A 57,671-nucleotide genomic window follows, 5' to 3' on the forward strand; every position below is an offset into this window, starting at 1 on the left:
TATATAGGAGCAGTTGAGTTTTTAAATTCAAAGAAATGCTCTAATATTGGGCTATCAATGGGAAATGACCCTTGGGAATATCCTTTTTGGGTACTTTTGCGGCAAAATAATCAAGAAATAGTTAAAATTCAACATATCAATGTAAATAATAATTCAGCAGTTTTAGAAAAAGAAGATTCTTATAAAGATTTTGAACCTTGTGGGATTATTTCAATGGAAACTAAAAAAAGTAAAAATAATAAATATCAAGAGATTAATTTTAAAGGTAAAACTTATCTTCGAGCATGGGGTTCTTCAGACGTTGGTATATTTATTAAGTAGAATTTTATTACTGGATCTTAAATTTACGATTTACTGAGAAAATAATGTTAACGAAAATTTCTGTGGAAAAAATTCTTGAGCGTGCCTTGATGGGGTACGACTTATCTCCTGAAGAGGGAGTGATATTGTTACAACAAACAGAACCAGAAGCGATCGCAGCAATCCGTGCTACATCTGACACACTCCGCCACACTCAAGCAGGCGATACGGTTACATACATAATTAACCGTAATATCAACTTTACTAATATTTGTGAGCAGCATTGTAGTTTTTGTGCATTTCGTAGAGATGAAGGTGATGCTGGTGCATACTGGTTAGATTCGGCGCAAATTTTAGAAAAAGCGACAGATGCAGTGCAACGAGGTGCGACGGAAATCTGTATGCAGGGTGGGTTAAATCCACAAGCGCTGATAAATGGTAAATCTTTACCCTACTATCTCAAGGTAGTGGAAACCATCAAACAGGAATTTCCGCAGATTCATCTCCATGCTTTTTCCCCGCAAGAAGTGGAATTTATCGCCAGACTTGATGGGCTTGAGTATGCTGATGTGATTATTGCTTTGCGCGATGCTGGTGTTGGTTCAATGCCAGGAACAGCAGCAGAAGTATTAGACGATGAAGTAAGGCGGATATTGTGTCCAGAAAAGATTAATACAGCAACTTGGCTAGAAATTGTCAGCACCGCTCATAAATTAGGCTTACATACCACCAGCACCATGTTATCTGGGCATATTGAAACCCATGAGCAGCAAATCGGACATTTAGAAAAATTGCGATCGCTCCAACAAACCGCCATCGATCGGGGATATCCTGCAAAGATCACAGAGTTTATTTTATTACCCTTCGTTGGTCAAGAAGCACCCAAACCCTTACGTCGCCGTGTTGGACGCGATCAACCAGTTTTAAGCGATGCGCTGCTGCTAGGCGCTGTGGCACGGATTTACTTGGGTAATTGGATTCCCAACCATCAGCAGAGTTGGGTAAAACTGGGGCTTGCAGGTGCAACCGAAGCCTTACTTTGGGGTTGCAACGATATCGGGGGTACTTTGATGGAGGAGCATATCACTACAATGGCGGGTGCTTTGGGTGGTACATGTATGGAAGTGGAAACTTTAAAAACTGCGATCGCTTCTTTAGGGCGACCTTACCAACAACGCGAGACTCTTTATCAAAAAGTTAGGATTTAAGAGTTAGGATTAGCCCTTTCAAGGTAGATAAAAATTTTAGTTAAAAAATTCCTTTCCAATCTCTTTACTTTGTGTTTTCTGCACCTCTGGGGTTAAATAAATTACTTATTAACCCCAGAGGCACAGCAAAAAAAATGATATTAAAGTATGATTCGAAAAATTTCTAACTTCTGGTTACGTCATATACATCCTCGTTTGGCTCCCTTAATTGCAACAATTGGTATTGTTGGACTTACTAGTTGTCTTCTCATCCTTTTTGTTTTAGCACAACTGGCTGAAGAGGTTTTAGAGCGAGATGCTTTTAGATTTGATACTACTTTTCTGTTATGGCTACATCAGTTTGCCAATCCAAATTTAGATAATTTAATGCTGTTTATTACAAATCTTGGTAATCCTACTACAGTAATCATCGTTGTCGGCGTTAATCTATTATTACTTTGGTGGCGACGCTATCGAGAAGAAGCAAGATTTTTTATACTTGCTTGCCTGGGAGGATTCATTTTAAATACAGGGCTAAAGTTATTTTTTTCTAAACCTCGCCCGGAACTCTGGCATCAATTAATTTCTGAAAAATCTTTTAGTTTTCCTAGCGGTCATGCACTTGGCTCTATGGTGCTTTATGGTTTTATTGCTCACGAATTGGCAACTCATTATCCTCGTTTTGCCAAGTTGATTTACAGTTTGACACTTATTTTAATTGCTGCTATTGGTATTAGCCGCTTATATTTAGGAGTCCATTGGCCCACAGACATAATTGCAGGTTATGGAGTCGGCTTTTTGTGGCTAATGATATGTATTACGATGCTGAAATTGCAGAGATTAAGGCAAGGAAAGTCAGTTGATTAAATAGTCTTAACCTCTCATTCTATAAATCTAACTCACAAGCTAAGTAAGTTAGCACGGAAAAACCCAAGTATATTACGAAACGTAAATATGCTAAAAGTCTTTACTAATGACCAATGACAAAGGACAAATGACAGCCTTTACCAGTTAGCTTTAATTGCGCCGATCGACTTACTATTTTCCATAGACTGAAAACTGTTGCTCTCACTCTAGGTAGTAAGCCCATAACGAGAGCATTATCCCTTCTGAGGATTTCGTCGAATCGGCGATTGAAATCCATACTCACCAACTGCCACAGGATTTTTGTCAAGAGTCTAAGCGAGAAATCTGCACCCAGTTGGTAATCGAAAAACTACCGCCTCAACAACTAAATTTAAGTGTGTTGCTGTACTAAGGCAGCGAAGCAAACTATGCGCGTAGCGTCTGGTAGAGAAGCCATGACTATGATAATTATCCAATCAGATTTTTTAATCATCTAATTTTTTGCCCAAGATGCTTGTAAATGAACGCCTTTTAGGCAATGAAATAGCCCTTACCAACTTCCTACTCCTCATTCAATTGATCCCCAAGTTACCAATCCAAGATAGGATGGACGTTGATTTACGTATTCTTTTAATTAATGCATATGAAGCGCTATTGGTCGCGTTTGCTTGCGCTGGTTTTGGTTGTGTCTATCGGCTTAATGGGCTGTTCTGGCAGTCCAGATAGTTTGACTGGGGATTATCGCCAAGATACCTTAGCTGTGGTCAATGTGATGAGACAGGCTCTGAATCTATCACAAGATTCATCAGACAAAACAGCAGTTCAAGCAGAAGCGCGTCAGAAAATTAATGACTTTTCGGCTCGCTATCAGCGAGTTAACTCTGTTTCTGGTCTTGGTTCCTTTACAACCATGCGGACAGCCCTTAATTCCCTGGCTGGACACTACAGTTCTTACCCAAATCGTCCCGTACCCGAAAAACTCAAAAATCGTTTAGAGAAGGAATTACAGCAGGTTGAGGCGGCGCTAAAGCGTGGCGGTTAACTTTTAGACTAAGCGAAAAAACATCTAATTTGCATAACCAAATTAAATATAACTCTTGTGGGTTAGGCCGAAAAGCCCGCCTAGCTTATGCAATTTAAATGTGAAACAGCTTATTATCTATTCAATGATCAAGAATCAAGAGTCAAAAGTTTTGACTCTTGATTACCTTTTAAATTTTTCACTAAAAATTGTCTAAATCCGCAGTCCCAAATTCAACTTACTTTGTATCCATCCAATTTTCACCGACACGCGCCTCTACCAGCAACGGCACGCTCAACTGAACTGCATTTTCCATCACCGACTTAATTTGCGGTTGTAATTCTTTCCACTCATCAGGGGGAATTTCAAACACTAATTCATCGTGAACTTGCAACAATAAACGCGCCTGATAGTTCTTCAGAACCTCATGCAGTCTTACCATTGCAATTTTGATAATATCAGCGTTAGAACCTTGAATTGGTGCATTAGCCGCCGAGCGTAATAAACCCGCATCATAAGGGCCCAAATTCTTCAATTTACTCAGATCAATATCTTCTGGATTGCTGCCTTTTAATCTACGTAAACTATTATTAGTAAAATCAAAGTAACGACGACGACCGAGAATAGTTTCTACATAACCCAGAGCGATCGCTTCTTTTTTTACTTGCTCCAAATATGCAAAAACTCTAGGATATCGTTCATTAAACCGCTTAATGAACTCGTTGGCAATGTTCTTATCTATCCCAGTTGAGCGCGAAAATCTTAGAGAACCCATTCCATAAATCACGCCAAAATTGATAGTTTTTGCTATTCCTCGTTCTTCTGAGGTTATATTTTCTTTTTCAAATACTAACCGTGCGGTAACGGTGTGAACATCTTCATTTTGCTGATATGCTTGCACTAATATTGGCTCTTGACTCAAATGAGCCAAAATCCGCAATTCAATTTGTGAGTAATCAGCAGCTACCATTAACCAACCAGCTTCAGGCAAAAACGCCTTCCGAATTTGGCGACTAAAAGCTGTACGAATGGGGATATTTTGTAAATTTGGATTAGAAGAAGATAACCTACCAGTTGATGTTGCTGCTTGATTAAAATCAGTATGCACCCTCTGGGTATCTGGACGCACCAATGCAGGTAAGGCATCAACATAAGTAGACTTTAATTTAGATAGAGTGCGATACTCAATGATCGCCTCAACAAAACCACTTTTATCATCTTCTTGGAGTTTTTCGAGTGTGGCTGCGTCTGTAGAGAAGCCCGTTTGAATTCTACGAGAATGTTTGGTACTTAACCCCAACTTTTCAAACAATATTTGGCTCAATTGCTTAGGAGAACCCAAGTTAAAATTTTCCCCAGCTATTTCAGTTGCTTCCTCTTTTAACCTGGCTAACTCCGTTTCTAAATGCTGCGAAAGTTCTTTTAAATAAGCTGAATTAATGCGAACACCCGTGTATTCCATTAGGGCTAAAACCGCTTCTAGTGGCTGTTCCATTTCCACTAATAGCTTAGACAAAGTTGGAATTTGCTCCAGTTCCTCACGCAATTTCGGTACTAAGCCAAAGGTAGAATAAGCATCCATACCGCAGTAATCTGCAACAGAGGGAATATCTATATCAGCAATGGTTTTGCCTTTAGGAACTAAATCTAAGTAACTTTTTGCTATCAATCCCAAATATCGCTGCCCTAAATCCATCAAATTATGACTTGAGTCTGGATTTAGAATGTAACTTGCCAGCATGGGATCAAACACTACTCCTGCTAAATTAATCCCTTGACACTTTAAAACTAGGCGATCAAATTTAGCATTCTGTAAAGCTTTCGGATAATCAGCGCTTTCAAGAATTGGGCGTAATGCTTCTAGCACCAAATCTTTATGCAAATTTTCTCCAGTTTTATGCCCCAGAGGAATATAAGCTACCTCATCTGGTTGCATTCCCCAACAGCAACCAATTCCTACTAACTCAGCATCTCTTGGTTCTAAAGCGGTAGTTTCAGTATCCCAAGCAACGGGAATATCTGGGGTGGTGAATGTTTGCAAAAGTTTTACTAACTCAGTTAGTTTGGCTTCAGTGTTGATGATGCGTGGTGTAATAGGAGAAATAGATTTTTGTGGAACTGCTGCTGTATCACTAGCACTGAAAAACCACAAATCATTATCTCCATCATCTCTCAATTCTGAGTTAGCATCAGTTATGTCTGTTTTGGCTTCTTGCTTTTCTTCAAGTTTGCCACCAAAACGTTGTTGAAGATCGTTGATTTTCCCTAAAAAGGACTTGAATTCTAACTTTTCTAAAATGGGGGATAAGACGCTTGTATCAAATCCTTTTAATTTGCAATCTTCTAAATTAATTTCTATAGGGACATCTAAAACTATGGTTGCCAAATAACGAGACTTATCGGCATCTTCTTTACCACTTGCCAGTTTTTTCTGAGTTGCGCCTTTAATTTCATCTAATGCAGCATAAATATTGTCAAGGGAACCATAGGTATTTAGCAGTTGTACTGCTGTTTTTTCTCCAATCCCTTTAACTCCAGGAATATTATCTGATTTATCACCACAAAGAGCTTTGAAATCGATAATTTGTGAAGGTAAAACGCCCATCTTCTCTTTGACTTGTTCTGCTTCAAATTCCGTAATGCTATTTGTAGAGCGTTTTATGGCATCTGGACTAAAATTCAGAACAGTGATTTTTTTGTCAGAGTCGATCAGTTGAAATAAATCGCGATCGCCAGTTAAAATCTTCACCCTATACCCAGCCGCAGTTACTCGCTGCGCTAAGGTTCCTAAAACATCATCCGCCTCGAAACCAGGGGCAGTAAAAATTGGTAGATTGAAGCCATTCAGCAACTCATGCAGGTTTTCTAAGTCGGGAATGAAGTCTTCTGGCGTTTCTTTGCGATCGGCTTTATAAGTTTCGTCAGCTTCGTGGCGAAAAGTGGCCTCACCCAAATCAAAAGCGATCGCCATTGCTTGAGGCTGTTGTGTTGCCATTACCTCCAGCAAGCACTTCACAAAACCAAAACATATACTCGTAGGAATCCCTGCTTTAGTACGCAGTCCTCCATCTCGCCCTTTGGCGAAAGCAAAGTATGAACGATAAGCGAGGGAGTGTCCATCTACAAGGATGAACGTGGGGCGTGTTGCAGTTACAGAAGTGAAAGTTTCAGACATAGCCCTATTTTAGCCAGAAGCTTTGTCACATAGTTAGCAATTTCAGATGCTTGTTTAACTTGGTTTTGGCGACAATAGCGCACTTTTTGAGTGCAAATTAATTTGCGTATTATTTTAGACATCTAAATGTCTACGCATTTGCAGTTTTAGTACTGAAGCCCAGTAGAAGCAACTTTTGCCAGGTATACTACCCTAATTAAGTACGTGAGTATCAACATACTAACCAGATAGTAACCAAATCCCCAACTTCTTAGCAGAAATCGGGGATCTATACTCCTGAGCGCTTTATGTTTAATTCGATAGACCTAGCTTACTTCTCAGGAACCAACAAACACTAGCTTAGTATTTCGCCATCAGACTACCACTATCAAAGCCTCTCTTCCTTAATTAAACTTTATATGTACCAATCAATAAGTATATTTTCCGCAGGACTCGAATATAAAAGCTTTACATAAATTTACGTGTATTTATCAAGCCTACAAGTAAAGTTTCAGAGTTAGAAATAAGTGAGTAATCCCATAATGATTCGTTTTAGAAAAAATCTTTCATCATGAAAACAAAATTATTGAACACTCTGGCGGCTGCCACAACTTTGGCAGGAATAGTTGCAACATCTAGCGCAGCTAATGCAGCTTCTCTCTCGTACAGTAGTTCGATTGATTATAAATTGACAAATATCGTTGATGCACCTCTGAGCATCCAACAATTTAACTCATCTTTAGGCACTCTTAAGGGTGTAACGATAGGATTTACTGGCGATATACTTGGAAATGCAGGTTTTGAAAACACAGGTAATACTTCAAGTCAGGTGACAGTAAATCTTGCCAGTCAACTCACCTTAAAATTAAATAATCAGTCTCTGTTTGCGCTCAATCCACAAAATAGCTTCAGTTACGAAGTTGGTCAATTTGACAACAGCATTGATTTTGGTGGTACATCTGGAAAGACTGTTTCTGGACTAACTGCCACACAATCTGGTACTCAGTCTTTCACGAATACCCAATTATTGCAGTCTTTCATTGGTAATAGCAACATAGACTTTTTGTTCTCAGCTACAGCCAACTCAGTAATTTCAGGTTCAGGCAACATAGCATCTTATGTTCAAACGCTTGCCAAAACAAATATCAAAGTAACTTATGACTACGATGATGTTAAATCGATACCTGAACCCTCTGCCACACTTGGAGTTGCTTTAATCGCTGGGCTTTGTCTGTTGTCACAACGCAAAAAAAGCTGGATCAAAGGGTAAAATTCATAGACTTTCTTGAATAAGTGTTTTTTCCATCCTATCTATCCGTCAGGCTCTTTAATTTAAATTAAAAACCCCAATTTTTTCAAAAATTGGGGTTTTTTGTTATGATTATTATCCAGAATTTTGATAAATTTTGAACCATATTTAAAAATACTATAGCAATCTATAATCGTGTCATTCCGCATCATTATGTTATAAAAATTAGGTTGACTATAGAACCCAATTTTTGCTAATGTTTCCCACTCCTGTTAACCTCTTACTGGAATTTAAAATCTAGGAAATTATGCAGAAAGGATCTACCGATTATCAGGCTGCTGCAAAAGACATTAAACTACTAGTTTTGGATATAGACGGCACGATCGCAGGACACTCTAACACCATCAGCGCAGGTGTAAAGCAAGCTATTGTTGCAGCGCAAGCACGAGGAATTCCAGTGGCGATCGCTACAGGTAGAATGTATCGTTCAGCCTTGCGCTTTCATCAAGACATCGGCTCTACCTTACCATTAATGGCTTATCAGGGAGCCTGGATTCAAGACCCGAACACCCAACAAATTCATCGCCATTGGGCTGTTTCCAGCGAAATGGCCCACCAGCTACTCAACTATTTTGAACAGCCTGAGTTGCGATCGCTCCTATCTGTCCACTTTTACATTAACGATCAGCTATACGTCCGTGAAATAACCAGAGAAACCCAAATTTATGCAGAACGTTCTGGTATTACTCCGATTCCCGTTGGTGATTTGCGCCAAACCTTAACAAATGAACCGACAAAAATTCTCGCTTTGTCTGATGACATAGATTTAATCGATCGGTTATTGGGGAATTTGCGCCGCCAGTATACACCTGCTGAACTTTATCTCACAACATCTGTCGCTACCTTTTTTGAAGCAACTAATGCCTCTGTGAATAAGGGAACTGCTGTGCGTTACCTAGCCGAAGAATTACTGGGATTAGAGATAGCCAACGTTATGGCGATTGGTGATAACTTCAATGATGTAGAAATGCTAGAGTCTGTTGGACTTGGTGTAGCTATGGGTAATGCACCCGAAGGAGTCCAAGCGATCGCGCAGTGGGTAGCTCCTAGTGTAGAGGAAGACGGAGCAGCAGTAGCAATTGAAAAGTTTTTGCTGTAATGAGGACACTTTTTCAAGCCTAAACCCTATAAATCAGAAAGGACACCGACGACTGGCCGTGTTTCGTCTCGGTGCCCTAGCTGGTTCGCTCCTCACACACCTGCTAATGTAGCCGAGGTGATGCATTGAGTCAATAGCTATTATAAAAGTTTTTATTTGTGCCTAAGCGACATTACCGATTTATAACTCCAAGGGCGCAAAAACACCCAAGTTTTCCTCTAGTACGTATCTTAATACTGACTTAGTAGCCATAAGTAATCCGATTCTAGCTTGTGCTAACTCTGGTAATGTAACTTTCACCTCACCCCAAATCCGGCAATTAGACCAGAAGTCTTCAAAAGCTTGACTCAAATTCAGCGCTAATTTTTCCCATTTCACAGAACCGTTAATATCAGGGGACTCTATGTTGTCTACTACTTGTATTAACTCGGCAATTAAACGACGCTCACCTGGATGATTTAGTCGTAATGTTTCATCACCGTTGAGCCAAGGTAGAGGGTTAGGAGAAATAACATCCCAAAAACCTTGACTAGTATTTGTAACAGGTTGTTTAAGTTTAATCAATCCCTGTCGGTGAGCCAGCAATACCAGCGAACAGCAACGTGCATGGGCGTGCTGAACAGCAAACAAATTGGGCATTGGGCATTGGGCATTGGGCACAAAAGGTAGAGGGGCAAGGGGCAGGGGGCAAGGGAGAGAATTAAAAATTACCTCTTTCCCCCCTGCTCCCTGCTCCCTGCTCCCCTGCCCTCTTCCCACTTCCATCTCCCCCTCTTCCCCCGAACTCCCGACTACGAGACTTTGTAACCAAGTCGCTAAGGTCGAGTGAGTCAATTCAAAATGTATCCAGCCAGGGGGAACAATTTGGATGCTAAAAACGTCACCACAAGTCCTTGATAAATCAGATGCGATCGCACTAGCAAGCTCCATAGCTTTTCGATTCTGAGATTTTGACAGTTGCAGAGCCACACTTGAGGTATATAAAACTCTATTTTCATCTCTATCTTTATGTAGAAGATTTTTTTTATCTTTTATGCATCCATTTTCTGCATTATAAGTATCAATGCTTAGTGATTTTATTAAATAACCGTACAATAACTGCTTGATTGACTTATATTTGCTAACTGGTAATTTATAATGCACGTAATATTATTTAAACAGCCATGTAAGATATATTTGTTACTTTTCTGTCATCTATCTTGCGGTATAAATTGAATTTAGATGAAGAAAAATGAGAAGAGGATAAAATTTGATGAATAATCGATGAATAGTAAGTAAACTTTACTACCATCATTGTACAGTAGGAAGTATAACAAAAGAGTAGAGAGTAATTTGCTTTCTATTCTTTGGATTGGCTGGCGCTGTTAGGCGTTAAGCCTGCCTCGTCAACACAAAGACACTCCTTGCACCTTTTGATCACGTCTTTGTCTTCAGCCGAACGCTCTTTGTTACCTATGCAATCTCCATCCTCCTTTTCTGAGGCATCACGGCCTTTCTTAACTTGGCAACGAATTCTTGACTGGGCTCAAGAACACTATCGATGCCGTACCTTTAGCAAAGATGAGCGCATTCCAGCCCGGCCTGGATTGCTATATTTGGTGCAAAGGGGTGCGATCCGCATGGTAGGAACCGCCCAAGTTAGTGCAACAGCTAGTCAACTAACGTCTCGACGAATCAACAGAACCCCAGAAGAAGCGTTCTTGGGTTTTGTGGGAGCGGGACAGCCATTTGAAATTGTTGCTCAGTCGCCATTTACACTCCAGGCTTACGCCCATGTTGACCAAACTGCGGTGCTGTGGATGTACTGGCATGACCTAGACAACTGGCCTCACTTCCGTCGTGAAGTTATGGATGCCTTTAGGTATCAGCACCAGCGTAAGCTACTGTGGCTGAGTGCCTTGGGACAACGCCGTACAATTGATCGACTCTTAGGATTTCTCACATTGTTAATTGAGGAATATGGAGAGCCAGCAATGAGCGACACCGATCCTGATGTGATTCGCGGCTATTGTCTGCCTTTCCCCCTCACCCATGCCCAAATTGGTAGCGCGATTGGTTCGACCCGTGTCACCGTCACCCGCTTGATGGGTAAGCTGCGTCAACGCGGCTTAATCCTCACCCAAGGGGATAATTTAATTTGTTTGCCAGCAGAATCGATTAATAGAGCTGGTTAAAGCAGAGTTCAGAGCGGCGATTTCCGCCACTCTGCCTGAGTGTAATCCCAGGTGTCAGCGAATTTTGACAAATCCAGCTTGGGTAATCAATTCCTGTCCCTGCTCAGTCAGCAGTAAGTTGGCGTAAGCGACACCTGCTTGCTGCTCAGTCTGACCATTCTGTTTGACCACCACAAACAGATTGCGGGTAATCGGGTATTTTCCTGATTGGAAAGCCTCAATATTCAATTTGTTCCGTTTACCAGGACATTCAGACGGGAGGACAAATGTTTCTTGGTAAGGAGCAATATATTGCCCTTGTGTTCGCCCCAACGGTAAGGGTTTGATTGAACATTGAGGAATCACTTCTGGGGCAGAAGCGTAATAGATACCACCAGAACTACCAGCCAATTTTTGCAAGGCTTGGGTGGTTGTGGAGACAAATTCCACATTGGGGCTAAAAGCTTGACCACCCAAGATGTCTTGGACAAAAAGTTCTACAGTACCGCCATCAGCAATGCGTCGAGAATAGGGCTTGATCTGGATATTGGGGCCACCCACCTGGCTCCAATTATTGATTTTGCCTGTGTAAATTGACTTTAATTGGTCTACCGTCAGTCCTGAAATGTTGAGGTTAGGGTTGACTGCAACTGCTAAACCATCAATAGCTACAGGAATCTGTTTTAAAGTGAATCCACGCTGCTGGGCGCGGCTTAATTCCTGATCGAGAACTGGTCGGGAAGACTGGGTAAAGGCTAGTTGACCGTCTATCAGTGACTGGATGCCAGTACCAGAACCAGGAGATGCATTACTGGGTTCTACATAACGCAGCCGAAATTCTGGTCGCGCCGCTTGAATTGGTGAATCAACTACCAAGCGAATCGGTGCCCATGATGTACTGCCTCCGTAATTAAATAATCCTGTAGGAACATCCTTTACTGAAGTGAAAGTATTGCCACTAGGTTGTTCTGAGCCAGTTTGGGGCGTTTTGGTGCTACCAGAATTAATTGTATTTAGCTCAACACCAGACTTTCTACTAAACCACCAAAAACCGCCAGCTATTAGTCCGGCCGTGATTAGGATGGATAAAACAAGAATAGTCGTTTCATTTTTTTGAGACATAGTAAATTACCCGCACGTCCATTCAATATAAGTGCTTAATTTAATAGGTGCTTGCTACTTGAGATTGTATTGGCAGGACGGGTGTTTTGTTAGTGAATTATGACAAATCCTAACTTCTGATTATTTTAGGGTTCTAGATATAGTAAATTTCCTTTGAATTATTTGTTACTTCTGTTAGTTGATCTTAAAATTTTTCCCTATAAAGCTCAATTTCTCATCTTGAGAGCTTTTTTAGGTTAACTATTGGTTAATTTTTAATTTTTTATTGCTGATTAACGTACTGGCTCAAAGTCATAACCTGTGCGAGAGCGAGAACCAGGAACAATTTTTACAAGTTGGACTGGCGCATTGCGATCGCCTGATGCTAAAAACCGAATTGTACCAGAAGCGCCGGTGGCAGAGAAGTCAGAAGAAAAGAGTGCTTGTTGAACTCCAGAACGTGTGGGATTGCGTTTTAATGCGGCAATCAAAGCCACTGTAGCATCATAGCTGAGAGCGCTTCGCCAACTCACATCACCACCCCATAGCTGCCGAGATTTCTGGGGAAAATCTGACTTAAGATCGCCGTCAATATGCCAGGGAACTGCCACTAGCATCCCCACAGCTTGTTCTCTACCAATCTCTAAAGTTTTGGCGGTATAAACATCATCTCCTGCCAGCAGAGTTAACTTCTTTTGATTAATCTGAATTACTTGCAGCGCTTTATCGAGAGTTTCTGTGTTAGCAGCTAACATCAACACTTCTGCACCTTGTTTAGTTGCTTCTTCTATACTTTTAGCTGCACTAAAATCCGCCTTGGATAAATCAAATTCGCTGGATACCTGTCCACCTTCTAGGGAAACAGATGAAACAAACTCCGACTTTAAGGACTGGCTATAGTTGCTTTGTGAATTAAAGAAAACCACTGCATTTTTTTTCTGCAAAGTTCTGACCATATAGTTGGCTAAACTTCTCGCAGCCATAAAATCACTGGGAACCGTGCGAAAAACGTAGCGGCTAAAGTTAGAAATTTTGACAGATGTACTGGTAGGGGAAATTGCTACAAGCTGTCCAGAAGTATAAATAGTACCTGCGGCTAAAGTAGAATCGCTAGTGACGGGCCCAACTACACCTAATACTTCTGAATTGCTGACTAGGCTAGAAGCGATTTGCTTTGCTATTTCTGGATTGTCGTCGTCGTTAGCTATGCCTACCCGCAACAGTACTCCTTTGGCTCCCCCAGAGGTATTAATTTCATTTTGGGCTTGAGCGATGCCACGTAAAATTTCTAAAGAAGCATTGGGATCAGTGCTTATTGGTACAGAAGCTACAATGGTGTAACTCTTGGAAGAACCGATGCGGGCGTTATTAAGAAAGATCAGTGCTTCTGGATCGTTACGGTTGAGTTTTAGGGAATCTGTGAAATTAGCGATCGCTTTATCATAACTTTTCGCAGCCATCGCCTGGACTCCTTCTTTTTTTGCAGCAGAAACCGCACCTGGAGTCAAAGTTTTGTCCCCAAAACTAATTCGGTCTTGTAGGGATGGATTGTTAGCTGGTTCTGAACCTGGAATGATGGTATTACCTATTTTGGCTCCAGAGCCATTAGTAAACCACCACACACCACCGCCAACTATGCCAACTGTCAGCAACAGAGCCAAGGCTAAAATTTTGGTTTCATTCTTTTGTGACATGAACAAATTTTCATAAAATAGAAATGTTTATTATTTGGCTAAATCTGACTGTTTTGTTTATTTAATTCTGACAAATCCAGTCTTTTCGATCAGGTCTTGACTCTGAGGTGTCAGCAGCCAATCTGCATAAGCAACGCCTGCTTGCTGATCTGCTTGGCCATTCTGTTTAACAATTACAAATAAATTGCGGGTAATTGCATAATCTCCACTACGAAATGCCTGACTATTCAATTGATTACGTTTATTAGGACATTGAGATGGAGTTACAAATGGTTCTTGGTAAGGAGGCACAAATTGACTAGTTGTGCGTCCCAGTGGTATGGGTTTAATAATACACTGAGGTACAACCTCTGGGGCAGAAGCATAGTAAATTCCCCCAGGATTTGCAGCTACTTTTCGTACTGCTTCAGTGGTCGTGTCAACATAACTAATATTGGCACCAAACTTTTCTTTATTTAGAACATTTTCGACAAAGAATTCTACTGTACCCCCAGCTTCTTCGCTACGAGAGTAAGCTGTAATTGGTAAATTTGGCCCACCCACCTGTTGCCAATTAGTAATTTTGCCTGTGTAGATGTCTTTGAGTTGGGCGACAGTTAAACCAGGGATAGTAAGATTGTGGTTAACTGCGATCGCAATTCCATCAATCGCCACTGGAATTTCTTTCAGACTGAACCCTTTTTGTTGAGCTTCGGCATTTTCTTCAGCTTTAACTGAGCGAGAAGATTGAGAAAAAGCTAATTGATTGTCTATCAACATCCGAATACCAGTTCCAGATCCTGCTTGACCTGATGGAGGTTGAGTGTAGCGTAAGCTAAACCGAGGACACTGGCTTTGCAGTGAAGAATCTACATCTTTACGGATGGTTGCCCAGGTTGTGCTACCACCATAGTTGAATGTCCCCTTTGGGAGGTTGGACACGTTACATTTATTGACAAGCTTATTTACGGAGTTATCTGTATTACCAGTCTCCGAAGGTTTAGCAACAGTCCCATTTAGTTGCGCCCACCGTTCCATAAAAAACCATAAGCCACCAAAGATTAAACCAATGGTGATGACAACGGCTAAGAAAAGGCTAAGTGTTTCGTTTTTCTGAGACATTTTGTGGCTGTTAACACCATTAGTTTTTTTAGAGTATGAGAGATAATAATTTATAAATAAGTCGAAATATGGCTGTTAGTGAAATTGCTACCAAAGCGGCTGCAACTGATAAAATAATCACTCCCTGAATCTGAAGTGCTCCCTGTAAAAATGGGATAAAAAAAATAATTGCAAGAGTAATTATTGGAATAATTAATAAATCGAACTTTTCAATCCAACGCTTAGTTTGGGCAAATACCAGTATTCCCAAAATTACAGATGTCACGCTTAAAGTAACTATTAATGATTGTACTAGACTGAAGAGGGAGATCGCTATTAATGCGCCCTCAAATCCACTAAATGCCGCCCCGCCCAATAATTCCACTATAGAAAATGCTAATTGAGTTGCTGGACGCTGGGAGACGACGGGATGAGAAAGTTGAGGTGATTGTGGCGGAAGTGTTAGAGAAGGTGAATTAAGTTGTGTCGCAGCTAGAAACTGTGAATAAAGTGTATCAAGAACTTCCTGCGCCGACAGAAAACGCTGGTTAGCAGCAGGTAGCAGCATCTTATCTAAAATGTCAGCAAGGCGAGGATTGACACTCACTTGTTCGCGCCATTTCCACTGGTTTCTATAGGCATCAAATAGTTGAATTGCTTCTTGATTTGTTAACAACGTAATAATAGTGACAGCTAAAGCGTATAAGTCTGTAGATGGGAATACTTGCCCTCCAGACATCTGTTCAGGTGGTGCAAATCCCATAGAATAAATTCCTGTGGAAGAAGCAGCTCCTAGTGCAACATTTGTTACTTGCTTAACTGCGCCAAAATCTAATAGAAAAAGTTTCCCATCACGACGGCGCATGATGTTAGAAGGTTTAATATCTCTGTGGATAATGCCTCGCTCGTGGACAAACTTTAGCACCTTCAGGATTTCTTGCAGCACCTCTAAGACTTGGTGTTCAGAAAATTTGCCCTGTTGAACTAATTCTTCTTCTAAATTTTGCCCATCAATATATTCTTGTACTAAGTAAAAAAATTGGTCTTCCTGTCCTGATTGCGAACTATTAACTATCACTGGGAAAAAGGCAAACAGGTCAGGAATTTGTTCGTGATCGTTACCAAGTTGTGCTAGAACGTCTGCCTCTCTCTCAAACATTATCTGCGCTTGTTGCAGTTGAGTTAAGGTTAAATTACCCACTGGTTGAAACTGCTTAACCACGCATTGACGCATTCCTGGGATGCGGCGATCGCGTGCCAAAAATGCCGCTCCAAACCCGCCCCTTCCCAGCAACTTCGTAGGTACATATCGACCATCTAATAGCAGTGGCATACCACACGTAGTACAGTATTTTTGCTGCGTTGTTTTCAGGGTCGTAATATCGTCTAAATCAGCAAAATAGTTTTGTGGGCGCGGGCAACGTGGACGAGTACAGTAAACTTCCATTTTTGTGATTAGTCATTAGTCACTTGTACTGAGCGTAGTCGTACTCCTTCGGAGAAGCAAGCTACGCGTAGCGTCTCGTAGAGAAGTATTGGTCATTTACAAAAAACAAAGGACTAATAACCTTACCAATTTTAGATTTTAGATTTTGGATTTAAGGAAAAATTTCCCATCCAAAATCTAAAAGCTTGGCTTCATACCCTTGAATTAATTCGTGGAGATGAATCAAATAATTTCATGATCTCAAGCTCCACTTTTCCTATGGGAACAATCCAAAATCTTAAATTTAAAATCCAAAATTGTGTTACTAGATTTTAGTCTTCGCCAGAGGAGGCGGGTATTGCTATATCCAATGTAGTTAATACGATGTTTTTTTGTGTCAACTTTAACACATCTTGACTCCATCCAGGGTTAGCAAACTGGGGCAAAATTTCTTGACTAAAGGCTTCTGCGGCCTTGGATCTATAGCGATTGGGATTAAAAATCAACCATAGCGTCCGTTTGACGACTACCCCTTCAATAGGGGTACGGTGCAGAACACCCATTTGTAACTCTTTAGCGATCGCACTTGTTGAAACAAAAGCAGCCCCTAAACCAGATTGCACGGCATTCTTAATTGCTTCAATGGAATTTAGTTCCATTTCAACCTTAAAACGTCTGGTATCAATTTCACAGCGTCCTAGCACTTGGTCAATCACTTTGCGGATGGTCGATTGGGAATCTAGGGCAATGAATTGTAATTTATATAGGTCTTCTTTTTGGATTGTTTCAAGTTTAGCAAAGGGGTGAAAGACAGGTAAAATCAGCGCTAGTTCATCTTCTGCGTAAGAAAGAACTTCCAAAGATTCTGATAGTTCACCAGGAATTTCACCGCCGATTATTGCCAGATCAACTTGTCCATTAGCGACACTCCAAGCAGTCCGCCGGGTAGAGTGAACGTGTAATTGCACTGCCACATCTGGATATTTTTGTCGGAACATCCCGATCATTCTGGGCAAAAGATAAGTGCCGGTGGTTTGAGAAGCACCGACAATTAACGTACCACCTTGGAGATTTTGTAAATCCTCAATGGCGCGGCAGGTTTCTTGACACAGACTGAGGATTTTTTCACCGTAATTTAGAAGTAGATGTCCTGCTTCAGTTAATTGGGCACGTCGTCCTCCACGGTCGAATAAAGGGACATCTAGCTGCCGTTCAAGATTTTGGACTTGTAAGCTGACGGCAGGCTGTGAGACATAAAGACTATCGGCGGCACGTTTGAAGCTTCCTTCTTGTGCGATCGCTTTTAAAATCCGTAACTGATCTAAAGTGAAAGGAAGGTCAGACATAAGGCTCAACCCACAAACATTGAAAGGAGCGGATGCACACAACAAATAAACTTTGGCAGCAATCAGCCGCGTCTGATTTGTTGCATATTAAACTTGAAGACTTGACTCGAAAAGGACAGTAGCACAACATCTTGACTAAAGTCTCCTTTGGAATACTTTGTGGTATTGGTTGTACTGAATTCAATTTTCTTTAAATTACTTCACCCGTCTATATGTTGCTGATTTCTTGGTTGACACCCAGTCATTTTGTCATACTGGGGTTACAAATAGTTTTTGCGATCGCTCACAGTGGAGGCGCTGCTTTGCGTCCTTGGGCAGAAAAGTATATTGGCCCAAGGCTTTATCGCATTTTGTTTGCATTAGTCAGCCTCCCGTTGGCTGTGATATTAATTATTTACTTTTTTGGGCACCGCTATGATGGTTTGCAACTTTGGCAGGTACAAGGAGTGCCAGGAGTACGAGAATTTGTTTGGCTGCTGTCAGCAATCTCGTTTTTGTTTTTATATCCTGCTACCTTCAATCTACTAGAAATTGCTGCTATTCAAAAGCCCCAAGTTCATCTCTACGAAACAGGAATTATTCGAATTACCCGTCATCCCCAGATGGTAGGACAAATAATCTGGTGTGTTGCTCATACTCTGTGGCTGGGTACTACCTTTACCCTTGTGACTTCCATTGGATTGGTGTTGCATCACTTGTTTGGGGTTTGGCATGGGGATCGCCGTTTGAGCGATCGCTATGGAGAAGCCTTTGAAAATGCCAAACAACGAACTTCAATTATTCCCTTTAAGGCAATTATTGACGGCCGTCAATCTATCTTATGGCAGGAATTTCTCCGCCCTTCCTATTTGGGAGTTGCTATTTTTATCGCTTTGCTTTGGTGGTCGCACCCTCTGTTGATGGAAGCAACTGGTAGAATAAGATGGGAAATTTAAGCGATCCCCAGTGTCAGCAGAAAATCCCAAATAGATTGGAATTTCCGCTTATCAATTGCCCCGAATCAATGTAGGATAAATTCAAACATCTATCAGTGGGGGTGCGTTTAGTCGGCTTAAGATTTTATATTGGTAGTTGAAGACCCGTTGTCTTTCCTTGGGAGTCAGTAGCAGATTCAGGCAAATCCCAGGCGGACAAAGCAATCAGGAGTCTAACATCCGAAAAAGCCACGGTGAGAGTCGCAGTGGCTTTTTACGTCAGAGACACATCAACACACTGAATTTTTGCCCAATTATTCTGTGTCCTGAGATTTGGTTCCTGAAAGCATCTATCGGCAGTTACTGACTTACCAATCCTTCACTTCAGTATTGATAGGTAGTTTGATATAAAAACCTTATAATCCAAGAGGCGTCATGGTGTTGTCGGTTAGTGAACGGACATTTACTCAAGAAGTTTTAGAATCACCTATTCCTGTTTTAGTTAACTTTGAAGCACCTTGGTGTGGTTTGTGTCGGATTATACACCCACTGTTGTTGCAATTTCAAGCCCAATGTGGGGACGAAATTAAATTAGTTGGGGTTAACGCCGATCAAAATTTTAAATTGTCTACTACTTATAAGCTAAAGTCACTGCCAACTTTACTACTGATTCAAAATGGCACTGTTCGCCATCGCTTGGAAGGCTTTCGCGGCAGAGAAGATTTACGTCTAGCTTTAGAAGACATTAAAGCCAGCTACAGCAATTACGCGAAAATCTACAAGAGTCCAAAAACAGTGGACTTAGAGTGTCGGTCAGCTTGATGAATATTGGGAATAGGGCATGGGGAATAGGGCATGGGGCATTGGACAAATGACTAATGACCAATGACAAATGACTAATGACTAATGACCAAATCTAAAACCATGCTTAACACCCCACCCAATCAGTCTTGGGTGGGTTATTTTATCCTAAAGGGTGTGTGTCACAATTATTAACAGTTTCGACACGCTAAATCAAGAATTCTAAAAGTAGGCGTCAGTGATGGAAGTAATCTATCAGTATGCCTGGCTGATTCCGGTATTCCCTCTTTTTGGGGCAATGCTGGTCGGTCTAGGGTTAATCTCGTTGAATCAGGTGACAAACCGCCTACGGCAGCTTAACGCTGTGGTGATTATCTCCATGATGGCAGCAGCTATGGGGCTGTCGTTTGCCTTGTTATGGAGTCAAATTCAAGGACATGCGCCTTATCTCCGCACCTTTGAGTGGGCGGCAGCAGGTAATTTTCACCTGAGCATGGGCTACACTATTGACCACCTGACAGCCCTAATGCTGGTGATTGTCACAACAGTAGCCTGCTTAGTCATGGTTTATACCGATGGCTACATGGCTCACGATCCCGGCTACGTGAGGTTTTACGCCTATCTCAGTTTGTTTGGCTCCTCAATGTTAGGTCTGGTGATCAGCCCCAACCTAGTACAGATTTATATATTCTGGGAACTTGTGGGGATGTGTTCCTACTTGCTGGTCGGCTTTTGGTACGATCGCAAGTCAGCAGCCGATGCCGCTCAAAAAGCGTTTGTAACTAACCGCGTAGGTGACTTTGGTTTGTTACTCGGCATTTTGGGGCTATTCTGGGCGACAGGAAGCTTTGATTTTAATATCATGGGCGATCGCCTCGCCGAACTCGTGCAATCAGGTTCTATCAGCAACTTCCTCGCTGTCCTGTTGGCGATTTTAGTTTTCTTAGGCCCAGTTGCGAAATCAGCCCAATTCCCTCTCCATGTCTGGCTACCAGATGCAATGGAAGGCCCCACCCCCATTTCTGCCTTGATTCACGCGGCAACAATGGTGGCGGCTGGTGTTTTCCTCATTGCCCGGATGTACCCAGTATTTGAACACGTTCCAGCCGCAATGAACGTCATTGCCTATACTGGGGCGTTTACGGCGTTTTTGGGGGCAACCATTGCTATTACCCAAAACGACATCAAGAAGGGCTTGGCTTACTCCACCATCTCCCAACTTGGTTACATGGTGATGGCAATGGGAATAGGTTCCTACAGTGCTGGACTATTCCACCTGATGACCCACGCCTATTTTAAGGCGATGCTGTTCTTGGGTTCAGGTTCAGTAATTCACGGTATGGAAGGTGTTGTTGGACACGACCCCGCCCTAGCGCAAGATATGCGCTTGATGGGTGGACTGCGAAAGTATATGCCTGTCACCTCAATTACCTTTTTGATTGGTTGCTTGGCAATTTCTGGTATTCCACCCTTTGCTGGTTTCTGGTCAAAAGATGAAATTCTAGGGAAAGCTTTTGAGGCTAATCCATTCCTCTGGTTGATTGGCTGGCTAACTGCCGGGATTACAGCTTTCTATATGTTTAGAATGTATTTCTCGACATTTGAAGGCGAATTTCGGGGTAATGACGAGAAAATCAAGGAAAAACTCAAGAAGGCTGCGGCGACAATTGTCCTGGAATTAGAGTCAGCAGAACCAGCCCCGAATTTTGGGCCTGGGGCGATGAAGAAAGGAGAATTGGCCGCAACTAGCGAGCATCATGACTCCCATGACTCCCACGGGCATCACAGCGACTCACCCCACGAATCGCCGTGGACAATGACGCTACCGTTGGCACTGCTAGCAGTGCCTTCGATTTTGATTGGTTTGGTGGGAACACCCTACGCCAATTATTTTGAAGAGTTTATCTTTCCTCCTAGCGAAACCCTTTCCGAAGTTATAGAAAAGGCTGCCGAGTTCAATCCGACGGAATTCTACATCATGGCGGGTGCTTCAGTCGGAATATCTTTAATTGCGATTACCCTGGCTTCGCTGATGTATTTGCGCCGTAAAATTGACCCGGCTGCGATCGCTGCTCAAATCAAACCACTTTACGAGTTATCCCTTAACAAGTGGTACTTTGATGACATTTACCATCGGGTTTTTGTCCTCGGCTTGCGTCGCCTAGCTAGACAAGTTATGGAAGTTGACTTCCGCGTTGTAGATGGTGCTGTTAACCTTACAGGCTTCTTCACCCTTGTTAGCGGTGAAGGTCTGAAGTACCTAGAAAACGGTCGCGCTCAATTCTATGCCTTGATTGTGTTTGGGGCGGTTTTGGGCTTAGTGATTGTCTTTGGTGTTACCTAATTTTTGTAGGGGTGGGCGACTGTCCGCCCCTAATTTTTTTAAGAGTCTAATTTAGACTCTTTTTTTTGGCGGATAGTTCAGTAATTCGATAGTTTAGAAAAAGGCAGTGAATAGGCACATGACAAAGAAGAAATACATTTACTGGCAAGATGATGATATGTGGTTAGGTTATCTCGAAGAATATCCTGACTATTGGACTCAGGGTAAAACCGAAGAGGAGCTAAAAGAAAATCTACTCGATATTTACAGTGAATTAACAAGTGGAAATATCCAAAATATTCGTAGAGTTGCAGAACTTGAAGTTTCATGAAACGAAGAGATTTAATCACTAAGATTGAAGAAACTCTATTAAAAAGCGAAGACAAGCTATTTAGTCATAGCTGCGATCGCTATTCACAGCGCATCTATCTACGATATGCTGCCCTACGCAGAGAAGACATCGCTCTTGAGTTAATATAGGCATAAAACTAAGTAATTGTTGATTTCTTATGCTATATCAACCAATTTCAACAATTCTACCCAAAATACGCGAAAACTTAAAACAACTTTATGGAGAACAATTAGACAAACTAATTTTATTTGGTTCACAAGCCAGAGGAACAGCACAACCAGACTCAGATATTGATATTTTAATTGTATTAAAAGATGTCTTTAACTATTCTCAAGAAAGTGAAAAGATCAGTCAAATTATTGCTGATTTATGTCTAGAATATAACGTTTTAATTAGTTGTGCTTTTGCTACTAGTGAACAACTAGAAAATTATAATAGTGGTTTCTTTCGTAATGTCAGGCAAGATGGGTTATTAATATAACCCCTGAACAACTAAGACTCCTAGAAAAAGCAGAGAGAAGTTTGCAAGCAGCACAAGAACTCAACCAAAAAGGTTTTGCTGAATTTGCAGCATCTCGTGGCTATTACGCAATGTTTTATATTGCTACCGCTTTTTTAGAAGGGGAAGGGCTTGCTTACTCTAAACATTCAGCCGTAATTGCTGCTTTTGGAGAAAGATTTGCACGTCTACAACGAGTTCTTCGTGAATTTCATCGTTATTTAATTGATGCAGAAAGAACTCGTTTACGCGCTGACTATAATACTGATCCTAATATTAACCAAGCTGATGCCGAGCAGATTATTCAAATAACTCTCGAAATTCTTAATTATGCCAAAGCAAATATTGACTCTTTATCCTCTTGAACAAGCACAAAAAGAGCTTTATCATTGCGATCGCACCCCTAAACTATAATTTTACCAACTTTTTTAGGGTAAATTTTTGACTGGACTGGGAGTATCACAACGCACATTCCGCACCCCCAAATGTCAAAAAAGACTTCCAAGAGAAGAAACGAGGGATTGCCAATTTAATTAAATCAACCTAACGAGGAAGACGAAATCCCCAAAAAGCTGTTACTTAATAACTAGTGACTTTTTGCCAAACATGATTTTGATAGCAGACGAATTGTGATGAATATAGCTAATTTTCCGTGGCTGACGACGATTATTCTGTTTCCGATAGCCGCGTCGCTACTTCTTCCCGTCATTCCTGATAAAGAAGGCAAAACAGTGCGCTGGTACTCCCTTATCGTGGGGCTGATAGATTTTGCACTAATTGTTTATGCTTTTTATACTGGGTATGATTTCTCCAATCCAGATTTGCAGTTGGTGGAAAGTTACCCCTGGGTACCACAAATGGGTTTGAATTGGTCAGTAGGGGCAGATGGCTTATCCATGCCCCTAATTATTTTGACTGGATTCATTACCACGCTGGCGATTTTAGCAGCTTGGCCTGTCACCTTCAAGCCCAAGCTATTTTACTTCTTGATTTTGGCGATGTATGGCGGTCAGATTGCCGTGTTCGCCGTCCAGGATATGCTGTTATTTTTCCTGGTGTGGGAACTGGAACTAGTACCGATATACTTCCTGCTGTCAATTTGGGGAGGCAAAAGACGGCAATATGCAGCGACCAAATTCATTTTATACACCGCAGGCGGTTCGCTGTTTATTTTGCTGTCTGCCCTGACAATGGGATTTTACGGCGATACGGTGACGTTCGACATGCGAGCGATCGCCTTAAAAGATTTCGCGCTGAATTTCCAACTTGCCCTTTATGCTGGCTTCCTGATTGCCTACGCCGTCAAGTTGCCGATTATTCCCTTGCACACCTGGCTACCTGATGCCCATGGTGAAGCTACAGCCCCCGTACACATGTTATTAGCAGGTATTCTCTTGAAAATGGGCGGTTACGCCTTAATTCGGATGAATGCTCAAATGCTCCCCGATGCCCACGCTTATTTTGCACCAGTGTTGGTAGTTTTGGGGGTAGTTAATATCATCTACGCTGCCTTAACATCCTTTGCCCAGCGCAACCTGAAGCGAAAAATTGCTTACTCCTCAATTTCTCACATGGGCTTTGTGATGATTGGTATTGCCTCCTTCACTGATTTGGGATTGAGTGGAGCGGTGTTACAAATGGTTTCCCACGGGTTAATTGGGGCGAGTTTATTCTTCCTGGTTGGCGCAACTTACGATCGCACCCACACCCTGATGTTGGATGAAATGGGCGGTGTCGCGAAGAGAATGCCGAAGATTTTCGCCATGTTCACTACCTGTTCGATGGCTTCTTTGGCATTGCCGGGGATGAGCGGTTTCGTGGCAGAATTAATGGTATTTGTTGGCTTTGCTACTAGCGATGCTTATAGCTCTACCTTCAAAGTTATCGTGGTGTTCTTGATGGCAGTTGGAGTAATTTTAACTCCGATTTATCTGCTGTCGATGTTACGAGAAATTTTTTACGGAGAAGAGAACAAGGAATTAGTTTCTCACCAAGCTTTGATAGATGCTGAACCCCGCGAAGTATTTATCATTGCCTGTTTGTTAATTCCAATTATTGGTATTGGTTTCTATCCAAAATTGCTGACTCAAATGTATGACGCGACAACTGTACAATTGACAGCAAGATTGCGTGATTCCGTGCCGACATTAGCACAGAAACAAGAAGAAACGCTAAAGGTTTCTTTGAGTGCGCCTCAAATTGGTAATTAAGTTGCGATCGCTAGTTTAGTTTTAATATTGATTGTTTTGAGGGCAGGTGTTATACTTGCCCTTTTTGTTACTCATTCGTAACTTTTTATGGGGCAAAGTAAAAAATAAATCATCGAACTGATTTAAAAAATCCTGTATAGCGTAAGTGAATTTTGATAAAAATAGATATTAAGCTGATTGATTTGTTTGCAACCAGTTAAGTAAATCTTCCATAACAGTAAAATCTAACAAAGCTTCGCCAAGGGTTTCTAATTGATTTAAAGAAAGAGATTTGATGCGCTCTTGCAATTCTAGTGATAATTCTCCCACTCGCCTTTGTAGTAACCTTAAAATAAGCTGTTGTTCACCTTCTTGTTTTCCGCGCTCGTAGCCGATGCGCTCACCTGTAGTTACATATCTCATAGTTCGCTCCTGCTCAAATTGTTTAAACTCTTCCCAAAACTGATTTTCTAATGCCTTTGGTAATATCATAACCCAATCGATAAATCGATACAGGTTGCGAATATCCTGCTCTTGTAAACCTAAATCATAGAGCCTACGAATTAAGCTAAATTTCCATATTTTGCGTTGTTCTGGTGATGAGCGTGTCTGCTGCATTTTCAAATGTGCCATAACAACATTTGCAAATGGATTATCGCTATTTTCTAACTCCTGGAAGCGATATAATCCAAAAGTTTAATACTGCCAAACTCAAAGTTTAAGCGAGTATTGGGATAATTGTAACTGTAATTACTGGGTCGCAATTCGCGGTTTGGATCGCAGAGAATTGCAAGGCTTATTGCTGGTTGATCAAAGCGGTCAAATATACGAAAGTTGTAGGTAAACATCCGCTTACTAAAGTTATCTTCTTTTTGTGCTTGAATTTCAACATGGATTAATAACCAAAGTTCTTCCCCTTGGATTTGCCAAACTTTGACTAATTGATCGGCATATCTCTTACCCTGTTCGGCTTCACGAGCTATTTGTTGGAATTCTTTATCTAGAAATTCGTAGGGACGTTCCCAATCAATTAATGCAGAAGTTTCTGGAAAAAAGAAATGCATTGCTTGGGGAAAATAAGCTTCTATAATTTCTTTCCAAGGGCTATCAAAATCAGCGCGGTCGTTAACATTAGTCATGTCATTTGCCTAGAGTGGCATCAAATTCTAGATAGAGTAGCAGTACTTGTAGTAGCTAGTGTACTACTTTGAGAAATCGGAATCTCAACCCAAAATTCTGCTCCCCGTCCTGGTTCTGAAATACACCAGATAGCTCCATTGTGTTTTTCTGCGACAATCTGAGCGCTAATTGCCAATCCTAATCCTGTGCCTTTACCTGCGGGTTTTGTGGTAAAGAAAGGGTCAAATAATCGTTGCTTAACTGCTGGGGTTATGCCAGCACCATTATCTGCAATTTGTATAGTTATGCGATCTGGGTTGCGTAACTGAGTACGAATTACAATTTGGCTGGGGTTAGCTTCTATGTCTTCAAGAGTTCGCTGACTGTTATAACTATCTAAGGCATCAATGGCATTACTGATGAGATTCATAAATACCTGATTGAGTTGTCCAGCATAGCAATCTACTAAAGGGATATCACCGTATTCTTTGACTATTTCAATTCCGGTATTTCCAGACGTTTGTTTGAGGCGATTTTGTAAAATCAGTAGTGTGCTATCAATACCTTCGTGAATGTTGACAGGCTTCATATCCGCTTCGTCAAGTCGAGAAAAATTCCGCAAGGATAGAACTATTTCACGAATGCGATTAGCTCCCATTTTCATTGAACTTAGGATTTTAGGTAGATCCTCAGCCATAAAGTCAAGATCGATCGCTTCTATATAAGCTTGTACTTCATGTGTTGGAGTAGCATTGGACTTTTGATAAAGTTCTACCAGTTCCAATAAGCCCAGCGTATATTCATTTACATGGGTCAGATTACCGTAGATAAAGTTAACTGGGTTATTGATTTCGTGAGCTACCCCAGCCACTAATTGGCCTAAACTCGACATTTTTTCAGTTTGAATTAGTTGAGCTTGGGTCTGTTTGAGATTGTGTAGTACTTGGTTGAGTTGTTCTGCTTGAGTAGTTGCAGCAGCAGTGGCAGCGCGGCTTTGATTATACAATTGCGCTTGGTCAATGGCGATCGCTAACTGGTCAGCTACACCTCGAATCAGTTCCACCTCTTCATCACTCCAAGAACGCAGCGCCCTACTATGTTCGCAGACAATCACACCCAAGCGACCCGACTGAGTTTGAACCGAAACTGTTAGGAGAGACTTAAAACCCAATGTCACTAGTAAATTCCGATTTTTGAAATCAAGCCAGGGATCTGTTGCAATGTCATCAAAGCAAAGCAAATTCCCTTGTAGAATAGCCTCACTCAGTGCTTCCACATTCTGGATAGGAGAACAGCCTAAAGGTTCTGGCAAGTCGGAAGCCCAAGCTTGTTGACTGAGTTCAAAACTAGTAGATTCATCTTCTTGATGACACCAAAAAAACTGGCATCGATCAATCTGTAGCAGTTCCCGAACTTCAACAACCACTGTACTCAAAATCGTATTTAGATCCAGCGAGTTGCGAATCTGACTAGATAAACGAGTTTTAAGAATTTTTTCCCGTTCAACTAGCTTTCGTAACTGAGCTTCAGACTGCTTTAACTCTAGCTGGGCCATCTGACGATTGACACTAGCTTTTGCTAGTAGCCAAGAACCAATACCAATGAGTCCTACTAACCCAGCATATAGAAGTAGCAATTGGCTCAAAAATCGGTTTGATTTGGCCATCAACATCTCTGGCGATACCCATGAGACAATCTTCCAATAATAGGATTTGGTATCAATTTGATTTTGGCTTGGTGCAAAAGCCTGTCCTGCTCCTGTACTAGATTTTTGTCCTTCAAGAAGTGGATAAACTGTAGTAAAAGTGAACATTCCCTCAGCAGTTTGGAATTGTCCCGATTCTTTTTGAGAAATTTGCTGCCATGCTTGGGGAAAAGTTTTGCCAAAAGTGTGGTTTTTGCGCTCGGGAAACATAAATCCCCATTCGTCCTCAGATTTAGCCCCTTTTAACCAATAACCATCAGCATTCAGCAGCATTCCCTGACTAGGTACGTTAGCGAAAGCTTGATTAAAATTATCCAGCAGTTTAGCACCGAAATAATTTAACACTACAATGCCTCGTTTCTGTCCACGACGATCAAAAACGGGAATGCCAAAGCGGATCATTGGCTTCAAGGGTTGTTGAACCTGACCTCGTTCAATGTTGAGGTCAAGGGGAGAGACAAACACTTCTCCTTGGTTCAGCCGCAAAGTGTCATTAAACCAGTAGCGCTTGGCTTGCACTTGCAGTTTTTCTTCGGGGACAATCTCTGGTTCACCCTGTTTGAAGTTGACTCTGACAACTTCTTTACCTGATTGATCCAAAAAGCGAATTTGGTCGTAAAGTTTTTTATATTGAGAAAATGATAAGAATTCTCTAGAAAGTGCCTGTTTTTCTTCATCTACTCCTTCTAAAATTCTCTGTAGCTCGTTTTGTTTAGAAATGACAATCAAATCTGAAACAACGGAGTGAAAGTCTCCACTAATTACTTTTGTTTCTAAATCTACTTTGTCAAGTTCATTAGTTTTTAAAATAATTTTCTCCGTCTGTACCTGTTGGTAATAAATAGTCCCTACAACACTTCCAACGAAGGCCGATAATGGTAAAAAAACGGCTAAAAAGTGTTTGATTAAAATTCGTGAATGGCTCTGTGGTGACATATCTGATACTTAAGTACGATTCAGAAAAAAATCGGGCTAAAAATCAGCGAAGTTCCAGCTACGCCATATTTTCGGAGTCAAGGTTGAGAAAAGCCTTTTTCTCTTGGTAGGTATAGCTAATCAGCCCAGCTACCAAATTCACCATGAAATTGAATACTCTGCGACTTCTGGAATGTTCTAGTTGAACAATATTCCACCCTTTTTTGCTATTGTGGGTTAGACACTCTCATAGTCAGTACCGAAAAATTACCTAATTAGAAAATTACACTTGCAATTGCTTTTCAATACTGAAAATAAAGAGAAGCTATGGCTACGACAGGCTATTCGGCATCGCTAAAAATGGTTCTTTATTCTGGCGCTGCGATCGCATATCAATAGATTACGTACAATCTATCTAGAATCAGATTTGGCAAAACCGCTCATGTTAAACTACAATCCGCTACATTGTTTGCCATCTTCCGAAGAGCTACCCGACTCAAATGATACCCCTGTGGATAATGAAGTCCAAAATTTAATTCCTGGCTTGCTGAAAACGACACTGGCTTTAGTTTGGTGCGATCGCTGGGATTGGTTTTTTGGTGTTGATATGGGTATTTATTATCACCCAGATAAGCCAGCCATTGTCCCTGATGGGTTTCTCAGCTTAGGAGTTAAACGTGTAATTGATGAGGACTTACGCCTAAGTTATGTGCTATGGGAAGAAAAAAAGCTGCCAATTTTAGCACTAGAAGTTGTTTCTCAAATATATCGGGAAGAACATAGCAGCAAGAAAGAACTCTATGCTAAAGAATTAGGAATTTTGTACTATGTTGTGTATAGTCCCCTTCGCCGGAAAAAGACACCTTTGGAGGTGTATCACCTAGTTGATGGGGAATATATCTTAATGTCAGGAAATCCCGTTTGGCTACCAGAAATTGGTTTAGGAATTGGGCGAGAACGGGGAATTTATCAAGGTATAGTCCGAGAATGGCTGTACTGGTATGACGAGGAAGGGCAAAAATTGCTCACACCAGAAGAACGCATTAGAGAAGCGGAAGAACGCGCAGCTTTTGAAGAAGAGCGACGAGTGGAAGCAGAACAAAAAGTGAAAATGTTAATTGAAAGGTTGAATGCACTTGGTGTTGATCCAGAAAGTTTGTTATAGATTCACCAAATTTTGTAATTTTCGCTGCCTTAATGTTAATTATCTTCCTGGGTAGGGAATTATATTTATGAGCAACTAATAGCTTAACGGTACAAATCGTAATGACTTGTTGCTAAATAAATATATCAAAACCTGCATAAAAAATATGGAAGTTAAATTAGGATTTGGAGCAGTCCCAAAACCTCAATATGTCTTTGTCAGCAAAGAAGCCGATCACTGTTGGTATATGCTTGCTGAAGATGAAAAACGCATCCCAATTAATGAAAGAGCCTTGACTGGGGTAATTACAGAGATAGAAGTTAATAGAAAGTTTGAAACTAAATTCGGGCCAGTTGAAAAAAACGATTTATATATTTTGGCAGATAAACCTTATATTATCCGTTCAGGTAGCGACTCTTTCTTTTCTAAAAGTTTATTGTTATCTTTAGATACCCTTACTTGTAAAGAATTGTGTAATCCACTAACGATCGCCGTTAGTCCTGGAGATAGTAATGTAGTTTTTTGTAAAATTTACGATCCAATAACTTATCGTTCGGTAGGTGTTAGTTGGGATGGACATAAGGAATTAGACTGGCAAGCTGTAGGGCAAAAAGTAAGTTTAAAAATTAATAAAATTCACAATTATAATCAAGATAAAAATCAATCTCAATCAGAAGCAAGTGACAATATAAAAACGCCTGAACCGCGTGATGTTTTTATAGCTAAAACTGACACATATTTAGCCCAATTAAATTGGACTCCAGAGCAGGGAAGGGATTATTTGCAGCAGAAATATGGCAAGCGATCGCGCTTACAACTCACTGATACAGAAATTCTGGAATTCATTGATTACCTGAAGCTACAACTAACCTAAAGTTACTAAACTTAGATTAGATTCTGTGAAGTTTTTCCCGTTGACTAGCAACTTCCAACCAACCTTGAATTGCATCTTGCAGCATTTCTAATAGATGTTCGTAGCTGTTTCCGCAAGTGTGACATCCTGGTAGGGCAGGTACAGAAGCACACCACACACCATCCTCTTGCCAGATAACTGCTTTAATTTTCATCGCCAATCATCTCTACAAGATTGCGACTAATATTTTAGCGTCAAGCTGAGTGCGATCGCACTCAACACGAGCAGGATTGACAACTGTATTCATTGCAGCCTCAAATTTATACCTTCTGAATGTTCATTAATTGGCATCTCCGGGAAATATAAGTATAAGTTGATGCCTTATTTTTATGGCAAACCCGTAGACAAGTATTAACCAAATACTAATCACAATCAGGAGTATTTCATGATTCCATTGATTTTGGGTGCTATCGCTTTAGGAACCGCTGCTTTCGGAGCAGTAAAAGGTGCTGAAGGTGTTGGGAATATGAATGAAGCGAAGGAAATTGGTGAACGTGCCCAAAACCGTCACTCCTATGCAGTCAGTGAGTTGAAAGCAGACTGGGAGGCGACTAACGAGCTTGCTGAAGAGTATGGTCAACTTCAGCTTGATGTGATGATGACTACAGTTGGGCGCTTTCTTGACTTTATTGAACGAAATATTGGTAAATCAAAACAAAGCGAGAAGGAGTTTTTAGAAGGGCTGGAAGGAATTTCAGTTCAGCAGATTAAGGAGTACAAAGCTGCCGCATTACAAGCTGAACAGTTTTTCAACGGTGGCACTAAGGCGATTGGAGCAGCAGCAGCAGGATATGGTGGTGCAATGAGTCTTGCTACCTCTGTAGGAGTAGCCAGCACTGGGACACTTATAGGAGGACTTAGCGGTGCAGCAGCCTGGAATGCAACTCTAGCATGGTTGGGCGGTGGCTCATTAGCTGCTGGCGGTGGAGGTATGGCTCTTGGTTCTCTTGTGTTAGGTGGTATCACTGTTGGCCCCGCTGTTCTTATTGGAGGCTTTGTACTTGCTGGTGAAGGCGAAAAAGCATTGACTAAGGCATGGGAGTACAACGCTGAAGTCAACACTGCAATCGTTAAAATCGAAGCAGCAAAAGACTTTATGCAACAAGTAAAACGGCGGATTACTGAGTTACAAGGTGTATTTGAATGTCTGGATAAATCTGCTATTTTAGGTCTTCAAGAACTTGAATCTTTACCATCATTCGACAAAAACAGGGACGCTAGTAAGTTTCAAAAAGTCGCGCTTTTTGTTAAAGCACTTGCAGAAATCATGAAAACTCCTGTTTTAGATAGTGAAGGGCAGTTGAATCCTGTTACTGCGAATATACAAGCCAAATATCGTACTTTGTGAGCTAATTAGGAATGTCGACTAAAAAAGTTACCACAGTAGTCAAGGAATTTATCAATCCTGCTGAATGCTTACAGCAAATGGTTTCAGCTTATAGTGAATATAAAATAATTGCTCAACAAGAACAGACAAAGAGACAAGAGATTGAAACTTGGGAAAAAGAAACAATCACCAAGATAAACGCCCAGCGAGAGTTACTGATGGCGTATCTAGATCGCTCTTTTGATGAACGTGCAGAAAACTTTCGCGCCTTGTTTGCTGTCGTTGATAATGCGATCGCATCCGGCAATAATGAACAACTAGCCCTTACCTTAAACTCAATCACAGAAATAGCTAAATCAAGCCCTTTCAAAGACCTTGCTAACTTAGCTTCTGTTCGCGCCGCCCTGGATGATCCAGATCATGAATGGACATTTTGATTTTATAACAGTGCGATCACTCTCCCAAGCCTTTCTCAAAAAGCCTACGTTGGTAGGCTTTTTTCATGTAGTACGAGGCTTACGGGTTACAAAGGCTTTGAGGATAATAGCGATCGCCACTATCGATGCGATCGCAATAGTTGGGCTGTCTCTTCAATCCACAAATTAAAATCTGCCTTATAAGTTGCGCTCATAGCCTTTATTGATTAGCTGCATAGCTTAGGCAAGCAAAAATATCCTCTTGTGTCAAATAAGGAAAGTTATCAAGCAATTCCTCGTAGGTCATGCCAGAGGCAAGATAAGATAAAACATCGTATACAGTAATTCGCATTCCTCGAATACAAGGCTTACCACCTCGTTTTCCTGGTTAGATTGTAATAATGTTTTGATGCTGCACAGCTATCAATCCTCAAAAATCTTCATCGTCAACAAAAAATTCGGCATCGTCTTCTAATCGAGAATTACGCTGTCCAATACCAGCAAGTCCCCAAAGAGGTTGCAGCAGTGCCATGCCAATTAACCCCAAACAAGCACTAAAAGCTAACACTAAACCCAGTGGTATCTGAATCGATTGGAATGTTAAGAATTTTAACGAGACGGGTGTGGCATTTTGAACTGAAATAACTGCGATCGCAATTACCCAAACTGCTACAACTAGAGATGTCAAAAAAGGAGCGATTTTCATACTTTGAGCAAAGTTAGGAGTGAGTTAACTGTTAATAGGAGTTAAGAATTGTTAATTTATAAATCTTAATTTTTCACTGCTAATTCTTATCTCTCTAATTTAGCAATGACACTCTCTAACTCTTTGGCAATTTGGGCGAGTTTTTCGGGAGTGTTGGTTTCTAGGTAGACGCGCACCAGTGGTTCTGTACCGGAAGGGCGCAATAAAACCCAGCTACCTTCTTCTAAATACAGCTTAATACCATCTTTACGCCCCACTTCCTTGACTTTAATTCCTGCTACCTCTGTAGGTGGATTTTTAGTAAAGGAGTCGATAACGGCTGTTTTGTGCGCCTCTGTGAGGTGCAAGTCTAGGCGGTTGTTGTAAAGTGGCCCATCAGCTTCAGCGATCGCTTCTTTAACCAGCTGACTTAAAGGTTTACCTTCATAAGCGATCGCTTCAGCCACCAGCATATCGGCTAAAATCCCGTCTTTTTCGGGAATATGCCCGATAATACTCAAACCGCCTGATTCTTCTCCACCAATTAATACGGCAGTTTCCCGCATTTTTTCACCGATGTATTTAAAACCAACTGCTGTTTCGTAAATTTGCAGCCCATTTTTAGCAGCGAAATTATCCAACAAGTGGGTTGTCGCTACAGTACGAACGATAGCGCCGGTTTTACCTTTGTTTTTAATTAAATGACGTGCTAGAACTAACAACACAGTATTCGGAGTGAGGACAGTTCCTTGTTCATCAACAATACCAAAGCGATCGCTATCTCCATCCGTCGCCAAGCCCAAATCAGCTTGATCGCGGACTACAGCTTCCACTAACTCAACTAATTGTTCTCCTTTGGGTTCTGGCATTCCACCGCCAAATAAAACATCCCTCCAATCGTGGAAACTTTCTAACTGAACACCACTATGCTGTAAAACTTCATCTAAATAGCCACGGGAGGTAGAATACAAAGCATCGTACTTTACCTTTAAATTAGCCCTTTTGATCTTTTCTATATCAAGTAGAGTGTAGATAAATTGCAGGTAATCAGGTTTCGGATCGAAAATTGAAATTGAACCTGATGGGTTACTTCCGGGTAACTCATCCGATGCACTTTCTATATTTGCCACAATAGTATCAGTAATCTCTGGAGTGGCAGGCCCAGCATAATCGGGTATATATTTAATTCCACAGTAAGGTGCTGGATTATGACTAGCAGTAAACATTAACGCCCCTGCGGAATTTAGGTGACGGGCGTTGTAGGCAATTACTGGTGTGGGGCAATCCCGATCAGTAATTTTCACAGTCCAACCCAAGTCTGCCAGTACTTGGGCCGCAGTTTTGGCAAACTGGTCAGCTAAAAAGCGAGTATCGTAGGCAATAAGTACTGGTCTATCTTTTGTGTAGGCTGTTTCCAAGTAAGTGGCGATTGCCCTTGTTACTTTTCGCACGTTGGGGAAAGTAAAGTCATCGGCAATAATCCCTCGCCATCCATCGGTACCAAATTTTATCTTGCTAGACATTCTTGCCACTTGCTCCCGTACATTATCAGTACTATAAAAGCTTCCTGCAAAGCGTGTTTAGCAGCAACTATCCTCCGAAGTTCTTTTCTAAGTAAGCCTTAGTTTAAACTTCTCACCACCGTATTTTCTCTCACTGTTTCTGAGCAATGTCAACCCCCGATCGACCTTTTGCCAGTTATCACCTTTGGTCTCTAGTTGCCCCAGCGACTGGGCAAGAACGCTGGCATTGCCAGATGAGACGGGGGTTTATCAAAGCACGACAACACGAACCACAAGTCAAAGCACTGCTAACGCAAGCCACTGCACCTCAGCGCATTGGCATACTCGCGCAAAAAGGTGTTTATGAGTTTCATCATCATCTGCATCTGCTGAAGCAATCAGATGGTGTAGAAAGAGTTGCACAGCTACTTAAATTAGGCAATTCAAGCGTTCAAGTCCAGCAACGCGTACTGCAAATTTTGCAAAAATATCATGATGCGCCGTTGCTTTTGGATAAAGATATTATCCAATTAACTCCGGGTGATGAAGGCTTTCCTAAGCCAATAGTAGTTGAACAAGAGGATTATTGCTTTCGCTTATATGCGGCTATGGACTGCGTTTTCATCGAATCTGATAGGACTTTACATATTTTAGATTTCAAAACAGGTAAGTCAGCTTTTGACAAACGACAGGCATTAGTTTATTTGCTAGCTGCTCGTTATCTTTACCCTGGACACGAAGCTGTGGCATCATTTTATAATTTAGAAATATGTAAAAAGTCTGAGTTAATTAGCATCAATAATTACGAGTTAGAATCTTTAAAATTTGAGTTAGCTAATATTGCCCACAAGCACCAGCATGATTTGCAAAAGTATCAGGAAAAAAATACTAACTTCAGTAAGATTTTTCCTCCAAATCCTGGCTCTCACTGCCGCTTTTGTCCATTTAATTCCATCTGTGAGTTTGCCGATTTTAAGCAGCATCAATCATATCCACAGCCAAGTTTAAGAGTTAATAGCTAATTGGTTTACCTATTTATCTTGGTTCAATGTTCAAAAAAATCTGCTAAATCTTCGTACTTTTATGGATTGAAGAAAAATATAGAATTAACTCAGGTTAGTCATGGTTTAAAATAATATTTTTCGATTCTGTAGAAGAGCATGAGGCACTACAGAAACTTTTTGAATTCTTTAAAGAATACTTGAATAAGAATAAGAGTTTAGAACTAGACGAAAATTGTGGTTAAGCAGAGAGTAAGCTGTTACGCATATAAGAAAGCACATCAGCTGGTGAGGTTGTCCTTTGTCATTTGTCCTTTGTCTTTGGTAACACACAACTGACTAATGACTAATGACGGTCTACACGGAAAATAGTGCAATATGTAGGCGCATTAGCTTATTAAGGTGTGTTAGCCTACGGCATAACACACCCTACTGGCGTGTCCAGGCTAAAACAGTGCATTAAACGTAGGTTGGGTGAAGCGGAGCGCAACCCAACATATATCAGGATGTTGGGTTACGCAAAGCCTCCACCCAACCTACATTTTTTTGCAACATTTTAGCCTTGACACGCTACTACTCTCTGCAATACCTTTAAGCTAAAACCTCTGTTTGTAGTAGTGCCTTACGTAATGCAGTTACTGCTTCTTCTGTTTCTATCAACCTATTGAGAGCAAGCGCAACATCATCTTCAACCTTCAGCAGTTTAGCTGCTTTTTTTACAGCCTTTTGCTCTTCAATTGAGTAATCATTATCGGCACGGGACATTTGAATTGCGTGATACAACAATGACCTTGATTTCGACCAACTAGAAACATCAACTCTAATCTTACTCAGCAGGTTTTCTAAGTCAGCATTTTTATAGTCAAATGTTTTGTATTTTTCTATTAGTTCTTCGGGAGCGCCAACTATACGCTGATGATTTAGTAACCAATTAAGTTCGGCTTCTGAAACCTTTCCATCAGCTCCGGCAATAGCAAGCAGTGCATATCCGTAGTTAAGGTACGCTTCAGCAGGAGCTTCTGAAATACCTAAGTTCTTTTTCATAAATTCTGAAGCAGGTATTGCTTCTTTAAGATTGCTCATGAATTACCTCTTTGATTATTTTGAAAATTTACTATTTGGCAAATGCTATCTATAAAATTTAAGAATTGTTATCGAGGAATTTAATTAGTGTTTACCAATTAAATTCCTCCATAAATTGTTGATATCTTACTATTTTTATAGATGCCTTTTTATATTCTCAGCATCAAAATAAAAATGCAAGGACAGTTAAGACAGTTAAGACAGGTAAGAAAATTATTTGACTAATTTTCTTACAAGTAGCTAAAAATATAGCCTCTGGTAAAAGAGGCGAGTAACGCAATTTTGTAAAGTTCTAAGACCAAAAAAGAAAATACACTACTTCGAGATGCATAAGCACAGCCAAACCCAGGTATTTCAACGAAAAAACCTGGGTTTATTGATAATTTAGCAATGTAATTGATAATTCAACTCTGAACTAATGCCCGATGTCCTAATTTAAAAAGGCGGTAATTCTTTAAGAATTGTGAACCGAATATGATTAATCGCTAAATCACCGATGGGGATATCTTCTTTGGTTAGCCGCGCACCTTGACTTGTCACCGTTTCAAAAGTGATACCTTTGCCAATTTCAATGTGATACCAGCATAAGCCCATAAAAAAGCGCGTCGGATAAGGCCCACCTTCACCTATATCGTCAGGATTTGATTCCATTGGCAACCAACCAAAATTTGGAACGTAGAACTCCAACCAAACATGATTAAAGTCGGGTTGTAGCGGTACTCCTAGTAAGTCACTATGGGGAGGACATTTATACCTACCTACGGTGCGGCAGGGGATACCATTTAAACGGGATAGGGCAAGTAAAACGCCGACATATTCGCCACAAGAACCAACGCCCCGTTCTAAAACTATATCTGGCGTGTCAATGTAAGGCTTAATACCGTAAGATAACTGATCGTATACGTAGTTGCGGATGCTGTGCATTTTTCGCAGTACATTGGTTTCAGAACCAATTGCTTCTCTGGCGGCACGGCGAACAATGGTAGTATCCATTGCTAAATCGTCGTCATCTACTAGGTAGCGTGTTTGTAATTCTGGAGATAATTCAGGTATATCTTCAACATCTCTAGGTGTGATGCGATACTTAATTCCTCGGACTTCCACAAGTGCTTTCCAGCCAAATATATGCCGTTCACCTGGAGCAAGAGAATCAAATTTAAAGACTGCTACACGTTGCCCTTCTATCACTTCTTCGGTAAAGGGTATACCAATTGGTTCAACGTGTTTCACCTTTTGACGCTCAGTTTCCGATGGTAGGGCGATGCGCCATTCTACATCAGGTAAATACACCTCGTCTAAGGGTGCAATTTCCTCAGCATAAGACATTTCAATGAGATAGCCATTAGAGAGGGCGTAGCGCTTATCTGGCTGGTAATGATAATGCAGGGGATGAATAAAAGTGCGATCGCGGAATGTTAATTCATGACTCGGATCGGCATTGGGGTTATCCCGGATATAAGGCTCCTCTGATGCGTAGGCAACGTAGATACTTTCTTCGCCTGTTTCCCCGTTTTTATGGATGGCGATGCCTGTAGGACATTCAAAGGGTGTCAGGACACTAAATTGAAGTTCTCCTGTGGCCCTGTCCATTGCGTACACTGATTGTTCGGTGCGATCGCAAATCCATAGCATTTCTTGATTGACGGCTAAATTCTCTATCCCAACTCCAGGGGCATAAAATCTGGTAATCTCTTTTCGTGTTTCGCGGTCATAAACCAAAATGTAGCCCAGCCGTTGGCAGCTGACATAAACTGTTGTTTCCCAAACAGCAACGCCGTCAGCCGGATAAGGCAATGTCACAAAATGTTCCAGACCCAAAGCATTGAGCTTGCACAAGTAAACACTATTTTCTCGGCTCACCCATAGGGAATCTTCCCATACCGCTAAACCAGTGACATCGGTAAATTCTTTAACTTGATGGGGATTGAGAATTTTGCTGTTGTCAGAGGTGGGATCAATCTCCAGTAGATGACCTTTAATACTGTCAATGGCAATGAGTCTATCTTTAATGAAAGTAATGCCACACAGGGTAGCAGCAGTAAGCGGTCGAATTGTTTTTTGCCCAAACATCTGGCTAACGGTCAAAGTGGGGAGTGCAAAACTCATATTAAGCATATTTATTGAATGGTTTAGCACGCCTGGGTAATTCAAAATTAAAAATTCAGCTGGAAAAGTTTGCTAGATTAGAAAACCCTAATGGCACTCCAGTTTACTTGAGCGGCGAAATACGCAAGGGACTGGCTCAACTTTTCGCCAAATTAAAAATGAAGAAATGCAATCGTGCCATACATCCTGGCTATTGACTACGGGATGAAATGAAAGGAATGGCAGCCTAAAATTAATTGTGACATATCCTCTGTAACAAAGCTTCAAAGCTCTATTACTCATAATTATCGATAAAATGTGTTCCGATCAACTCTTTCGTGAGAAATAATACTATGTCAAAATAGGAAGATTTACAAATGTTAAGAATTACATATACATTTATGAAGAAAAGCAGCAGAAAAAATGTTCTCACTCTTGAACTGTTGCCACCAGAGCAAGCGTGGGTTAAAGACCCCATTAACGATGGTTCAGTGACTTCAATGACTTAAATTCATTTGGGGTCTAATCCCCAACTGAAAAGTTCCTTCTGTCTCCTTCACATATCTAGGCGATCGCCTTAATGTAACTTTAGAAGATGGAATTCCTGCCATCACTAAATTATGATCGAATTTTGTAACCATTTGCTGTGACCTACACGATGTCTGCTAATTCTCTGCCTGAAGGTGCCGCCGTTTGGCATAGTTTAGAAGTTGATAAAGCACTAGAACTGCTCGATAGTAATGCAGACAGTGGCTTAACACCCCAAGAAATTCAACAGAGGTTGCAAAAATACGGCCCCAACGAACTTGAAGAAACTGCTGGCCGTAGTGCTTGGGAAATTCTGCTAGATCAGTTCAAGAACATTATGTTGTTGATGCTGATTGGCGTAGCTCTGATTTCTGGGATTTTAGACCTGGTGGCTTTGCGGGCGGGCGATTTGAAGCCCGGTGAAGTGCCATTTAAAGATACGATCGCTATCTTAGCAATTGTGATTCTCAATGGCATACTCGGCTATGTCCAAGAAAGCCGTGCCGAAAAAGCCTTGGCAGCCCTGAAAAAAATGACTTCTCCCTTAGTACGGGTCATCCGCGACACCAGACTGGTGGAGATAGCAGCCAAGGAACTAGTTCCAGGGGATGTAATGCTGCTGGAAGCTGGAATGCAGATAGCTGCGGATGGACGTTTAATAGAACAGTCTAATTTACAAGTGCGTGAATCGGCATTGACTGGTGAAGCCGAAGCGGTGAATAAACAGGCATCACTAAAATTGCCAGAGGAAACATCATTAGGCGATCGCCTTAATGTCGTGTATCAAGGAACCGAAGTAGTCCAAGGACGCGGTAAGGTTCTGGTGACTAACACCGGCATGACTACAGAACTAGGCAAAATTGCCACCATGTTGCAGGCGGTGGAAAGTGAACCTACGCCGTTACAGCAACGCATGACTCAACTGGGTAATGTCCTAGTTACGGGTTCTTTAATTCTCGTGGCGATCGTTGTCGTCGGCGGTGTGATCCAAGCAAGAGGCTTTAGTAACATCCAAGAACTCTTGGAAGTTTCCTTGAGTATGGCGGTTGCTGTAGTGCCAGAAGGTTTACCTGCGGTAATTACCGTTACATTGGCACTGGGAACCCAGCGAATGGTGCGCCAAAATGCCTTGATTCGCAAACTGCCAGCAGTAGAAACATTAGGTTCCGTAACCACTATCTGTTCTGATAAAACCGGCACCCTGACTCAAAATAAAATGGTCGTGCAATCGGTTTATACCAATGACAAAACTTTTCGCGTCACCGGCGAAGGTTATGCTCCCACAGGGGACTTTCAGTTAAATGGTCAAAAAATTTCCTTAGAGGAGTCTCCAGAAATTTCCGCGTTATCAGTCGCCTGTGCTGTTTGCAATGATTCAGTGTTGCAAAAAGAACAAGGTGAATGGGCAATTTTGGGAGATCCGACAGAGGGGGCATTAGTTACCCTGGCGGGAAAAGCCGGAATCGAAAAAGACCAGTGGAACAGTAAGTTGCCTCGCGTTGCTGAGTTCCCCTTTTCTTCGGAACGCAAGCGGATGAGCGTGATTTCTCAGGTGGAGGGAGTCGCTACAGGTGACGTATCTTCGAGAGGCATTGACCCAGCGATCGCCGGTTTTCTCCAATCTGAACCTTATTTAATGTTTACCAAAGGTTCTCCAGAGTTAATCTTGGCACGTTCCACTCAAATTCATTTGGGCAATGACACAGGCCCCTTGACGGAAGAACAACGCCAGAACATTTTGGCACAAAATGACCTAATGGCGAGTAAAGGTCTACGAGTACTAGGTTTTTCCTACAAGCCTCTCACAGAAATTCCATCGCAAGGTTCAGATGAAGCATCTGAGATAGATTTAGTGTGGCTGGGATTGGTGGGAATGCTGGATGCGCCACGCCCAGAAGTAAGGGCAGCAGTCCAAGAATGCCGAGAAGCAGGTATTCGCCCAGTGATGATTACTGGCGACCACCAATTAACAGCACGAGCGATCGCGACCGACTTGGGAATTGCCCAAGAAGGCGATCGCGTCCTCACAGGTCAAGAATTGCAACGGATGAGTGACGAGGAATTAGAGCAAAACGTTGACTTGGTGAGCATCTATGCCAGGGTTTCCCCAGAACACAAACTGCGGATTGTCCAAGCACTGCAACGCCGGGGCAGATTTGTGGCAATGACAGGCGATGGTGTTAACGATGCCCCAGCCCTCAAACAAGCCGACATCGGTATTGCAATGGGCATTACTGGCACTGATGTCAGTAAAGAAGCCAGTGACATGGTATTACTTGATGACAACTTCGCTACAATTGTTAGTGCCACCAAGGAAGGTAGAGTTGTTTATACCAACATCCGCCGCTTTATTAAATACATTTTGGGCAGTAACATTGGTGAAGTTCTGACAATTGCCGCTGCACCCTTAATTGGTTTAGGAGGCGTTCCCCTTACCCCGTTACAAATTCTCTGGATGAACTTGGTGACAGATGGTTTACCAGCCTTGGCATTAGCTGTGGAACCTCCAGAACCGGATGTGATGCAACGTCCGCCTTTTAGTCCCCGCGAAAGTATTTTCGCCAGGGGATTAGGTTCTTACATGATTCGCATTGGGATAATATTTGCCATTATCAGCATTGCCTTAATGTGGTGGGCTTATCAACACACCCATGCTGCTGGGTATCAGGGCAATCCCGAAGCTTGGAAAACAATGGTATTTACTACCTTGTGTATTGCCCAAATGGGACATGCGATCGCTATTCGCTCCAATAACCGACTGGCCATCGAAATGAATCCCTTCTCCAATATCTTTGTATTAGCGGCTGTTGTCGTTACCACGATTTTGCAGTTGATGCTAGTTTATGTCCCACCCCTGCGAGATTTCTTTGGTACTCACTACCTGAATATGCAGGAATTGGGCGTTTGTATTGGTTTCAGTGCTTTAATGTTTGTCTGGATTGAAGCGGAGAAGATATTTCTGCGGATTATGGGCAAGAAGGCTGTGTAAATTGGGCATGGGGAATTGGGAATGGGAAATGGGGAATGGGGCATTGGTTATTCTCTTCTACCCCTCTAAGTCTTTTACTTCTTATTTTTCTCCATCCTTCCTAATGCCCAATTCCCAATTTCCAATTCCCAATCCCTGCTATGTACCTGAAAACTCTAAATCTACGACAATTTCGCAATTATCAAGACCAAAAGGTTGAGTTTAATGCTGCCAAAACAATTTTGGTAGGTAATAACGCTCAGGGAAAATCGAATTTGTTGGAAGCGGTGGAGTTGCTGGCGACATTGCGATCGCACCGCATGACCCGCGATCGCGATTTGGTTCAAGAAGGGGAAGCTATAGCCCAAATTAATGCCACCCTTGAGCGACAAACAGGCGTTAGTGAGCTTACCTTAACGCTCCGGCGCAATGGTCGCCGGAGCGTTGCTCTCAATGGTGAATCTATCCGCCGTCAAATGGATTTTCTTGGCGTTCTCAACGCAGTGCAGTTTTCCAGCCTGGATTTAGACCTAGTACGCGGCGGCCCGGAAGGTCGCCGCAACTGGTTGGATACACTCTTAATTCAACTCGAACCAGTTTATGCTCACATTTTGCAGCAGTATAATCATGTATTACGCCAGCGCAATGCCTTTTTAAAACGCCATGTAGAGACTTTGGATGCAACGTCTCTACACTCAGAACTAGCAGTGTGGGATGCACAGTTAGCGACCACAGGAACCAGAGTAATTAGACGACGCGATCGCGCCATAGAAAGATTAGCTCCTATTGCTAGTGCTTGGCACGCCAGTATTAGCGGCAGTACAGAAATTCTGCAAATCAATTACGTGCCTAATATTCCTTCAGAGGATAACAATCCAGAAGAAGTGCAGCAAGCTTTTTTAGCAAAAATCCAGCAGCGAGCCGTTGCTGAAATGCACCAAGGTACTACTCTTGTCGGCCCCCATCGAGACGAAATAGAATTAACTATTAACCAGACACCCGCTCGTCAATACGGTTCTCAAGGTCAACAACGAACCCTGGTTCTAGCCTTAAAATTAGCCGAATTACAATTAATTGAAGAAGTCGTCAAAGAGCCACCATTGCTATTACTTGATGATGTTCTTGCCGAACTAGATTTATCCCGTCAAAATCAATTGCTTGATGCTATTCAAGACCGCTTTCAAACCCTAATTACTACCACTCACTTGGGTTCTTTTGATTCCCAGTGGTTGAAGTCCTCCCAAATTCTTTTTGTGAAAGCAGGAGAAATAATCCCAAATTAATAATGATTTAGGATTAGCCCTTTCAAGATGACTCTAAAATCTCTTCTCTCTCTGTGTTGCGCCAGTTGCTACAACGGTGAGAACCCCTGCAACGTACTGGCTTCTCTGCACATCTGAGGTTTAAAGGTCATTTATTTAACTAATAAACAACTAGAAAACACATAGACAAGAAGTTAAAAAGGCATTTATTAACCGTTTATTTCTTTAAAAATGGGTGATTGACAATAGTTAATATTTATGAGTTAGGCTGAAATCCTAATTTTTTCTATTATTTATTGATGTTTTTCTAACCTTTTAAAAACGTTGAGAATCAGAAAAGTCAGCAGAGTACCAATCAATCCTAACTGCCACAAACCACAACCGGCAGCAATTCCCAATGCAGCCGAAACCCAAATAGCTGCTGCTGATGTGAGTCCGTGAATTTCAAGTCGCTGTGATTCTTGAGAAGATTGGCGCACAATTTCTCCAGCACCGAGAAATCCTACACCTGCTGAAATTCCTTGAATGACGCGGCTAAGTGCATCAGGACTATTTTGCAGCCCTGCTGTTTGCATAATTATCAAGGTAAACACAGCTGAACCTAGACTCACCAGCGTGTGAGTTCTTAAACCGGCTGGTTTGCGGCTAATTTGGCGTTCTAAGCCGATAATCGCTCCTATAAATAACGCAAAGCATAATCTGAAGCTGATATTTAGCCAATCATTAGTTGCAATGTAGTAAGTGTTTGGCAATGTTTAGTCTGGTGTAAATAATTTTATATACATAGTACAGCATGGGGAAATGCAGTTACCATCTCAATTAACAAGACTTGGGAAAAAATACCTTTGTTAAAGGTTGGCAAATTTCCCCAGAGTGTACTAGGTTAATTATTAATTTTTTTACAAAATAGTGCAAAAATATTTTACTCTTTATATTGGTAGAGTCTAATTAAACGGATGTAATTGAAAGTTTATATCATCTAGTCATCTGCTTTGTTTTTTGAACTTAATCTTGGCTTAATAGGCAATTTCTGAAAGGTTAAGGTGTTCAGATCCCTGACTTGTTTAAGAAGTCGGGGATCTGGCAACCCAGGAAAATTAATGAGACAGACCACTAGCAATTAACCACTAATAAAGTCAGCAAATTAAATGTAAATACTGGAAACTCCTCATAGTAGAGAGTCAGTGGATTTACGGCTGATAACGTACCAGAAGGAAATGCCTGTGGCTACAAATAGACAACTAACAAATTGAGTGGACAAACTCTACTGGCTAGACCAAATTAAATTACAAGACCGCGCCAAAGTAGGTGACAAAGCATTTTACTTGAGCAAAATCATGCAGCGTGGCTATCCGGTGGTGCCTGGTTTTGTCGTTTCGGCAGAAATTTTGCGGCAATTTCTTGAAAATCTCAATAGTTCAGAGTCATTAGTAGCTGACTTACCCCATTCTTCGTTACATCTAGATGTTGCTAATTGGCGACAACTTCAGCAGGTAGCTGGTCGCTTGCGTCAAGAAATTCTTACTGCGACTGTGCCGCAGCAGTGGGTGAGTACAATTTTCCAAGCAGCTAAAGAATGGCAAACTAGCTGTCTGATTCTTCGACCTACCTTATCAATATCAAATACTGCTCCAGGTATAAAGAATATATCTGGTTTGCTGGAGTCGGTGTTTTGCCAGTGCGAACCTGAAGCGATCGCTTGGGCATTAAAGCGCACTTGGAGCCAGATATTTCGTGCCAGAAGTCTCCTATATTGGCAACGAGCAGGAATTAATCTACAACAAATAAATCTAGCAGTTTTGGTGCAACCTGTTGAGAATGCGATCGCCAGTGGTTTGCTCAAAGCCAACTCCTCTGGGTGGGAAATTGAGGCTACTTGGGGATTAGGAATTGCGATCGCTCTTGGTGAAGTCCAGCCAGATATCTACTACATTCAACAGGCAACTGGGGTTGTGCTTGAGCAACAGTTGGGCAATAAAATGCTGGCTTATGGTGTGAATGATGCAGCACCTGAAGCTTTTTCGCAACCCACACCTAACTCGGTGCTAGCACCAGATCATATTTTTCTAAGTACCTACGTACTTCAAGAAGCCCAACAAGAACAGTACGCTTTACAAGAAGAATATTTACAACAAATAATTGCTCTAGGAACTCAACTAGTAAGTGAACTAGGTAAAACTTTTACCATTAAATGGACTATTGCTCAACAAACCACATCTAACAAGCTCTACATCACACAAGTTAGTTCTCCCCAATCTGTAATTCCCTACGGACAATTCATTAGGGGACTAGGAGCAGCAGGGGGACGTGTTGTGGCCACTGCCTTAGTAATTAATAATTCACAACATAAACCCGAACAATTACCCAAGGATGTGATTTTAGTAGTACCAACAATCACTCCTGATTGGCTACCATTACTACACCAAGTTGCTGGTATTATCACAGAACAAGGTGGATTAACCAGCCATGCCGCAATTCTTGCTAGAGAATTAAGGATCACAGCAGTAGTAAACGCAACATCTGCCACAACCTTAATCCAAACGGGCGAACGACTACTGCTTGATGGTGACAGAGGAGAAGTTTATCGCATCAAAGGAGACTCAAAGGAGGAGATGGAGAAAGAGAGAGAAGAAAAACTTCTTTCACCACATCAACCCAACCCAAAAGCGCCCTATCCTACTTTTACTTCTCATCTACCCATGATTGCTACCCAACTACTGGTTAACTTGAGTCAGTCCAGTTTAATAGAACAAGTGCAAAGCTTCCCTGTGGATGGCGTGGGATTATTGCGCTCAGAATTGATGGTATTAAATATATTGGACGGACAACATCCCAATACTTGGATTTTAGGCGGTCGTCAAGCAGAATTATTAGAGTTATGGTCTGAGCAGATTAGGCAATTTGCTCGTGCTTTTGCACCAAGACCAGTTTTTTATCGTTCTTTAGATTGGCGATCGCAGGATTTACCATCATTGAGTGATAATTTAGGATCTCCGCCCCAGTCAATGTTGGGTGAACGTGGCACTTTCAGCTATTTACGAAATCCCGCAGTGTTTGAATTAGAACTGCAAGCTTTAGCGAATGTACAGCAAGCTGGCTACACCAATGTCAACCTACTATTACCTTTTGTGCGGACTGTAGAAGAATTTGTCTTTTGCCGTCGCAAAGTTGAGCAAGCTCTTTTAACCGAGGTGTCGCAGTTTCAATTGTGGATGATGGCGGAAGTGCCAAGTGTACTATTTTTGCTGCCGGAATATGTAAAAGCAGGTGCAGCCGGAATTTCCATTGGTACAAACGACCTAACCCAATTATTGCTTGGAGTGGATCGAGAACAAGGACAGCTAGCAAAAGTATTTAATGAACGTCATCCCGCAGTTATGGGTGCGATCGCTCAACTGATCCAAATGGCTCAAAGTGCGGGTATACCTTGTTCAATCTGCGGTCAAGCACCAGCCCTCTATCCAGAAATCATCGATAAATTAGTGGAATGGGGTATAACTTCCATTTCTGTTGAACCGGAAGCACTTGAGCGAACATATCAGGCGATCGCTCGTGCTGAACAACGCCTAATTTTAGCAGCAGCACGACGAAGAATTCATTAGACGCGATTAATCGCGTCTGTTATTTTATGTAGCCAGTTTCGCGCAAAAACTTACGTAAATACAGCCGTTGTACTGAAAAGAGCTAAACCGATTAGAGAATAAAAAAGCGAATTGTAATCATCGTTGGTGTTGTATATAGCATCACCTTTATACAACACCATCAAAATGTTTGCTCAATATCGGTAAATTGCCACAACAGGGGTGCTATATGGAACCTGTTCTGGAGGAACAGCGTAAACCGTGCCACCATTTAATAAGGTATGAGCAGCAACAAAATCCAACAAATCTTCATCACCAGTTTCTTTTTCTGGGTGTAAATAAACTGTTTCTGAGGTTGGATCAAATAAACCCCACTGTTGTTGACCAACTGCAACTAATAATGAATCAACTCGTTGGTAATAAGCTGCTGAGACAATTTCTTGGAGTTTGTTAGATGCCTTACCAGTATCACCACCGAACAATTCGTGAAATTGCTCCAAAAACCCTTCTTGGGACTTCTGAAAATCAGCCTCGACAATTGGCCAAGCTTGATCGTGTAACTCTTGGGCGCTGAGAATTTCTGGATTACCAGTGATAGCTTCATCCATCAAATGCTGGTAAGTATTTGCTTGTCTGTACACGGGCAAGAGATATTCTACCCCAGCCAGCACCAAAGGCGCTTTTTGCAATTTCAGTTTCTCGTGTAATGCGCGATCGACAATCTGAAAGAATTGTAGGATGTCTTCTTGCCGTCTATCCCTGTCAGGGCTTCCCTGTCCGTGAAACGTACCTGGTTGCTGAAAAGAATTGGAGGTTCCCCCTTTGGATGTTGCGATGCGAAACTGACCTTCTTTAGCAGTATCGTCTCTTTGCAAAGCTTCATCTAGACTTTTAGGGAGATTTTCTACTTCTACCTCTTTGACGCTGTAGCGTGTTCCTTCAAAGAACCTGATATCTTGTTGGCTCAAAGCCAGGATATAGAAGCGACCATTGCCATTTAAAATTGGCAGCAGTGGCTTGATGTGAAATCGGTCTGTAACCACGACCAACTCTTGAAAATCAATTGGCAGCGGATAATAGCGAAAAATATTGTCAGAAATAAAAATCGCTAGTCCTTGCTCTCCTATTTGCTCCCAAAACTCTGGGGTATCAATTTCATGGGATTTTTCCAATAATGCGATCGCATCTTTCTCCTCCAAACCCGCATCAACTAAACGAGCCTCTGCCTCCCTGACCAAATTTTTAAAGCGAATTGGATTTTGTCGCACTTCTGGCCCGGCTGGGTGCATTGGCATATAAATTGAAACACAATTCCCTTTTGGCTGTTCTATTAATGTCTTTATTTCTTCTCTAGAGATTAATTCCATAAGATACCCCTCCTATAAAAGCGATCAAAAACATCAGATCAGACCATCGATATTCAACGATCTGATAGGACGCTATTTTCAGATGGTGGTGGTCAAAGTCCGACCGTTTGCTTCTGAGTTTATTTCACATTAAGGAGGGTTTAATTGCATCTTTCTTTTGATAGGCAATATTCATCAATGGAATTACTAATGAAAACCCCAAATTTAAAATCTGAAATCGCTAGGAATATCAAATGTTTGGCGTGTTAGAGTTAGTGCTTTCTGACTTGATCCCGATTCTATTACCTGGCTTGCTAAGACCTAAAGTTACTCGTTTCATAATCCAGTACAAACCTGCAAGTACCACAAAGGTGATAGCAATAATTACTAAGGGTTGTTTTCCCAGAATTTCTTCTACTCCTTTAGTAAGTAAGGCATCGGGTTGAGTAATAAAATCCCAACTGTTGAAACGTAAAAATCGCCCCCAATAAACACCAACAGCGCAGAGAAAATGTGTAATTAACTCAACGCGCCAAATCCATTGACTCTTACCGATGCGATGTAAGTAGTAACCCCAATTAATTAACGAGATTACATAAGCTTCGAATCCACCGAGAATTACTAACAAATACAGAGGTATGAGTACTAAAGTAATCATCCACACAGATTGAATTGTGCGGATATCATCTATCAAGTGGATTACATCGGTCAACAAATACGGTGCATTTGGTAAGAAAGCATAGAAAACTAAGAATCCTAGCCACCAAAGCCAAGTGCCACCGCGCCTCATGCGAAATAACCATACACTCAAGACCAAAGGTATAAAAGCCAGAAATAAATTCCAAGTCATCCACCTCATATTAATTTGCAACACTTGTATAATTCTGGCTATCAATTCTTCTTTCATAGGTGCTAACTCAGAAGATGTTTGATTGTTTTAGATTGACTCTGTAATGTTAGTGTGAATAACCTCAGTGATTGACTGATGAGTTTTTTACCACCAAGTAAATTTATTTATTCTAAGACAAGACAAGGGTTTTGTGCTACTTAAAAGGAAATGTACACTTAATATTATGTCTGAAATTTATAGTTTTTATGTCTTTCATACTGGGAAATGGAATTTATCAATCAATCAGCTTAAATCACTAGTATAGCCAGAAAATCATCAGGGTAAAATCTACCACTGAGACAAAGCCTGAGCAACTAAAACGCCACGAATAACTTCTAGTGGACTTTTTTAATTGCAATATTGCCCCTGTCCTGGGTATCATACATATTTATTCCATTTTGTCCTGCTAGAGTTCCAGAAGCACTTTAAAACTTTTGCCAAGATTACATTCAGTTTACAGGGCTATGCTGTACATATAAGTCTTCTAGAGTCGTTTCACAGGCTTTTGATTTCCTTAAACAAAGGGGTGGTTTCATACAAAGAAAGAAAAATACATAAGTCTAGATTTTTAATTTAGTGGCACGGTTTTTACTGCTCTCCAAACCTTTCTCCGTTTCTGGAGAGGTTTTGAAACCCCGTTTTAGTTTTTCTCTGCTTTTATAAAACCACCCTACCAACCCCCCTTAAAAAACTACGGTGTATACACAAGTCTTTCTGACCCCTCTAACTCCCCCTTATAAAGCAGACATTTCCCTCCTTTGGAAGGGGGATTAAGGGGGGTAAATCGGGGATTTGTGCTTCATTAGCAAGATGTGTGTACACCGTAGCTTAAAAAAGGGGGGCAAAAGAAGCTCTCAAATCACTAACGTACTAGCACTCGACTACGGGGCCCGATCGCTTGTTTGGGTGAAGCTGGTATTGTGCAGCTATTGGTAGAATCCTGTGAACAAGCAGCTTGAACAAGGGTTGCAGGGTTAACCATTACTTGATTACCCTCTAAGGAATTACCGTTACTGAATTCCATATTAGGTGTAGTAGAAAGTGACGGAGAATTACTTCTTGTAGGTGTCGGGGAAGCGATCGCACTTCCATTATCAACTACTGGTGTAACAGTGAATTCATTTCCACCATCAACTACTGGTGTAACAGTGAATTCATTTCCACCATCAACTATTGGTGTAACAGTGAATTCACTTCCACTATTAACTATGGTTGGGAGAGTGGATGTACTACCTCCGCTAACTACTGGTGCTGGAGTGGGTGTACTATTACCACTAACTACGGGTGTAGGAGTTGGCGTACTACCACCAACAACTGGTGTGGGAGTTATAAGAGTTGCATTTGCAGGTACTTTGATGGTTATCCTCGCTAGGGGGGAGTTAGTCATTTCCAAAGAAGTCACCTTTGGCGAACCTGGGATATCGGACTTGAAATCAAAGACAGTGGGGGTTGCACCACCATTGCGATCGCTATATCGGACTCCATATCCACTCACTTCAAAGGTTCCTTGATATTGATTTCCGGTTTTTGGATCGGTGACAGTACCAGTGTATAAGGCTTTTGTGAGATTGAATTCATCCTGAACTACTCCTTGAAATGTGGTTCCTGCTAATCTCCCCTGGTATTTATAGGGTGTTAACTCACCGCCAGAGAGAATTGGCGAATTCAGAACGCCATTAAAGGAGACAATCGGAATGCCTTTAAAGTCAACAAAATAATGCAGGCTACCATCAGAGCGTGTTTGTACCTTCACATAGTCTGACTTGTATACAGGGACGTAATTAGGATTGTTCTTTGTACCTAAATTCCGTGAGTAAGTCCCTGCGTCATCTGTATCAACACGAGTCGTACTGCCATTGAAATTAGGATTAATGCTGGGAAGTTGGATAGTACCTGATAATGTACCAGTGCTTTGAATGGTGATTTGAGCAAAAGCAGTTGTTCCAGATGAGGCGATGATGGCTGCGGCTAAAGTACTACTGCTAACAACTGCACAACCCAATTTAGTTAATGAATCTAATTTCATGAAAAATTTGCTCCTTTAATCACATATAAAAAAATACGCGCAGCTTTTCGTTCCTTCTATTGGGCGATGCAAGCATTTCATACTGAATTAGTCAGTACGAAAATAGCGCTTTTTATTACATTTTCATCGGTATAAAGTTAAAACCGGAAAGTTGCTCTTAATGCTCCGACGATTAAAGTATCGTTAGCAGCATTGTGATCGGGATTGAAAATGACGAATAAGCCCGGAGTCAGGGCGATATTATCACTCAGTTGGGCGCGGTAAAAAAGTTCTATGTGAATTGATGTGTCACTACGTCCGCCTGCGGTTCCCCCATCAGAAAACTTGGGAAAATTGAAGCCATCGGGTAAAGTACTCGAAGTAATTTTGGGCGGTTGTCCGACGAGAACGCCCCCTAAATTTCCAGGGCGCAGCAAATTGGGAAAGGCCGCGAACACCATCCAGTTTGTAGTTTCTACACTTCCAGGAAGGTTGAATGGTTTGGAAGAAGTAAAGCCACCCCAACCGCCCAATTGCAAGTTAGGGTTAATTCGCCAAGCAACGGTAGCGCCAATGGCTTGGGTATCAAAAGCTGTTGCATCTGCAAAAGGCGAAATCAGTTGAGAATCGCCGATACCACTTCCTAATAAGCCATCTGGGGAGTGGGAATAAAGATAATGTACGCCGATATCGATATTATCGGTGGGCGCTAAACTTAACTGAGTGCCAGCAGTAAATCTACCGCCGAATAGTCCGCCCTGATTGATGTTGCCAGAAAAACTAGGAATTTCTGCACTATAAACGCCTTGCAAACTGATGCGATCGCTAATTTGCCAATCAAAGCCTATACCGCCAGTGCCGTTGCCAATACTTAAAATCGGGTTACGCTGACCAAATAGAGAAATTGCACCGTCGCTAGAACCTTCTAAAGGACTAATACCCCGAAAGGTGTTGATGGGGTTGACTCCCGCCGTACCTACGACAATTCCCAAGTTATCCGAGACGACAAATCGATAAGATAAGTCACTAACAACTAGATTGTTGTCTGTATTTGACTCGAAACCCAACCGCCCCATATTGGTAGATAGCAACGCTGCATTAGAACCCAAATTACCCGCAGATAGCCCTGTTAACAGCAAATCTCGCCCTGTAAATGAAGTTGCCAAGGTTAATTGGGCACTACTTGTAAAAGTCAGATTGGTTTTTCCCTGACGTTCAGGAACTCCATCTCTAGGAAACAAATCCACATCGGGGCTATTGGTTCCCTGAACGCTAAAAACGGCTTGACCAAATAATCTGGTAGTTGTGGAAAACTGATTGGCTTGTAATTCAGTAGTCCGGTTTTCTACAGCCTCAACACGCTGCTGTAATTGCTGCAACTCTGCTTTAAATTCGCTTTGCAACCTTTGCAGCAGGATTAAATCTTCACTATTAATAACAGTATTAATTTTATTATTAGCGACCGCTTCGTTAAGCTTCTCTAAACAAGCGTTTAAACCAGCCGCAAATTCATAACGGCTGATGGTGCGGTTTCCCAGATAATTCCCATCGTGGTATCCCGCAATGCAGCCATAGCGTTCTACTAGAGCTTGCAAAGCATTAAAAGCCCAGTCGGAAGGTTGCACGTCTTTAAGTTGTGACACCGATGTGACTTGAGACATTTGGCTGTCTGAGTCTGGAGGCTGAGGAGATAGAGAGAATTCTTCTGTGTTTTCCTGGTTCTGTGCAACTTCTGTTACAGCTTGAGTATTTTTTAACTCAGGTAAATTAGGGGAATTTATAAATTGAATTTTTTCTCTGCTTTTTTTAAGTATATTTTCGTACTTATGCTTTATAGCTGATGAAGTAGTTATATCTGGCTGCACAAATTCAGGTGGTGTAATTTCAGCAGGCGAAACAACTTGAGATAAATTTTCTTGCGTTGACTGCTGCACCAGATTATCTGGCGTAATCACAGGCTTTTCTGGTAAATTAAGGGCAGAGATTGGCCCTGTTGCTAGCACACCCGCCATCAGTAGACTCATATCACTCATGGTATTTCATTTGACTTACACCAATATTTCTTTTGACAGACAAAGTTGGTGTATATCAGGAAAATTTATGAAAAAAGAGTGATAAAAATTACTATGGCTGTGGTGGGGGAGAAGGGGGAAGGGGGAGAAGAACTATTTATTGATTCTTGAGCCATGCCCAATGCCCAATGCCCAATTCCCAATTCCCAGATAAATTATTCTGGCTGGCTACAATACTTATTCATCTGATTGACTAACGTATCTGACTGCTTGCCAAGAGTTGTAGCTGTTGTCAGTGCTGAGTCAATTTCGGTTCTAGCCTTTTGGATTTTTTCTCTACCCGATTCTGAAGCTTCTGCTGTCTTGGTTGCACCAAGCGCTCTACCTGCTTTGGCGATCGCTTGACTAAGATTCTGAAAAATATTGACAAAACCGCTTTGGAATTCTTTCAGTTTGGGATCTTTTAAATTCAGTTCCTTAATCGATTTAGTCACAAATTCTAAATCTTTAGACAGTTGTATGCTGGTGATGACTTGCCTTCCTTTATTGTTATCAATCAGAGAAGTTCCGGCATTTACAACTCGAATCAGTCGCTGGCACTGAGAAACTTTATTTTCGCTGCAACTGGTAACGAACAAAGCGATGCTCAGGCTAACAGGAGCAATAACAGTATATTTATGTAAAACAGACATTAACACCCCAACAGCAATAAAACCCAAAATATAGTATCTAATATTACGGGCAATGGGCAGAGAGAATAGTGGATGAGTCTTTAAACTCCACTTCTGTGCCCATGCCCCAATTTCAAATTACCAATCTATGGGCAAACCTAACTGGTCTAAAGTAGCACCATCTTGCAAAAGTGGCTGAATATTGCCGTCTATTTGAATTCGACCACCAGACAGTACCAAAGCGCGTTGTGTAACTCTACCTAACCAATTTAGGTCATGGGAGGCAATTAACATCACCTGCACTGGCAACTTTAACAACACTTGCGCTAAATGTCGTCGCCATGCTGGATCGAGACCGTTAGTCGGCTCATCCAAAATTAGAATTGTTGGTTCTAGGGCTAAAATTGAGGCTAGGGCAGCAAGGCGTTTTTGTCCACCAGAAAGTTCGTGAGCGGAACGATTAGCGTAGGCTTCTAGTCCGAAATCAGCTAATAACTGCCGGGCGCGATCGCTAGCCTCTGCTGTTGAGATTCCGTAGTTGCGTGGGCCAAAGGTAATATCTTCCAAGATAGTAGGCATAAATAGTTGGTCGTTGGCATCTTGAAAGCTAAAGCCAATTTGACGACGTATTTGGGGTAGAGTTTTAGGCTCTAAAGGGATGCCATTAATGGTAATTTTCCCCGTTTGGGGTTGTTTTAAGCCGATTAGGTTCTCTAGCAAGGTGCTTTTTCCAGAACCAGTTGCTCCCATCAAGGCGACGCGATCGCCTTTATTCAAAGTAAAAGAAATTTCTTGTAATACTGGCTCCTGGCGAGAATAGGCATAGGCCAAGTTCTCAACTTCAACGACAGTTGCGTGGGGGTTGTGGGTTGGTGGTTGGGGATTAGATGTCAATGATTTCAAGATTCACAAACTCAATATTGCGGAGTGAGGATTGGGTTAAATTTTGTAAGAAGTTAGGGTTACAGTAGCAGCGATCGCACAAGCTAGTAATACGGCAAAACGCTCTTTCGGTCTGAGAGGAGAATCGATGGGCAATTGCCCGTTGTAACCGCGAATTACCATTGCCCCATAGACTCGTTCTGCCCTATCCAGACTGCGGAGGTACAAGGCTCCAATCATGGCAGCACTGGCGTAGCGCAACCATCCCGCAGTTCCATTCAGACCACGTAATTGAGCGCTGCGCTGCATCCGCGTTACTTCTGAGAGCAAAATTTCCATATATTGCCCAGCTAACAACAAGTTTTCCTTTAAAGGTGCTGGTACGGGTAAGCCTTTCAGGGCTATACCAAAGCTGTGGGGCGGTAAGGTTAACAAAAAACTATTCATCGTAACTAGACAAACCAGCGAACGAAGCAGTAAAAAGCTGGCTCTTTCCCATCCCAAAGGCAAGGCTAGCAACGACAAAAAAATCAATTCTGTACCGAGTAATCCTCCCAAGTGGCGAATTGATACGCGCAACAGCCAAGCCCACAAAAGTGCGATCGCGGCATATACACCTAAGCAATACCAAGCATGATATTTTAGTAACGCTGCTCCCACCACAATCACTAGAGACAGCTGCAAACGTAATGGCAACGAAAGTTTAAGCATTCTTCGGTTTCACCACCTTGGCAATCCCAAAGGCTACAGCAAAGCAAACTGTAGCTCCCATAAGTCCAGCGATACTAGTACCAATTGGCCCCAAACCCTTAATAGTATAGTCAGCTAAGGGAGTCGGCACAATTACCCGGACTTTCGCAGCTAAATCAATGAAACCTGTATTTTCAGCGACTTTTTCCAAACCATCAGGCCAGGCTGAGGCAAAGAGTGACAGCACTCCTGCAATCAAGAAAATGGTGACAATAGGCACTGACCACCCGCGAAATTTCTGCTGTTCCCCTGGTAACAAATCTGGTCGGGCTGTAGCTAAATAAGTCAGCACACCCCCAGTAATTATCCCTTCGCCAATGCCAATCAAAATATGCACGCCAGTCATAGCTGGTAAAACTATGGCTACAGGTGCAGTACCAGAGAGGGCTAACTCAATAGCACAAGCTATAGCAGCTACCACTACACTTACACCAGCAGCTATACCAGCAGCTAGGGGTAAACGCCCTTTAAATCCCCCCAACAGCCGTTGCAAGGTTTGGGTTAAAATCCAGCCTACCCAAACACCAACTACTGCCATATTGAGAATATTTGCTCCCAAGGCTGTAATGCCACCATCAGCAAATAGCACAGCTTGAATAATTAAAACTGTGGCAATACACAACGTTCCTGCCCACGGACTACCCAAAACGATCGCAGCTAAGGTTCCTCCTAATAAGTGACCACTAGTACCTCCAGCTACCGGAAAATTGATCATCTGGGCGGCAAAAATAAAGGCAGTGGTTAATCCCAGTATGGGCGCACGACGGATACCAAAAGCTTCTTGCGATCGCTCGAAGGCAATAAAAAGTGCTGCTACACTGGCTAAACCAGTAGCCCCTGCCACCGGAACAGAAACAAATCCATCAGGAATATGCATGATCTACCCTGTCTTTTTTAGATGTTTATTTACTCAATACCAGCAATAAATAAAGGCATTAAATTAATAACAAACAAAATTTTCACCTTTTTTGCAATGCCCTCTTGGGGGATTTTATGCTGTTACTTTTGAGAGATTTACAATCCAATGGCTGCTAAATAGTATACTTAATTTTCACGAATATTAATTTTTGTTAATTTTATTTTTATATATGCCGATAAATTCTTGGAAAAGTGTAAATATCTTGACTTTAATAAGATATTATGTATTTAATTGGCACATTGTAAATGCCAAAAAGCCTGCTAGTATTGTGCTTTTTATCTATGAGACTGCTGCACGAACATTTTGGATTTTGAATTGCCTTACGGCTCTTATGGTTGATAGTATAATCGCCATTTAAAGAGGGCTTCATTGATTTTAACTACATTTTTTCTGACAACACAGCATTACTATGACCTAAAAATATTTAACTATATAGCTAAATATCAAAGTAATTTAGCTGGATTCAATAATAACTCAGGATTCAGAACTGACTTTTCACGGCATCTGGAAAACCTCTCTTCTATTTCTCTCTCCTTTTAGAAGAGAGACTTTTAATTTTCCCCCTTCCCGCGACGAGTTGGGGGTTAGGGGGTTAGGTCTTTGGTGGACTTTTCCACATAACGTGAAAAGTCAGGGATTCAGAATTCCATTAGTTCTTAATCTGTACTCATTACTTTTTTGTTGACCACCAATTTTAAAATTTGGTAACCTAGTGTTTTTTTAACTTATAGTTATTAACCAACTAATGATTTTAGATTAGTATAACTAATATAACAATCTAAAAAAGTCTTTACATAGTCTCGACCAACTGTATATTTGCTGACTTCGCTGGCTTAATGGTACAGTATTGATGAATTTTTGGGATAAAAAATTGTGTAAGCGTTGATACGTAACACAAAATAGTGGTTAAACTTAAAATTCAGTTGAAGAAGGCAGAAGGTTTAATTTAGAAGGGGTTTGAATCCTCTCCTAAATGGGATGAAACTTAGCTAGCGCGTCACTAATGTTAAATAATCACAACGAGGGATTTGAGATTTTGATTTTAGTTCTTAGATTTTAGAACGAACTTAAATCTCAAACGTCAAATCTACAAATCCATTTGTATAAGGCCTGGCAATGAGAGTTATTTTCAAAGGTGCATTTTATTTTTACAAAAAAATTATCTCGTT

The 57,671-nt window shown here is 41.5% G+C and carries 47 protein-coding genes and 3 pseudogenes (1 of these 50 running past the window's edge); 25 read left to right on the forward strand and 25 right to left on the reverse strand.

The genetic code is table 11. The features are described from left to right. The 4 genes and pseudogenes from GNF10_RS04065 to psb27 all read left to right on the forward strand — a co-directional run. Positions 1–321: pseudogene (locus tag GNF10_RS04065) on the forward strand (hypothetical protein); the annotation flags it as partial. 44 nt (positions 322–365) lie between these two features. After that, entirely contained in the window at positions 366–1,508 is a 1,143-nt protein-coding gene (gene cofH, locus GNF10_RS04070; RefSeq protein WP_185580924.1) for a 7,8-didemethyl-8-hydroxy-5-deazariboflavin synthase subunit CofH, read from the forward strand. 147 nt (positions 1,509–1,655) lie between these two features. Continuing rightward, entirely contained in the window at positions 1,656–2,354 is a 699-nt protein-coding gene (locus tag GNF10_RS04075) for a phosphatase PAP2 family protein (RefSeq protein WP_185580925.1), read from the forward strand. A 616-nt stretch (positions 2,355–2,970) separates the two neighbouring features. Beyond that, entirely contained in the window at positions 2,971–3,375 is a 405-nt protein-coding gene (psb27, locus tag GNF10_RS04080) for a photosystem II protein Psb27 (protein WP_175586534.1), read from the forward strand. Between the two features lie 217 nt (positions 3,376–3,592). On the opposite strand, the gene polA is transcribed toward psb27, so the two are convergent. Then, complete coding sequence (polA, locus tag GNF10_RS04085) at positions 3,593–6,529, reverse strand: DNA polymerase I (RefSeq protein WP_185580926.1); 2,937 nt, start codon at positions 6,527–6,529, stop codon at positions 3,593–3,595. Between the two features lie 550 nt (positions 6,530–7,079). On the opposite strand from polA, the gene GNF10_RS04090 reads away from it, so the two are divergent. Further along, positions 7,080–7,778 (forward strand): choice-of-anchor E domain-containing protein, encoded by a 699-nt coding sequence (locus GNF10_RS04090; protein WP_185580927.1) that lies wholly within the window; start codon positions 7,080–7,082, stop codon positions 7,776–7,778. A 286-nt stretch (positions 7,779–8,064) separates the two neighbouring features. After that, positions 8,065–8,916 carry a Cof-type HAD-IIB family hydrolase gene (locus GNF10_RS04095; RefSeq protein WP_185581876.1) on the forward strand — a complete coding sequence of 284 codons (852 nt, stop codon included), beginning with the start codon at positions 8,065–8,067 and terminating at the stop codon, positions 8,914–8,916. Between the two features lie 180 nt (positions 8,917–9,096). On the opposite strand, the gene GNF10_RS04100 is transcribed toward GNF10_RS04095, so the two are convergent. Continuing rightward, positions 9,097–10,059 (reverse strand): DALR anticodon-binding domain-containing protein, encoded by a 963-nt coding sequence (locus GNF10_RS04100; RefSeq protein WP_185591949.1) that lies wholly within the window; start codon positions 10,057–10,059, stop codon positions 9,097–9,099. A gap of 311 nt (positions 10,060–10,370) precedes the next feature. Here GNF10_RS04100 and GNF10_RS04105 point away from each other — a divergent pair, with 311 nt between their 5' ends. After that, positions 10,371–11,090: a Crp/Fnr family transcriptional regulator gene (locus GNF10_RS04105; RefSeq protein ID WP_012412419.1), complete on the forward strand. Its 720-nt coding sequence runs from the start codon at positions 10,371–10,373 to the stop codon at positions 11,088–11,090. Positions 11,091–11,144: 54 nt separating this feature from the next. On the opposite strand, the gene GNF10_RS04110 is transcribed toward GNF10_RS04105, so the two are convergent. The 5 genes from GNF10_RS04110 to GNF10_RS04130 form a co-directional block, all read right to left on the reverse strand. Beyond that, positions 11,145–12,191, reverse strand: a complete 1,047-nt coding sequence (locus GNF10_RS04110; protein WP_185581020.1) for a PstS family phosphate ABC transporter substrate-binding protein — start codon at positions 12,189–12,191, stop codon at positions 11,145–11,147. A gap of 272 nt (positions 12,192–12,463) precedes the next feature. After that, complete coding sequence (locus GNF10_RS04115; protein WP_185584726.1) at positions 12,464–13,864, reverse strand: ABC transporter substrate-binding protein; 1,401 nt, start codon at positions 13,862–13,864, stop codon at positions 12,464–12,466. 57 nt (positions 13,865–13,921) lie between these two features. Beyond that, the gene (locus GNF10_RS04120; RefSeq protein WP_185584725.1) at positions 13,922–14,965 is read right to left on the reverse strand and encodes a PstS family phosphate ABC transporter substrate-binding protein; all 1,044 of its coding nucleotides are present in this window, start codon (positions 14,963–14,965) and stop codon (positions 13,922–13,924) included. Between the two features lie 28 nt (positions 14,966–14,993). After that, complete coding sequence (locus GNF10_RS04125) at positions 14,994–16,391, reverse strand: serine/threonine-protein kinase (RefSeq protein WP_185584724.1); 1,398 nt, start codon at positions 16,389–16,391, stop codon at positions 14,994–14,996. 311 nt (positions 16,392–16,702) lie between these two features. Further along, positions 16,703–17,716: a LysR family transcriptional regulator gene (locus GNF10_RS04130; RefSeq protein ID WP_185584723.1), complete on the reverse strand. Its 1,014-nt coding sequence runs from the start codon at positions 17,714–17,716 to the stop codon at positions 16,703–16,705. A 212-nt stretch (positions 17,717–17,928) separates the two neighbouring features. Between GNF10_RS04130 and GNF10_RS04135 the strand changes: the two genes are divergently transcribed. From GNF10_RS04135 to GNF10_RS04170, 8 genes are all read left to right on the forward strand, one after another. Continuing rightward, entirely contained in the window at positions 17,929–18,651 is a 723-nt protein-coding gene (locus GNF10_RS04135; RefSeq protein ID WP_185584722.1) for an NnrU family protein, read from the forward strand. 414 nt (positions 18,652–19,065) lie between these two features. After that, complete coding sequence (locus tag GNF10_RS04140) at positions 19,066–19,452, forward strand: co-chaperone YbbN (protein WP_179072891.1); 387 nt, start codon at positions 19,066–19,068, stop codon at positions 19,450–19,452. A 220-nt stretch (positions 19,453–19,672) separates the two neighbouring features. Continuing rightward, positions 19,673–21,775 carry an NAD(P)H-quinone oxidoreductase subunit 5 gene (locus GNF10_RS04145; protein WP_185584721.1) on the forward strand — a complete coding sequence of 701 codons (2,103 nt, stop codon included), beginning with the start codon at positions 19,673–19,675 and terminating at the stop codon, positions 21,773–21,775. Positions 21,776–21,893: 118 nt separating this feature from the next. Further along, positions 21,894–22,085, forward strand: a complete 192-nt coding sequence (locus GNF10_RS04150; RefSeq protein WP_185584720.1) for a type II toxin-antitoxin system HicB family antitoxin — start codon at positions 21,894–21,896, stop codon at positions 22,083–22,085. Next, positions 22,082–22,234 (forward strand): hypothetical protein, encoded by a 153-nt coding sequence (locus GNF10_RS04155; protein ID WP_185584719.1) that lies wholly within the window; start codon positions 22,082–22,084, stop codon positions 22,232–22,234. The genes GNF10_RS04150 and GNF10_RS04155 overlap by 4 nt, the downstream gene beginning before the upstream one ends. Positions 22,235–22,263: 29 nt before the next feature. Next, a complete protein-coding gene (locus GNF10_RS04160) occupies positions 22,264–22,587 on the forward strand; it encodes a nucleotidyltransferase domain-containing protein (RefSeq protein WP_185584718.1) in 324 nt (107 codons plus the stop codon). After that, on the forward strand, positions 22,584–22,970 hold the full coding sequence (locus tag GNF10_RS04165) for a HEPN domain-containing protein (RefSeq protein WP_185584727.1): 387 nt from the start codon (positions 22,584–22,586) through the stop codon (positions 22,968–22,970). The genes GNF10_RS04160 and GNF10_RS04165 overlap by 4 nt, the downstream gene beginning before the upstream one ends. Before the next feature lie 267 nt (positions 22,971–23,237). Continuing rightward, positions 23,238–24,815 (forward strand): NAD(P)H-quinone oxidoreductase subunit 4, encoded by a 1,578-nt coding sequence (locus tag GNF10_RS04170; RefSeq protein WP_185584717.1) that lies wholly within the window; start codon positions 23,238–23,240, stop codon positions 24,813–24,815. Between the two features lie 168 nt (positions 24,816–24,983). Here GNF10_RS04170 and GNF10_RS04175 read toward each other — a convergent pair. Together GNF10_RS04175 and GNF10_RS04180 are read right to left on the reverse strand one after the other, a co-directional pair. Further along, a pseudogene (locus GNF10_RS04175) lies at positions 24,984–25,933 on the reverse strand (DUF4351 domain-containing protein). A 20-nt stretch (positions 25,934–25,953) separates the two neighbouring features. Further along, complete coding sequence (locus GNF10_RS04180; protein WP_185584716.1) at positions 25,954–28,554, reverse strand: ATP-binding protein; 2,601 nt, start codon at positions 28,552–28,554, stop codon at positions 25,954–25,956. A 421-nt stretch (positions 28,555–28,975) separates the two neighbouring features. Between GNF10_RS04180 and GNF10_RS04185 the strand changes: the two genes are divergently transcribed. Both GNF10_RS04185 and GNF10_RS04190 read left to right on the forward strand, forming a co-directional pair. Further along, the gene (locus tag GNF10_RS04185) at positions 28,976–29,698 is read left to right on the forward strand and encodes a Uma2 family endonuclease (protein ID WP_185584715.1); all 723 of its coding nucleotides are present in this window, start codon (positions 28,976–28,978) and stop codon (positions 29,696–29,698) included. Positions 29,699–29,843: 145 nt separating this feature from the next. Continuing rightward, positions 29,844–30,551, forward strand: a complete 708-nt coding sequence (locus GNF10_RS04190) for a hypothetical protein (protein WP_185584714.1) — start codon at positions 29,844–29,846, stop codon at positions 30,549–30,551. A 16-nt stretch (positions 30,552–30,567) separates the two neighbouring features. Here GNF10_RS04190 and GNF10_RS04195 read toward each other — a convergent pair whose 3' ends face one another. Continuing rightward, positions 30,568–30,744: a type II toxin-antitoxin system HicB family antitoxin gene (locus GNF10_RS04195; RefSeq protein ID WP_185584713.1), complete on the reverse strand. Its 177-nt coding sequence runs from the start codon at positions 30,742–30,744 to the stop codon at positions 30,568–30,570. A gap of 231 nt (positions 30,745–30,975) precedes the next feature. On the opposite strand from GNF10_RS04195, the gene GNF10_RS04200 reads away from it, so the two are divergent. The 3 genes from GNF10_RS04200 to GNF10_RS04210 are packed head-to-tail and all read left to right on the forward strand — an operon-like array spanning position 30,976 to position 32,523. Next, positions 30,976–31,938 (forward strand): hypothetical protein, encoded by a 963-nt coding sequence (locus tag GNF10_RS04200; protein ID WP_185584712.1) that lies wholly within the window; start codon positions 30,976–30,978, stop codon positions 31,936–31,938. Positions 31,939–31,949: 11 nt separating this feature from the next. Continuing rightward, positions 31,950–32,354 carry a hypothetical protein gene (locus GNF10_RS38335; protein ID WP_185584711.1) on the forward strand — a complete coding sequence of 135 codons (405 nt, stop codon included), beginning with the start codon at positions 31,950–31,952 and terminating at the stop codon, positions 32,352–32,354. Further along, positions 32,338–32,523 (forward strand): hypothetical protein, encoded by a 186-nt coding sequence (locus GNF10_RS04210; protein ID WP_185584710.1) that lies wholly within the window; start codon positions 32,338–32,340, stop codon positions 32,521–32,523. Before GNF10_RS38335 ends, GNF10_RS04210 begins: the two co-directional genes overlap by 17 nt. 30 nt (positions 32,524–32,553) lie before the next feature. On the opposite strand, the pseudogene GNF10_RS04215 reads toward GNF10_RS04210, so the two are convergent. From GNF10_RS04215 to GNF10_RS04225, 3 genes and pseudogenes are all read right to left on the reverse strand, one after another. Then, a pseudogene (locus GNF10_RS04215) lies at positions 32,554–32,751 on the reverse strand (DUF433 domain-containing protein). Between the two features lie 12 nt (positions 32,752–32,763). Next, on the reverse strand, positions 32,764–33,039 hold the full coding sequence (locus GNF10_RS04220; RefSeq protein ID WP_114084375.1) for a LapA family protein: 276 nt from the start codon (positions 33,037–33,039) through the stop codon (positions 32,764–32,766). Between the two features lie 86 nt (positions 33,040–33,125). Then, positions 33,126–34,541, reverse strand: a complete 1,416-nt coding sequence (locus tag GNF10_RS04225; protein ID WP_185584709.1) for a phosphoglucomutase/phosphomannomutase family protein — start codon at positions 34,539–34,541, stop codon at positions 33,126–33,128. Positions 34,542–34,687: 146 nt separating this feature from the next. Here GNF10_RS04225 and GNF10_RS04230 point away from each other — a divergent pair, with 146 nt between their 5' ends. Beyond that, a complete protein-coding gene (locus GNF10_RS04230; RefSeq protein WP_185584708.1) occupies positions 34,688–35,542 on the forward strand; it encodes a PD-(D/E)XK nuclease family protein in 855 nt (284 codons plus the stop codon). Between the two features lie 570 nt (positions 35,543–36,112). Here GNF10_RS04230 and GNF10_RS04235 read toward each other — a convergent pair. The 3 genes from GNF10_RS04235 to GNF10_RS04245 form a co-directional block, all read right to left on the reverse strand. Then, positions 36,113–36,604 carry a TerB family tellurite resistance protein gene (locus GNF10_RS04235; protein ID WP_185584707.1) on the reverse strand — a complete coding sequence of 164 codons (492 nt, stop codon included), beginning with the start codon at positions 36,602–36,604 and terminating at the stop codon, positions 36,113–36,115. Positions 36,605–37,039: 435 nt separating this feature from the next. Next, entirely contained in the window at positions 37,040–38,710 is a 1,671-nt protein-coding gene (locus tag GNF10_RS04240) for a transglutaminase family protein (protein WP_185581055.1), read from the reverse strand. 476 nt (positions 38,711–39,186) lie between these two features. Next, the gene (locus tag GNF10_RS04245) at positions 39,187–39,330 is read right to left on the reverse strand and encodes a hypothetical protein (protein WP_185581056.1); all 144 of its coding nucleotides are present in this window, start codon (positions 39,328–39,330) and stop codon (positions 39,187–39,189) included. A gap of 17 nt (positions 39,331–39,347) precedes the next feature. Between GNF10_RS04245 and GNF10_RS04250 the strand changes: the two genes are divergently transcribed. After that, complete coding sequence (locus GNF10_RS04250) at positions 39,348–42,206, forward strand: cation-translocating P-type ATPase (RefSeq protein WP_185581057.1); 2,859 nt, start codon at positions 39,348–39,350, stop codon at positions 42,204–42,206. Positions 42,207–42,346: 140 nt separating this feature from the next. Continuing rightward, on the forward strand, positions 42,347–43,468 hold the full coding sequence (gene recF / locus GNF10_RS04255) for a DNA replication/repair protein RecF (RefSeq protein ID WP_185581058.1): 1,122 nt from the start codon (positions 42,347–42,349) through the stop codon (positions 43,466–43,468). A 272-nt stretch (positions 43,469–43,740) separates the two neighbouring features. Here recF and GNF10_RS04260 read toward each other — a convergent pair whose 3' ends face one another. Further along, positions 43,741–44,199 carry an MgtC/SapB family protein gene (locus tag GNF10_RS04260; RefSeq protein ID WP_185591962.1) on the reverse strand — a complete coding sequence of 153 codons (459 nt, stop codon included), beginning with the start codon at positions 44,197–44,199 and terminating at the stop codon, positions 43,741–43,743. 501 nt (positions 44,200–44,700) lie between these two features. On the opposite strand from GNF10_RS04260, the gene GNF10_RS04265 reads away from it, so the two are divergent. After that, on the forward strand, positions 44,701–47,049 hold the full coding sequence (locus tag GNF10_RS04265; RefSeq protein ID WP_185581008.1) for a putative PEP-binding protein: 2,349 nt from the start codon (positions 44,701–44,703) through the stop codon (positions 47,047–47,049). A gap of 173 nt (positions 47,050–47,222) precedes the next feature. Here the strand turns inward: GNF10_RS04265 and GNF10_RS04270 are convergent, their stop codons facing one another. From GNF10_RS04270 to GNF10_RS04305, 8 genes are all read right to left on the reverse strand, one after another. Further along, positions 47,223–48,395 (reverse strand): hypothetical protein, encoded by a 1,173-nt coding sequence (locus GNF10_RS04270; protein WP_185581009.1) that lies wholly within the window; start codon positions 48,393–48,395, stop codon positions 47,223–47,225. A gap of 229 nt (positions 48,396–48,624) precedes the next feature. After that, positions 48,625–49,281 (reverse strand): DUF1361 domain-containing protein, encoded by a 657-nt coding sequence (locus tag GNF10_RS04275; protein ID WP_185581010.1) that lies wholly within the window; start codon positions 49,279–49,281, stop codon positions 48,625–48,627. Between the two features lie 844 nt (positions 49,282–50,125). After that, positions 50,126–51,289, reverse strand: coding sequence for a hypothetical protein (locus GNF10_RS04280; RefSeq protein WP_185581011.1), 1,164 nt, complete (start codon positions 51,287–51,289; stop codon positions 50,126–50,128). 137 nt (positions 51,290–51,426) lie between these two features. Further along, positions 51,427–53,301: an iron uptake porin gene (locus tag GNF10_RS04285; protein WP_185581012.1), complete on the reverse strand. Its 1,875-nt coding sequence runs from the start codon at positions 53,299–53,301 to the stop codon at positions 51,427–51,429. A gap of 194 nt (positions 53,302–53,495) precedes the next feature. Next, positions 53,496–53,972 carry a hypothetical protein gene (locus GNF10_RS04290; protein ID WP_185581013.1) on the reverse strand — a complete coding sequence of 159 codons (477 nt, stop codon included), beginning with the start codon at positions 53,970–53,972 and terminating at the stop codon, positions 53,496–53,498. 117 nt (positions 53,973–54,089) lie between these two features. Further along, positions 54,090–54,854 carry an energy-coupling factor ABC transporter ATP-binding protein gene (locus GNF10_RS04295; protein WP_185581014.1) on the reverse strand — a complete coding sequence of 255 codons (765 nt, stop codon included), beginning with the start codon at positions 54,852–54,854 and terminating at the stop codon, positions 54,090–54,092. 36 nt (positions 54,855–54,890) lie between these two features. Then, entirely contained in the window at positions 54,891–55,544 is a 654-nt protein-coding gene (locus GNF10_RS04300; RefSeq protein WP_185581015.1) for an energy-coupling factor transporter transmembrane protein EcfT, read from the reverse strand. Beyond that, the gene (locus tag GNF10_RS04305) at positions 55,537–56,460 is read right to left on the reverse strand and encodes an energy-coupling factor ABC transporter permease (protein WP_185581016.1); all 924 of its coding nucleotides are present in this window, start codon (positions 56,458–56,460) and stop codon (positions 55,537–55,539) included. The genes GNF10_RS04300 and GNF10_RS04305 overlap by 8 nt, the downstream gene beginning before the upstream one ends. Positions 56,461–57,618: 1,158 nt before the next feature. Here GNF10_RS04305 and GNF10_RS04310 point away from each other — a divergent pair. Further along, positions 57,619–57,671 carry the 5' end (the start) of a glycosyltransferase gene (locus GNF10_RS04310; protein ID WP_260446151.1) on the forward strand. 1,786 nt of this gene lie beyond the right edge of the window, so the window shows 53 of its 1,839 coding nt (coding positions 1–53); the start codon lies at positions 57,619–57,621; its stop codon lies off the right edge, out of view.

It is taken from the genome of Nostoc sp. UCD121 (assembly GCF_014222285.1).
Lineage (GTDB): Bacteria > Cyanobacteriota > Cyanobacteriia > Cyanobacteriales > Nostocaceae > Nostoc.

Coding starts and splice junctions, on each gene's coding strand:
- GNF10_RS04160 (WP_185584718.1), top strand. CDS start 22,264: ATGCTATATCAACCAATTTCAACAATTCTACCCAAAATACGCGAAAAC.
- GNF10_RS04185 (WP_185584715.1), top strand. CDS start 28,976: ATGTTAAACTACAATCCGCTACATTGTTTGCCATCTTCCGAAGAGCTA.
- GNF10_RS04190 (WP_185584714.1), top strand. CDS start 29,844: ATGGAAGTTAAATTAGGATTTGGAGCAGTCCCAAAACCTCAATATGTC.
- GNF10_RS04120 (WP_185584725.1), bottom strand. CDS start 14,965: ATGTCTCAGAAAAACGAAACACTTAGCCTTTTCTTAGCCGTTGTCATC.
- GNF10_RS04220 (WP_114084375.1), bottom strand. CDS start 33,039: ATGAAAATCGCTCCTTTTTTGACATCTCTAGTTGTAGCAGTTTGGGTA.
- GNF10_RS04130 (WP_185584723.1), bottom strand. CDS start 17,716: ATGTCTGACCTTCCTTTCACTTTAGATCAGTTACGGATTTTAAAAGCG.
- GNF10_RS04095 (WP_185581876.1), top strand. CDS start 8,065: ATGCAGAAAGGATCTACCGATTATCAGGCTGCTGCAAAAGACATTAAA.
- GNF10_RS04195 (WP_185584713.1), bottom strand. CDS start 30,744: ATGAAAATTAAAGCAGTTATCTGGCAAGAGGATGGTGTGTGGTGTGCT.
- GNF10_RS04250 (WP_185581057.1), top strand. CDS start 39,348: ATGTCTGCTAATTCTCTGCCTGAAGGTGCCGCCGTTTGGCATAGTTTA.
- GNF10_RS04170 (WP_185584717.1), top strand. CDS start 23,238: ATGAATATAGCTAATTTTCCGTGGCTGACGACGATTATTCTGTTTCCG.
- GNF10_RS04125 (WP_185584724.1), bottom strand. CDS start 16,391: ATGGAAGTTTACTGTACTCGTCCACGTTGCCCGCGCCCACAAAACTAT.
- GNF10_RS04145 (WP_185584721.1), top strand. CDS start 19,673: ATGGAAGTAATCTATCAGTATGCCTGGCTGATTCCGGTATTCCCTCTT.
- GNF10_RS04290 (WP_185581013.1), bottom strand. CDS start 53,972: ATGTCTGTTTTACATAAATATACTGTTATTGCTCCTGTTAGCCTGAGC.
- GNF10_RS04235 (WP_185584707.1), bottom strand. CDS start 36,604: ATGAGCAATCTTAAAGAAGCAATACCTGCTTCAGAATTTATGAAAAAG.
- GNF10_RS04110 (WP_185581020.1), bottom strand. CDS start 12,191: ATGTCTCAAAAAAATGAAACGACTATTCTTGTTTTATCCATCCTAATC.
- GNF10_RS04305 (WP_185581016.1), bottom strand. CDS start 56,460: ATGCATATTCCTGATGGATTTGTTTCTGTTCCGGTGGCAGGGGCTACT.
- GNF10_RS04200 (WP_185584712.1), top strand. CDS start 30,976: ATGATTCCATTGATTTTGGGTGCTATCGCTTTAGGAACCGCTGCTTTC.
- GNF10_RS04270 (WP_185581009.1), bottom strand. CDS start 48,395: ATGGAATTAATCTCTAGAGAAGAAATAAAGACATTAATAGAACAGCCA.
- GNF10_RS04225 (WP_185584709.1), bottom strand. CDS start 34,541: ATGTCTAGCAAGATAAAATTTGGTACCGATGGATGGCGAGGGATTATT.
- GNF10_RS04140 (WP_179072891.1), top strand. CDS start 19,066: ATGGTGTTGTCGGTTAGTGAACGGACATTTACTCAAGAAGTTTTAGAA.
- GNF10_RS04135 (WP_185584722.1), top strand. CDS start 17,929: ATGTTGCTGATTTCTTGGTTGACACCCAGTCATTTTGTCATACTGGGG.
- GNF10_RS04285 (WP_185581012.1), bottom strand. CDS start 53,301: ATGAGTGATATGAGTCTACTGATGGCGGGTGTGCTAGCAACAGGGCCA.
- GNF10_RS04275 (WP_185581010.1), bottom strand. CDS start 49,281: ATGAAAGAAGAATTGATAGCCAGAATTATACAAGTGTTGCAAATTAAT.
- GNF10_RS38335 (WP_185584711.1), top strand. CDS start 31,950: ATGTCGACTAAAAAAGTTACCACAGTAGTCAAGGAATTTATCAATCCT.
- recF (WP_185581058.1), top strand. CDS start 42,347: ATGTACCTGAAAACTCTAAATCTACGACAATTTCGCAATTATCAAGAC.
- GNF10_RS04245 (WP_185581056.1), bottom strand. CDS start 39,330: ATGGTTACAAAATTCGATCATAATTTAGTGATGGCAGGAATTCCATCT.
- GNF10_RS04240 (WP_185581055.1), bottom strand. CDS start 38,710: ATGAGTTTTGCACTCCCCACTTTGACCGTTAGCCAGATGTTTGGGCAA.
- GNF10_RS04300 (WP_185581015.1), bottom strand. CDS start 55,544: ATGCTTAAACTTTCGTTGCCATTACGTTTGCAGCTGTCTCTAGTGATT.
- cofH (WP_185580924.1), top strand. CDS start 366: ATGTTAACGAAAATTTCTGTGGAAAAAATTCTTGAGCGTGCCTTGATG.
- GNF10_RS04115 (WP_185584726.1), bottom strand. CDS start 13,864: ATGTCACAAAAGAATGAAACCAAAATTTTAGCCTTGGCTCTGTTGCTG.
- psb27 (WP_175586534.1), top strand. CDS start 2,971: ATGCATATGAAGCGCTATTGGTCGCGTTTGCTTGCGCTGGTTTTGGTT.
- GNF10_RS04105 (WP_012412419.1), top strand. CDS start 10,371: ATGCAATCTCCATCCTCCTTTTCTGAGGCATCACGGCCTTTCTTAACT.
- GNF10_RS04180 (WP_185584716.1), bottom strand. CDS start 28,554: ATGTCACCACAGAGCCATTCACGAATTTTAATCAAACACTTTTTAGCC.
- GNF10_RS04075 (WP_185580925.1), top strand. CDS start 1,656: ATGATTCGAAAAATTTCTAACTTCTGGTTACGTCATATACATCCTCGT.
- GNF10_RS04230 (WP_185584708.1), top strand. CDS start 34,688: ATGTCAACCCCCGATCGACCTTTTGCCAGTTATCACCTTTGGTCTCTA.
- polA (WP_185580926.1), bottom strand. CDS start 6,529: ATGTCTGAAACTTTCACTTCTGTAACTGCAACACGCCCCACGTTCATC.
- GNF10_RS04150 (WP_185584720.1), top strand. CDS start 21,894: ATGACAAAGAAGAAATACATTTACTGGCAAGATGATGATATGTGGTTA.
- GNF10_RS04155 (WP_185584719.1), top strand. CDS start 22,082: ATGAAACGAAGAGATTTAATCACTAAGATTGAAGAAACTCTATTAAAA.
- GNF10_RS04280 (WP_185581011.1), bottom strand. CDS start 51,289: ATGAAATTAGATTCATTAACTAAATTGGGTTGTGCAGTTGTTAGCAGT.
- GNF10_RS04210 (WP_185584710.1), top strand. CDS start 32,338: ATGAATGGACATTTTGATTTTATAACAGTGCGATCACTCTCCCAAGCC.
- GNF10_RS04090 (WP_185580927.1), top strand. CDS start 7,080: ATGAAAACAAAATTATTGAACACTCTGGCGGCTGCCACAACTTTGGCA.